At 58.7% G+C, this 57,671-nt stretch carries 49 protein-coding genes and 1 riboswitch (2 of these 50 running past the window's edge); of the genes, 24 read left to right on the top strand and 25 right to left on the bottom strand.

Annotation, left to right across the window (positions count from 1 at the left end; translation table 11 throughout):
- Both murI and btuB read right to left on the bottom strand, forming a co-directional pair.
- A protein-coding gene (gene murI, locus F3I21_RS21660) for a glutamate racemase (RefSeq protein ID WP_150059714.1) crosses the window boundary here: on the bottom strand, nt 1-389 show its beginning. Its footprint begins 463 nt before the window's first position; 389 of the gene's 852 nt are visible here — the first part of the coding sequence; it begins with the start codon at nt 387-389; its stop codon lies off the left edge, out of view.
- Nucleotides 334-2,214 carry a TonB-dependent vitamin B12 receptor BtuB gene (gene btuB, locus F3I21_RS21655; protein WP_150059713.1) on the bottom strand — a complete coding sequence of 627 codons (1,881 nt, stop codon included), beginning with the start codon at nt 2,212-2,214 and terminating at the stop codon, nt 334-336. Before btuB ends, murI begins: the two co-directional genes overlap by 56 nt.
- A gap of 68 nt (nt 2,215-2,282) precedes the next feature.
- Nucleotides 2,283-2,464, bottom strand: a riboswitch (cobalamin riboswitch).
- A 112-nt stretch (nt 2,465-2,576) separates the two neighbouring features.
- Here btuB and trmA point away from each other — a divergent pair.
- Nucleotides 2,577-3,680, top strand: coding sequence for a tRNA (uridine(54)-C5)-methyltransferase TrmA (gene trmA / locus F3I21_RS21650; RefSeq protein ID WP_058758135.1), 1,104 nt, complete (start codon nt 2,577-2,579; stop codon nt 3,678-3,680).
- Nucleotides 3,681-3,714: 34 nt separating this feature from the next.
- On the opposite strand, the gene F3I21_RS21645 is transcribed toward trmA, so the two are convergent.
- Entirely contained in the window at nt 3,715-4,071 is a 357-nt protein-coding gene (locus F3I21_RS21645) for a YijD family membrane protein (protein WP_058781921.1), read from the bottom strand.
- Between the two features lie 18 nt (nt 4,072-4,089).
- Nucleotides 4,090-4,734, bottom strand: coding sequence for an HTH-type transcriptional repressor FabR (gene fabR, locus F3I21_RS21640; protein ID WP_031279587.1), 645 nt, complete (start codon nt 4,732-4,734; stop codon nt 4,090-4,092).
- A gap of 193 nt (nt 4,735-4,927) precedes the next feature.
- On the opposite strand from fabR, the gene sthA reads away from it, so the two are divergent.
- Nucleotides 4,928-6,328, top strand: coding sequence for a Si-specific NAD(P)(+) transhydrogenase (gene sthA, locus F3I21_RS21635; RefSeq protein WP_021506825.1), 1,401 nt, complete (start codon nt 4,928-4,930; stop codon nt 6,326-6,328).
- Here the strand turns inward: sthA and oxyR are convergent.
- From oxyR to argC, 6 genes are all read right to left on the bottom strand, one after another.
- Nucleotides 6,311-7,228 carry a DNA-binding transcriptional regulator OxyR gene (oxyR, locus tag F3I21_RS21630; RefSeq protein WP_021506826.1) on the bottom strand — a complete coding sequence of 306 codons (918 nt, stop codon included), beginning with the start codon at nt 7,226-7,228 and terminating at the stop codon, nt 6,311-6,313. The genes sthA and oxyR overlap by 18 nt on opposite strands.
- A gap of 294 nt (nt 7,229-7,522) precedes the next feature.
- The gene (locus tag F3I21_RS21625; RefSeq protein WP_150059712.1) at nt 7,523-8,398 is read right to left on the bottom strand and encodes an Ig-like domain-containing protein; all 876 of its coding nucleotides are present in this window, start codon (nt 8,396-8,398) and stop codon (nt 7,523-7,525) included.
- A 100-nt stretch (nt 8,399-8,498) separates the two neighbouring features.
- On the bottom strand, nt 8,499-9,878 hold the full coding sequence (gene argH, locus F3I21_RS21620) for an argininosuccinate lyase (protein WP_150059711.1): 1,380 nt from the start codon (nt 9,876-9,878) through the stop codon (nt 8,499-8,501).
- 75 nt (nt 9,879-9,953) lie between these two features.
- Entirely contained in the window at nt 9,954-11,171 is a 1,218-nt protein-coding gene (locus tag F3I21_RS21615) for an argininosuccinate synthase (protein WP_021506829.1), read from the bottom strand.
- 14 nt (nt 11,172-11,185) lie between these two features.
- Complete coding sequence (gene argB / locus F3I21_RS21610) at nt 11,186-11,962, bottom strand: acetylglutamate kinase (RefSeq protein ID WP_021506830.1); 777 nt, start codon at nt 11,960-11,962, stop codon at nt 11,186-11,188.
- A gap of 18 nt (nt 11,963-11,980) precedes the next feature.
- The gene (gene argC, locus F3I21_RS21605) at nt 11,981-12,985 is read right to left on the bottom strand and encodes an N-acetyl-gamma-glutamyl-phosphate reductase (protein ID WP_021506831.1); all 1,005 of its coding nucleotides are present in this window, start codon (nt 12,983-12,985) and stop codon (nt 11,981-11,983) included.
- Nucleotides 12,986-13,152: 167 nt separating this feature from the next.
- Here argC and argE point away from each other — a divergent pair, with 167 nt between their 5' ends.
- On the top strand, nt 13,153-14,301 hold the full coding sequence (argE, locus tag F3I21_RS21600; protein WP_150059710.1) for an acetylornithine deacetylase: 1,149 nt from the start codon (nt 13,153-13,155) through the stop codon (nt 14,299-14,301).
- A gap of 249 nt (nt 14,302-14,550) precedes the next feature.
- Nucleotides 14,551-17,202, top strand: a complete 2,652-nt coding sequence (ppc, locus tag F3I21_RS21595) for a phosphoenolpyruvate carboxylase (protein WP_150059709.1) — start codon at nt 14,551-14,553, stop codon at nt 17,200-17,202.
- 67 nt (nt 17,203-17,269) lie between these two features.
- Here ppc and metF read toward each other — a convergent pair whose 3' ends face one another.
- The 3 genes from metF to metB all read right to left on the bottom strand — a co-directional run bounded on the left by metF (nt 17,270) and on the right by metB (nt 21,975).
- Entirely contained in the window at nt 17,270-18,166 is an 897-nt protein-coding gene (metF, locus tag F3I21_RS21590; protein ID WP_021506834.1) for a methylenetetrahydrofolate reductase, read from the bottom strand.
- Between the two features lie 213 nt (nt 18,167-18,379).
- Nucleotides 18,380-20,812: a bifunctional aspartate kinase/homoserine dehydrogenase II gene (locus tag F3I21_RS21585; protein ID WP_021506835.1), complete on the bottom strand. Its 2,433-nt coding sequence runs from the start codon at nt 20,810-20,812 to the stop codon at nt 18,380-18,382.
- 2 nt (nt 20,813-20,814) lie between these two features.
- Nucleotides 20,815-21,975 carry a cystathionine gamma-synthase gene (gene metB / locus F3I21_RS21580; RefSeq protein WP_021506836.1) on the bottom strand — a complete coding sequence of 387 codons (1,161 nt, stop codon included), beginning with the start codon at nt 21,973-21,975 and terminating at the stop codon, nt 20,815-20,817.
- Between the two features lie 279 nt (nt 21,976-22,254).
- On the opposite strand from metB, the gene metJ reads away from it, so the two are divergent.
- The gene (gene metJ, locus F3I21_RS21575; protein WP_007885403.1) at nt 22,255-22,572 is read left to right on the top strand and encodes a met regulon transcriptional regulator MetJ; all 318 of its coding nucleotides are present in this window, start codon (nt 22,255-22,257) and stop codon (nt 22,570-22,572) included.
- A 77-nt stretch (nt 22,573-22,649) separates the two neighbouring features.
- On the opposite strand, the gene rpmE is transcribed toward metJ, so the two are convergent.
- The gene (gene rpmE, locus F3I21_RS21570) at nt 22,650-22,865 is read right to left on the bottom strand and encodes a 50S ribosomal protein L31 (RefSeq protein WP_021506837.1); all 216 of its coding nucleotides are present in this window, start codon (nt 22,863-22,865) and stop codon (nt 22,650-22,652) included.
- A gap of 276 nt (nt 22,866-23,141) precedes the next feature.
- Here rpmE and priA point away from each other — a divergent pair, with 276 nt between their 5' ends.
- The 6 genes from priA (at nt 23,142) to F3I21_RS21540 (ending at nt 30,129) form a co-directional block, all read left to right on the top strand.
- On the top strand, nt 23,142-25,340 hold the full coding sequence (gene priA / locus F3I21_RS21565) for a primosomal protein N' (protein WP_058770775.1): 2,199 nt from the start codon (nt 23,142-23,144) through the stop codon (nt 25,338-25,340).
- A gap of 166 nt (nt 25,341-25,506) precedes the next feature.
- Nucleotides 25,507-26,544 (top strand): DNA-binding transcriptional regulator CytR, encoded by a 1,038-nt coding sequence (gene cytR / locus F3I21_RS21560; RefSeq protein ID WP_021506839.1) that lies wholly within the window; start codon nt 25,507-25,509, stop codon nt 26,542-26,544.
- Nucleotides 26,545-26,696: 152 nt separating this feature from the next.
- A complete protein-coding gene (gene ftsN / locus F3I21_RS21555) occupies nt 26,697-27,599 on the top strand; it encodes a cell division protein FtsN (RefSeq protein ID WP_071813585.1) in 903 nt (300 codons plus the stop codon).
- Between the two features lie 142 nt (nt 27,600-27,741).
- Nucleotides 27,742-28,272 (top strand): ATP-dependent protease subunit HslV, encoded by a 531-nt coding sequence (gene hslV / locus F3I21_RS21550; protein WP_125310719.1) that lies wholly within the window; start codon nt 27,742-27,744, stop codon nt 28,270-28,272.
- Nucleotides 28,273-28,283: 11 nt separating this feature from the next.
- Nucleotides 28,284-29,618, top strand: a complete 1,335-nt coding sequence (hslU, locus tag F3I21_RS21545; RefSeq protein ID WP_021506842.1) for an HslU--HslV peptidase ATPase subunit — start codon at nt 28,284-28,286, stop codon at nt 29,616-29,618.
- Between the two features lie 148 nt (nt 29,619-29,766).
- Nucleotides 29,767-30,129, top strand: coding sequence for a YibL family ribosome-associated protein (locus F3I21_RS21540; protein WP_021506843.1), 363 nt, complete (start codon nt 29,767-29,769; stop codon nt 30,127-30,129).
- Nucleotides 30,130-30,135: 6 nt separating this feature from the next.
- Here F3I21_RS21540 and F3I21_RS21535 read toward each other — a convergent pair whose 3' ends face one another.
- The 3 genes from F3I21_RS21535 to F3I21_RS21525 all read right to left on the bottom strand — a co-directional run bounded on the left by F3I21_RS21535 (nt 30,136) and on the right by F3I21_RS21525 (nt 33,077).
- Entirely contained in the window at nt 30,136-31,098 is a 963-nt protein-coding gene (locus F3I21_RS21535) for a VirK/YbjX family protein (protein WP_058770773.1), read from the bottom strand.
- A 177-nt stretch (nt 31,099-31,275) separates the two neighbouring features.
- Complete coding sequence (gene sodA / locus F3I21_RS21530; RefSeq protein ID WP_021506845.1) at nt 31,276-31,893, bottom strand: superoxide dismutase [Mn]; 618 nt, start codon at nt 31,891-31,893, stop codon at nt 31,276-31,278.
- 158 nt (nt 31,894-32,051) lie between these two features.
- On the bottom strand, nt 32,052-33,077 hold the full coding sequence (locus F3I21_RS21525) for a LacI family DNA-binding transcriptional regulator (RefSeq protein WP_021506846.1): 1,026 nt from the start codon (nt 33,075-33,077) through the stop codon (nt 32,052-32,054).
- A 312-nt stretch (nt 33,078-33,389) separates the two neighbouring features.
- On the opposite strand from F3I21_RS21525, the gene F3I21_RS21520 reads away from it, so the two are divergent.
- The 4 genes from F3I21_RS21520 to alsE are packed head-to-tail and all read left to right on the top strand — an operon-like array spanning nt 33,390 to nt 36,144.
- Nucleotides 33,390-33,830 carry a PTS sugar transporter subunit IIA gene (locus tag F3I21_RS21520; protein ID WP_058758147.1) on the top strand — a complete coding sequence of 147 codons (441 nt, stop codon included), beginning with the start codon at nt 33,390-33,392 and terminating at the stop codon, nt 33,828-33,830.
- A gap of 19 nt (nt 33,831-33,849) precedes the next feature.
- Complete coding sequence (locus tag F3I21_RS21515) at nt 33,850-34,116, top strand: PTS sugar transporter subunit IIB (RefSeq protein WP_021313417.1); 267 nt, start codon at nt 33,850-33,852, stop codon at nt 34,114-34,116.
- 35 nt (nt 34,117-34,151) lie between these two features.
- Complete coding sequence (locus F3I21_RS21510) at nt 34,152-35,414, top strand: PTS ascorbate transporter subunit IIC (RefSeq protein WP_058758148.1); 1,263 nt, start codon at nt 34,152-34,154, stop codon at nt 35,412-35,414.
- Between the two features lie 49 nt (nt 35,415-35,463).
- A complete protein-coding gene (gene alsE, locus F3I21_RS21505) occupies nt 35,464-36,144 on the top strand; it encodes a D-allulose 6-phosphate 3-epimerase (protein ID WP_021506849.1) in 681 nt (226 codons plus the stop codon).
- Between the two features lie 92 nt (nt 36,145-36,236).
- On the opposite strand, the gene F3I21_RS21500 is transcribed toward alsE, so the two are convergent.
- Nucleotides 36,237-37,577, bottom strand: coding sequence for an aspartate aminotransferase family protein (locus F3I21_RS21500; protein WP_150059708.1), 1,341 nt, complete (start codon nt 37,575-37,577; stop codon nt 36,237-36,239).
- 173 nt (nt 37,578-37,750) lie between these two features.
- On the opposite strand from F3I21_RS21500, the gene F3I21_RS21495 reads away from it, so the two are divergent.
- Nucleotides 37,751-38,524: a DeoR/GlpR family DNA-binding transcription regulator gene (locus F3I21_RS21495; RefSeq protein ID WP_088516188.1), complete on the top strand. Its 774-nt coding sequence runs from the start codon at nt 37,751-37,753 to the stop codon at nt 38,522-38,524.
- A 51-nt stretch (nt 38,525-38,575) separates the two neighbouring features.
- On the opposite strand, the gene F3I21_RS21490 is transcribed toward F3I21_RS21495, so the two are convergent.
- Together F3I21_RS21490 and fdhD are read right to left on the bottom strand one after the other, a co-directional pair.
- A complete protein-coding gene (locus F3I21_RS21490) occupies nt 38,576-39,691 on the bottom strand; it encodes a glycosyltransferase family 9 protein (protein ID WP_058770770.1) in 1,116 nt (371 codons plus the stop codon).
- A 204-nt stretch (nt 39,692-39,895) separates the two neighbouring features.
- Nucleotides 39,896-40,726 carry a formate dehydrogenase accessory sulfurtransferase FdhD gene (gene fdhD, locus F3I21_RS21485; protein ID WP_058770769.1) on the bottom strand — a complete coding sequence of 277 codons (831 nt, stop codon included), beginning with the start codon at nt 40,724-40,726 and terminating at the stop codon, nt 39,896-39,898.
- A 143-nt stretch (nt 40,727-40,869) separates the two neighbouring features.
- On the opposite strand from fdhD, the gene fdnG reads away from it, so the two are divergent.
- From fdnG to selB, 7 genes are all read left to right on the top strand, one after another.
- Complete coding sequence (fdnG, locus tag F3I21_RS21480; protein WP_150059707.1) at nt 40,870-43,917, top strand: formate dehydrogenase-N subunit alpha; 3,048 nt, start codon at nt 40,870-40,872, stop codon at nt 43,915-43,917.
- A 12-nt stretch (nt 43,918-43,929) separates the two neighbouring features.
- Complete coding sequence (gene fdxH / locus F3I21_RS21475) at nt 43,930-44,829, top strand: formate dehydrogenase subunit beta (protein ID WP_150059706.1); 900 nt, start codon at nt 43,930-43,932, stop codon at nt 44,827-44,829.
- Entirely contained in the window at nt 44,829-45,470 is a 642-nt protein-coding gene (fdoI, locus tag F3I21_RS21470) for a formate dehydrogenase cytochrome b556 subunit (protein ID WP_031279592.1), read from the top strand. The genes fdxH and fdoI overlap by 1 nt, the downstream gene beginning before the upstream one ends.
- A complete protein-coding gene (fdhE, locus tag F3I21_RS21465; protein ID WP_058770768.1) occupies nt 45,470-46,396 on the top strand; it encodes a formate dehydrogenase accessory protein FdhE in 927 nt (308 codons plus the stop codon). The genes fdoI and fdhE overlap by 1 nt, the downstream gene beginning before the upstream one ends.
- Before the next feature lie 115 nt (nt 46,397-46,511).
- Nucleotides 46,512-47,123: a glutathione S-transferase gene (locus F3I21_RS21460; RefSeq protein WP_021506859.1), complete on the top strand. Its 612-nt coding sequence runs from the start codon at nt 46,512-46,514 to the stop codon at nt 47,121-47,123.
- A gap of 8 nt (nt 47,124-47,131) precedes the next feature.
- Complete coding sequence (gene selA / locus F3I21_RS21455; RefSeq protein WP_104189538.1) at nt 47,132-48,511, top strand: L-seryl-tRNA(Sec) selenium transferase; 1,380 nt, start codon at nt 47,132-47,134, stop codon at nt 48,509-48,511.
- Nucleotides 48,508-50,361 carry a selenocysteine-specific translation elongation factor gene (selB, locus tag F3I21_RS21450; RefSeq protein WP_150059705.1) on the top strand — a complete coding sequence of 618 codons (1,854 nt, stop codon included), beginning with the start codon at nt 48,508-48,510 and terminating at the stop codon, nt 50,359-50,361. The genes selA and selB overlap by 4 nt, the downstream gene beginning before the upstream one ends.
- A 51-nt stretch (nt 50,362-50,412) precedes the next feature.
- On the opposite strand, the gene glyS is transcribed toward selB, so the two are convergent.
- Entirely contained in the window at nt 50,413-52,482 is a 2,070-nt protein-coding gene (gene glyS, locus F3I21_RS21445; RefSeq protein ID WP_150059704.1) for a glycine--tRNA ligase subunit beta, read from the bottom strand.
- Nucleotides 52,483-52,491: 9 nt separating this feature from the next.
- On the bottom strand, nt 52,492-53,403 hold the full coding sequence (gene glyQ / locus F3I21_RS21440; RefSeq protein WP_021506863.1) for a glycine--tRNA ligase subunit alpha: 912 nt from the start codon (nt 53,401-53,403) through the stop codon (nt 52,492-52,494).
- A gap of 204 nt (nt 53,404-53,607) precedes the next feature.
- On the opposite strand from glyQ, the gene F3I21_RS21435 reads away from it, so the two are divergent.
- Nucleotides 53,608-54,603 (top strand): acyltransferase, encoded by a 996-nt coding sequence (locus F3I21_RS21435; protein WP_058775591.1) that lies wholly within the window; start codon nt 53,608-53,610, stop codon nt 54,601-54,603.
- Here F3I21_RS21435 and F3I21_RS21430 read toward each other — a convergent pair.
- The 3 genes from F3I21_RS21430 to xylA all read right to left on the bottom strand — a co-directional run.
- Entirely contained in the window at nt 54,588-55,520 is a 933-nt protein-coding gene (locus tag F3I21_RS21430; RefSeq protein WP_150059703.1) for a GlxA family transcriptional regulator, read from the bottom strand. The two genes, F3I21_RS21435 and F3I21_RS21430, sit on opposite strands and share 16 nt — an antisense overlap.
- 139 nt (nt 55,521-55,659) lie before the next feature.
- Nucleotides 55,660-57,102, bottom strand: a complete 1,443-nt coding sequence (gene xylB, locus F3I21_RS21425; protein WP_150059702.1) for a xylulokinase — start codon at nt 57,100-57,102, stop codon at nt 55,660-55,662.
- A 17-nt stretch (nt 57,103-57,119) separates the two neighbouring features.
- Nucleotides 57,120-57,671: the 3' portion of a xylose isomerase gene (gene xylA, locus F3I21_RS21420; RefSeq protein WP_058775593.1), read on the bottom strand. It continues 771 nt past the right edge of the window; 552 of the gene's 1,323 nt are visible here — the last part of the coding sequence; its start codon lies beyond the right edge, outside the window — the gene reads right to left on this strand; the stop codon is at nt 57,120-57,122.

The raw sequence follows: 57,671 nt of genomic DNA, 5'->3' as shown, positions 1-57,671 counted from the left end.
ACCACGCCGTTACGCGTCAGACGGGCCGCCGGTTTAATTGCCGGCACGACGCCAACGACCGGGAATTCAAAACGCTGACGCAACGCTGGCAGGGAGACGGTACTGGCGGAGTTACAGGCGATGACCACTAATGCCAGCGGCACGCGCTGTACGATAGCCTCCACCACCGCCACGACCCGCTCAACAATGAACTCTTCGCTTTTTTCACCGTAAGGGAAGCCGGCATTATCGAAGGCATAGAGATAGTGCAGGCCCGGCAGCAGTTGCCGGACCTCATCATAGACGGAGAGCCCACCGACGCCGGAGTCAAACACCAGCACGGTGGGGCGCAGATCAGAAGCTGTAGCTGGCGCTGAGATAGTACTCCGTTCCTGGAGTTTGATAGCCATACACTGTCTCGTAGTCTTTATCGAACAGGTTGGCAATTCTACCACGAACGGTGAGCTGTGATGTGACCGGATACGAAACTGCCAGATCCCATAAACTTACACCGCCCAGTTTGACGCGCTGCGGGGTAAAGGAGTGGTTGTAATCCGTATCATAGCGATCGCCGAGATAATGATAGGTCAGTGACCAGTCAAACTCATAAATCGTCCAGTCGAGCTGGTATTTCACCTGCTGCTTCGCACGGCGCACCAGCGGTTGATCGGTTTCAGCATCGCGCGCATCGACATAGTCGTAAGAAATCTGATGGCTAAGCGGACCGGTATCGAACGACGCCGTGGCTTCTACGCCCTTAATGCGCGCTTTATCGATGTTGTAATAGATATACGTGGTGGGATCGCTATCAATCAGATTATCGATATCGTTACGATAACCGGATACGCGCCAGTTTACCGGCCCGGTCAGGCCAGAGAAGCCCGCTTCCCACTGTTTACTCTCTTCCGGCTTCAGGTCGCTGTTGCCATAAGAACCATACAACTGGCCGAGACGAGGCGCTTTATACGCCGTCGCGTAATTGGCAAACACGCTATAGCCATCAACAAACGCCCATGACGCCCCGCCCTGCCAGGTGCCGTGCCAGCCAAACTGGCTGTTGTCGTCACCGCGTACCGCGCCTTCCAGCGTTACGCTGCCCAGCTGCTGCTGGGTGGTGGCATAGATGCCGGTGTTACGCAGTTCGGTGCTGTCAGCCACGTAAGCGGTGCCGGGTTCCGTGGTCTGTTTCTGCCAGTCCACGCCCGCGCTTACGCTGCCCTGCGCCACCTGCAACGTATTGCCCCACTGCACATTGTACTGCTTGCTGTCATCCAGCGTGGTCGACGGGCCGTAGCGGCCTGTACGCGGATCATAGTTATAGTCTTTGCTGCGGCTGTAGCTGGCGATCAGCTGCGTCGAATAAATGTCGTTGCTGTAACGCAGGCCGCTGTCCCAGGTCTGGCTGTAGAGCTGGCGGGTATCGTTTAATCCGTTGATGTTGAAACTGTTATCGTAGCTGTAGGTGCCATCGTAGGCCGTACGGTTGTCAAAACCGTAGCCGCGGACAAAGCCGCTCAGCCCGTCACTGAACTGGTGCTCCAGCGCGCCATACAGCGTCTTGTTCATGAAGCCATCGCGATCTTTCTGCGCCGGATCGCCATACACATCCGGCAGGTTTGCCACCACATCATAGCCGCGCGTATAGGTGTAGTTGCCCGCCATGGTCAGCGTCGTGGCTGCGCCCAGCTGCTGCTGGGTAGAACCTTCATAGTTTTGATAGCCTTTCGAGCCCACGCCCGCGCTCAGCGTCGTGCCCGGCTTATCACGACCGGTGATGATGTTCACCACGCCGCCAATCGCATCGGAACCATACACCGCCGAGCGCGCACCGCGCACATATTCGATGCGCTGGACCAGAGAAAGCGGAATCTGGCTTAAATCAGACGATCCGGACACACCCGCCTGGTTTAGCCGGATACCGTCGATGAGTATAAGTACGTGGCTGGAGTTGGTGCCGCGCACAAACAGTGAACTCAGCTGGCCGAGGCCACCGTTTTGCGCGATGTCCACGCCAGGCAGGCGACGCATGACGTCCGTCAGGCTTTTAGCCTGCCAGCGATCGATATCGTCGCGGGTCACGACTGTCGTCGGCGCGAGAACGGAGGAAACCGGCTGCAAAAACCGGTTGGCGGTAACGATTTGCGTATCATCATTCTGCTGCGCGTAGCCAGATTGCGCCCAGAGCGACAACGCCGTTGCACTAAAGGCAAACAGCGAAGCGTGTGTTGTTTTCATTGTTATAGCATCCAAAAGACGAAGCAGGATGCCGCAGGTCCGGGATCGATAGCACGCGATGATCTCAGAAGTTGCGACGTCACACCGGCAGGTCTTCGGGCTGGGAATCATAAGTGGTGAAGACTTCCCATCCGCGAGGACAGTGTCTGCAATTGCGATCACCACGACATTCTTTTACCGCTGCGCGTCAGCTCCAGATTCACACTGGATTCCCTTTTAACTCAAGGAGGCCGGCAGCCGCAGTCTACGTTTAAGAAGGCCGGAAATCCAGACTGCCAGCCTTCCTGCACTGTCCGGGACTGGACATCAGCAGGTGAATGCCTACAATCGCCCGGCAGGCAGGCTTAACACCAGGATTGAAGATGACACCCGAACAACTCCCGATTGAACAATACGACGCGCAACTGGCGGAAAAAGTCAGCCGCTTACAGGCGATGATGGCCCCCTACGCAGCGCCCGACGTGGAGGTGTTCCGCTCGCCGGTCAGCCACTATCGTATGCGCGCCGAATTCCGCATCTGGCACGACGGTGACGATCTTTATCACATCATCTTCGATCAAGAGACTAAACAGCGTATCCGCGTCGATCAGTTTCCGGCGGCCAGCCAGTTGATCAACACGCTGATGCCAAAGTTGATCGCCGCGATCCGCGATAATCGCGCGCTGCGTTTTAAACTGTTCCAGATCGATTATCTCTCCACCCTCAGCAACCAGATCGTGATCTCGCTGCTATATCACCGCAAGCTGGAAGCCGACTGGACCGAAGCCGCGACTGCGCTGCGCGATAGCCTGCGTGCAGAAGGGTTTGATGTGCAGCTGATTGGCCGTGCCACGAAAACCAAAATCTGCCTCGATCGCGATTACGTCGATGAGCGCCTGCCGGTAGCCGGTCAGGAGATGATCTATCGTCAGGTGGAGAACAGCTTCACCCAACCGAATGCGGCGATGAATATTCAGATGCTGGAGTGGGCGCTGGACGTGACGCAAGATTCGCGCGGCGATCTGCTGGAGCTGTACTGTGGCAATGGCAACTTTTCGCTGGCGCTGGCGCGTAACTTCCGCCGCGTACTGGCGACGGAAATCGCCAAACCGTCGGTGGCTTCGGCGCAGTACAACATCGCGGCCAACCACATCGACAACGTGCAAATTATTCGTATGGCAGCCGAAGAGTTTACCCAGGCGATGAACGGCGTGCGCAGCTTTAACCGTCTGGAAGGCATCGATCTCAACAGCTATCAGTGCGAGACCATCTTTGTCGATCCGCCGCGCAGCGGACTGGATGACGAGACGGTGAAGATGGTGCAGGCCTATCCGCGTATTCTCTATATCTCCTGTAATCCGCAGACGCTGTGCGACAACCTCAGCGTACTGAGTGCCACGCATAACATCACGCGGCTGGCGCTGTTTGACCAGTTCCCTTACACCCACCATATGGAATGCGGTGTGTTACTGACGCGAAAAGCCTAAAAAAACGGGAACCCTGCGGTTCCCGTGATTGTTTTCAGTGCTTGTTCTTGCTGCGGCGGAAGCGCATGGCGATCCAGAACACCAGCGCCACCATCAGAATGGTCGGGATGAAGTTAGAACCGATATCCGGATATTCGGCACGCACCAGCGCGCTGTACACCAGAATCCCCAGCAGAAAAAATGCCGCCGCCAGCGAAGGCATGCCGTCCGGCATATTACGGTTGAGATAGCGCTGATGCAGACACCACGCGGCAAGGCCAAGGGCGATCAGCGGGAAAATCGAAAAGGGAACAAAGGTGCTGAACAGCACCGAAAAGGAGCCGTTGATAGCTAAACCGGTGATAAAAGCCAGTAACAGCGTTCCTTTATCGCGAGAGTTTTGCTCAATCATTTCATTATCCTTATCACATTACTCTTCGGGGGTTTCCAGGGTAACCGCCAGGCGCTCTTGCTCCCGGCGATACCAGTAATACGCGCCTTTGGCGATCATTCGCAGCTGCAGCACCAGACGCTCTTCCAGTTTGCGCCGCTGTTCGATATCCACATCCAGCGCTTCCGCGCCGGCGCTGAACACAATCGTCACCATCGCTTCCGCCTGCGCTTCGGTAAAGCTGCGCGGCATGCGGTTTTCCAGCTCAAGGTAGTCGGCCAGTTCAGCGATAAAGTGCTGAATCTCCCGCGCGACCGCCGCACGAAAAGCCGCTGAGGTGCCGGAGCGCTCGCGTAGTAAGAGACGAAAAGCGTTGGGATTGTTCCCGATGAACTCCATAAACGTGGCGACCGAGGTTTTGATAATGCTGCCGCCTTTGGCAATGCGCTGGCGCGCCTGGCGCATCAGCTGGCGCAGCATCAGGCCACTTTCATCGACCATCGTCAGGCCGAGCTCATCCACATCGCGAAAGTGACGGTAAAACGAGGTCGGTGCAATGCCGGCTTCGCGTGCCACTTCGCGTAAACTCAGGCTGGCAAAACTCCTTTCTGCACTTAACTGACTGAATGCCGCTTCAATCAGTGAACGTCGTGTACGTTCTTTTTGTTGCGCTCGAACGCCCATTTTCCCGGCCTTGTGAGTAATCAGGCAGGCACTATAACAAACTTTTCAGCGTACAGCGGCGCAAAGTTTGTGACCGCCTGTTAACCTCACTGATTGTCAAACTTTGCCAATTTACGCTGTTAGAATTCAGATGTGCGCGGCGAGATGTTAGAATCTCGTTGTAAAAATGTATAGAAACATAGGACGTACTGGTATGCAAAAGTCTTACGATTACGATGCCATTGTGATTGGCTCCGGTCCGGGCGGCGAAGGTGCGGCGATGGGGCTGGTGAAGCAGGGAGCGCGCATTGCAGTGATCGAACGCTACCACAACATCGGCGGCGGTTGTACTCACTGGGGAACCATCCCTTCCAAAGCTCTGCGTCACGCTGTCAGCCGTATCATCGAGTTCAATCAAAACCCTCTTTATAGCGATCACACCCGCCTCCTGCGCTCCTCGTTCGCCGACATTCTGAATCATACTGAGAACGTCATCAGCCAGCAGACTGCCATGCGTCAGGGCTTTTACGAGCGTAACCGCTGTGAGCTTTATCAGGGCGACGCCCATTTTGTTGATGCCAACACCATCGAAGTGGAACAGCCAGACGGCACGCGGGAGCGCTTAACCGCAGAGAAGTTTGTCATCGCCTGTGGTTCCCGCCCGTATCACCCGGCGGACGTCGATTTTACCCATCCGCGCATTTACGACTCCGACTCCATCCTCAACCTGCATCATGAACCCGGCCACGTCATCATTTATGGTGCGGGCGTGATTGGCTGTGAATATGCGTCGATTTTCCGCGGCCTTAACGTCAAGGTTGACCTGATCAACACCCGCGATCGCCTGCTGGCGTTCCTCGATCAGGAGATGTCCGATTCGCTCTCTTATCACTTCTGGAACAGCGGCGTGGTGATTCGTCACAACGAAGAGTTTGAGAAGATTGAAGGTGTCAGCGATGGCGTCATCATGCACCTCAAGTCCGGCAAAAAGGTCAAAGCCGATTGCCTGCTGTACGCTAACGGCCGTACCGGTAATACCGATTCACTGGCGCTGGAAAACGTCGGGCTGGAAGCTGATGGCCGTGGACTGCTGAAAGTGAACAGTATGTATCAGACCGCGCAGCCGCATATCTATGCGGTGGGCGACGTGATTGGCTACCCGAGCCTGGCCTCTGCCGCTTACGATCAGGGCCGCATTGCCGCGCAGGCGATCATCAAAGGGGAAGCCACCGCGCACCTGATTGAAGATATCCCGACCGGGATTTACACCATTCCGGAAATCAGCTCCGTCGGCAAAACCGAACAGCAGCTGACGGCGATGAAAGTGCCGTATGAAGTGGGCCGTGCACAGTTTAAGCATCTGGCACGCGCGCAGATTGTCGGCATGCACGTCGGCAGCCTGAAGATCCTGTTCCACCGCGAAACCAAAGAGATTCTGGGTATTCACTGTTTTGGCGAGCGTGCGGCGGAGATCATCCACATCGGCCAGGCCATCATGGAGCAGAAGAACGGCGGTAACACGATTGAGTATTTCGTGAACACCACCTTCAACTACCCCACCATGGCCGAAGCCTACCGCGTGGCGGCGTTAAACGGCTTAAACCGCCTGTTTTAACGAACGGTCCAGGTAACCCTGCATGTGGGTTTTAATTGCTTCTGCCAGCTGCTCATAGCGGCTGCGCAGAGGTGATCCCGGACGATACACCAACGCGATGGTGCGCTGCGGCACCGGTTTGTAACACGGCAGATAGCACACGCCATCACGTACGCGCTCATTCGGTACCGCCAGCGACGGCAGCAAAGTGATACCGCTGCCGGCTGCTACCATGTTGCGCAGCGTTTCCAGACTGGTCGCGCGGAAATGGGTATCTTCATCAGCGCCGGCTTCGAAGCAGAAGCCCATCGCCTGATCGCGCAGACAGTGACCATCTTCCAGCATCAGCAGTTTCTCACCGGCCAGATCCGACATCGGCACACGATCGCGATCGTGCCACGGGTGATCCTGATAGATCGCCAGCTTCATCGGCTCATCAAACAGCGGCACTTCAATAAAAGCTTCGCTCTCTTTTACCAGCGCCAGAATCGCGCAGTCGAGCTTACCGCTGTCGAGCTGCGCCAGCAGCTGCTGCGTTTGCGCCTCGTGCAGATACATCTCGAGTTTCGGGAAGGTCTGATGCAGCATCGGAATAATATGCGGCAGCAGATAGGGACCGGTGGTCGGAATCAGACCAATGTGCAGCGGCCCGGACATGGTTTCGCCCTGCTGGCTGGCCATCTCCTTCAGTACCTTCACTTCACGCAGCACGGTTCGCGCCTGATCCACCAGCAGCAGTCCAGCCTGAGTAAACAGCACCTTACGGCTGGTCCGTTCCAGCAGCATCACACCCAGTTCATCTTCCAGCTTGCGAATCTGCCCGCTCAGGGTCGGCTGGCTGACATGACAGGCATCAGCGGCACGACGAAAGTGGCGATGTTCCGCCAGCGAAACCAGATATTCCAGATCACGAATGTTCATTGATAGCCTCCAAACCACGATAGCCCGTGGCGATAGATAGAATAGCAATGAACGATTAGCCCTATCAAGCGGTGAACAGGAATAATACCGGCCATCTGATTAAGACCACAGATTGTTAAAGCGGCTAACGCAGACACGCAACAACAACAATCTGGAGCAGCACCTGCAACCTGCTCACGAAATCACTGAGTTGGCCGGGAGTGCCAGCCCTTTGATGATGTGCCTATAACTATATGTAATTCCGAAGCTAGAGGTTGGCGGGCTACTTAAAGCCCGCTTTTTTTTGCCTCTGCATCACAGTGGCACATCATCCAGCAACTGCTGCAAATCCTGCTCCGTCAGCACCAGGGAGTGGCCGACGATACCGGACTGCGTCAGCTCCTGCTGCAGATCGTCATTATTCAGCACCAGCTCATACTGCTGCGTGGCCGGGTTAAGCTCCGCGTCCTGGAACAGGTTAACCGGCACGCTGGCCAGCAGGTCGTGCAGATGCAGGCCGCTGAGCGCCTCCGGCCGGGCCACGTCTTCCGTAACATCATCCGCGACGATCAGGCTGACCGGCGCACTGACATTCCCTGCGCCGCATGTCACCACGATCTGATGCTCGCCAGCGGCCAGCGCATGAGACGGCGTAAAGGTCCATTTGTGATCGCTATCGACCAGCGCACTGCCGAGCGGCTCATCGTTATCAAACAGCTCAACCCGGCTGCCGGGCTGGCCTTTACCGGAAAAGGTCGGCTGGGTTTGCGTGGTGCTCTCTTCCGGCCAGATAAACTGCGCGCCGCTGTGCATCGCGGTTAGCGTGACCGGCACAAAACCGGCGTCTTCGACGATCAGCGTGAAGGGCGCGCTGGCGCTCTGCGGCATTGCCGCCACCTGTGCCATGAACTGATGACTCCCGCCCGCCAGCGCGGCAGGCAGCGTAAAACTGAAGTAGCCGGTCTGAGCATCGCTGAGCGTGCTGCCCACTAACTCGCCGTTATGGTAACACTCAAGCGTGACGCCACGGCCGGCATAGCCGTTCAGCGCAGGGCGCGTATCGCGGGTGATTTCGCCATCGACAATAAAACCGCCGTCATTCACCGAGGCGGAATCGAAGGTGACAGGAACCTGGTTTTCAACGGCCGGCTCCAGAGGAAAGAAAGGGTAGCCAAAGCGTGAAGTGCTCATTTATGTTCTCCAAATTAACTGCGAGCACACTTTAAGAACTCTTCACGCCAGGCCGATCAAGAATTGTCTCTTTTTTGCGAAAGAAATTTCCTGGCGCGCATTACGCCAGGTTTAAGCGCTGCTTCGCTTCGCCGATCGCCAGCGCTACCTGCTGGGGTGCCACGCCGCCGCGCGCGTTACGCTTATCGAGACAAGACTGCAGCGACAGCACCGGATAAACATCTTCCCCGATCGCCGCGCTAAACTGCTTAAGCTGCGCCAGACTTAATGCTTCCAGCGCGACGCCTTGTTTGATCGCTTCCACCACGGTTTCGCCGACGATATGGTGCGCTTCGCGGAACGGCAGGCCTTTGGCTACCAGATAATCGGCCAGTTCGGTCGAGTTAGCGTAACCCTGCTCGGCGGCTTCCTGACAGCGCGGACGCTTCACCTGAATGCCATCCAGCACCAGCGCTGACATATGCAGGCAGTCAAGCCAGGTATCGAGCGCATCGAACAGCCCTTCTTTGTCTTCCTGCATATCTTTGTTGTACGCCAGCGGCAGCCCTTTCAGCGTCATCATCATGCCGGTCAGTGCGCCCTGCACGCGACCGCACTTGCCGCGGATCAGCTCCAGCGCGTCCGGATTTTTCTTCTGCGGCATCAGCGATGAGCCCGACGTCACTTTATCGGACAGCTCAATAAAGCCGGCTTCACCGGTGTTGAAGAAGATCATGTCTTCAGCGAAGCGCGACAGGTGCACCATGCCAATCGAGGCATCAGACAGCAGCTCCAGCACGTGATCGCGGTCGGACACGGTATCCAGGCTGTTACGCGTGGCAGAGGCGAAGCCGAGCCAGCCGGCCAGCTGCTCACGGTCGATCTCATAAGCAGTACCGGCCAGCGCGCCGCAGCCCAGCGGGCTGACGTCCAGCCGCTTCAGCGTATCCTGCAGACGGCTCTCGTCGCGCGCCAGCATCTCAACGTAGGCCAGACACCAGTGGGCAAACGTCACCGGCTGCGCCCGCTGCAGGTGGGTGTAGCCCGGCATCACGGCATCCTGATTGGCTTCAGCCGTGGCTACCAGCGCTGACTGCAGCTCGCGCGTGGCTTCCAGCAGCAGTGCCACCTGCGTTTTACACCACAGTTTGAGATCGGTCGCCACCTGGTCGTTACGGCTGCGCCCGGTGTGCAGCTTTTTGCCCAGCGCGCCGACTTTGTCGATCAGCTTGCCTTCCACCCAGCTGTGAATATCCTCGGCATCGCTCTGCAGAATCTGCTGCGGGTTAGCGCGAACCTCTTCCAGCAGCGCATTCAGCGCGGCTTCCAGCTGCTGCTGCTCTTCACTGCTCAGCACGTTTACCGTTACCAGCGCTTTTGACCAGGCCACCGAACCGATGATGTCCTGCTCCGCCAGGCGGTAGTCAAACCGCAGTGAGTCGTTGAACTGTTTAAACCGTTGATCTGCCGCCTGCGAAAAACGTCCGCCCCAAAGTGCCATCTGTTTGCTCCTGAATCTGTTAAACAAAGGGCGGCCCGAAGCCGCCCCTGCAAAATATGTCGCCTGCCGCCGGTGTTACTTCTTCTGCTCGTTCAGCGCGCGAATGCGTGAAGAGAGCGAGAACAGACGGATAAAGCCGCCCGCGTGACGGTGATCGTACACTTCGTCTTCGCCGAAGGTGGCAAACTCTTCTGAGTACAGGCTGTTCGCCGATTTTTTCTGGATCGCCGTGGCCTGGCCTTTATACAGCTGCAGTACCACTTCACCGTTCACCAGCTCTGCCAGCGATGCGGCAGCGGCCTGGATTGACTGACGCAGCGGTGCGAACCAGCGGCCGTCATACACCACGTAAGACATCTCCTGCCCCAGCTGTTCACGCCATTTGAAGCTGTCGCGATCCAGTACCAGCTGCTCAACCGCACGCAGCGCGTTGACCATGATGGTGCCGCCCGGGGTTTCGTAACAGCCGCGTGATTTGATGCCCACCAGACGGTTTTCCACGATATCAATCCGGCCTACGCCGTGTTTCGCTCCCAGCGCATTGAGTTTTTCCAGACACTGGAACGGGCTCAGTTTTTCACCGTTCACCGCGACAACCTGGCCTTTCTCCACGCTGACGGTGACGTTTTCTGGCTGATCCGGCGCTTCCAGCGGATCGACGGTCCACACCCAGCAATCTTTGTTTGGCGCATTCCACGGGCTCTCCAGCACGCCACCTTCGGTCGAGATGTGCCAGGCGTTCTCATCACGGCTGTAGATTTTTTCCAGCGACGCGGTGGTCGGGATATTACGCTCTTTCAGGTAATCCAGCAGCGCTTCACGCGAACGCAGGTTCCACTCACGCCATGGCGCCACCACTTTAAGCTGCGGTGCCAGCGCGGTATAGGTGGTTTCGAAACGCACCTGATCGTTGCCTTTACCGGTCGCGCCGTGGCACAGCGCGTCTGCGCCCACTTTCAGCGCCAGTTCAACCTGCGCTTTGGCGATGATAGGACGCGCCATTGAGGTGCCCAGCAGATAGGTGCCTTCGTACAGCGCACCGGTCTGCAGCACCGGGTAAACGTATTCGCTGATAAACTCTTCACGCAGATCGACCACGTGGCACTCAGACGCGCCCGACTGCAGCGCTTTCTTCTCTACGCCTTCCAGATCGGCCGGATCCTGGCCAATGTTGGCCACGAACGCCACCACTTCACAACCACCGTAGTTCTCTTTCAGCCAGGGAATGATGGCCGAGGTATCCAGACCGCCCGAGTAAGCCAGAACGATTTTTTTGATGTTTTGTGTGCTCATGTCGTAATCCTTGATTATGCGAGAATCCGGGTGCCAATCGACACGCCGTTGAAAAGGGTTGGCAGCTGTTCAGCATGACGCCAGCTGGCGATATCCACCGGGCGGCCCAGCGTACGCGCCGCGTCGAGCGCTGCATGCACTTTCACAATCATGCCATCGGTAATAATGCCCTGGGCAATCAGCTGCTCGGCTTTGGCTGCGGTCATTTCGGCGATGCGCTGACCTTTGCCGTCGAGAATACCGCTGACGTCCGACAGCAACACCAGATCGGCACCGATCGTCGCTGCCAGCGCGGTGGCGGCCTGGTCGGCGTTGACGTTCATCAGTTCGCCGCCGTCGGTGATGCCAATCGAGCTGATCACCGGCATATAGCCTGCATCCAGCAGCGTATTGAGCAGCTGCGGATTACCCGGCGTGGCGTTGCCAACATGCCCCAGTTCCTCATCGAACTGCGCCACGTTCACCAGGCCGGCATCGCCGAGGCATAAACCCACTGCGCCAATGCCGTACTTCTTCGCCCATGCCAGCAGCGTTTTGTTGGCGGTGCCGGCCAGCGCACCGGTAATAATGTCGATCTGATCGGCTGGCGTCACGCGCAAACCGTTCTTCTTTTTCACCGGCAGCGCCAGTTTCTTCATCAGCTCGTCCACCAGGCAGCCACCGCCGTGGACGATGATCAGCGGACGCTGATACTGCGTTCGGTACGCCAGCAGGGCATCAAACAGACGCGCCAGCGCTTCTTCGCTATCCAGCAGTACGCCGCCCAGCTTAATGATCAGAGGATTGCTCATAGTCAGGTTATCCGTCCGTTAAATCAGAGACAGCGTTTCGGGGAAGCCGAAACGAATATTGAGACACTGCACCGCCTGTGAGGAGGCGCCTTTCAGCAGGTTGTCTTCCGCTGCGACAACAATCAGGTGCTCGCCCTGCACGGCAAAGCCGATATCGCAGAACGGCAGGCCAACCACCGCTTTCAGCGCCGGTACGCCTTTGTCGTACAGCCGCACCAGCGGTTTGTCGTGGTAGGCGCTGTGGAACGCCGCCGCCACATCCTGCTGGCTCACACCGGCGTTCAGACGGCAGGTGATGGTTTCCAGAATGCCGCGCGGGAAATTACCGAGATGCGGCGTGAAGATCACCGGCGTGCCGAGATGGGCCACAATCTCCGGATGGTGACGGTGATTGAAGAGACCGTACGGCTGCAGGCTGACCTCACAGAAGCTGGTGGTGACGCTGGCTTTACGCCCGGCACCGCTGACGCCGCTGGTGGCATTGATGACCGGCCACTGAGCCGGATTAAGCAGGCCAGCCTTAATCAGCGGCTTAAGCGCCAGCTGCGCGGCGGTCGGATAGCAACCCGGCACCGCCACCAGCTGCGCGTCTTTAATCTGCTCGTGGTTCCATTCGGCCAGGCCGTAAACGGCTTTGTCGAGCCACGCCTGGTGCTGATGGCTGAAACCGTAATACTGTTGATAAAAGCCGTCGTCGTTAACGCGGAACGCGCCTGAGAGGTCGAACACCACGCAGCCGGCTTTCAGGAATTCCGGGGCCAGATCGTGGCTGACTTCGTGTGCGGTGGCGAGGAACACCACATCGACCTTGCCGGCCCACTCTGCGGCATCACCCAGCGGCTGCAATGGCAAATCGACCCTGCCTTTCAGCTGCGGATGGAGATCGGAGAGTAACTTTCCGGCATCCGGGCTTTGCGCTGAAACCGCCAAAGCGGTTATGTTCATATGCGGGTGGCGATTCAGGTAGGTGGCAAGCTCTACGCCAGCATAACCACTGGCACCAACGATCAGCGTATTCAACATCAGGCTGTATACCTTATTACAGTCACACGTATCGGGTCGCGGCATTGCCCCGTTGCCCATGATGCCGTTTGCAGCTTTTTTCAGTTCACATGCAGACGACGTTAATGTATTTTTATTCACTATTAATGCATTAATATTGATACATCCTAACCCAGGGACCGTCAACAGTGAAGACAAAAATTCCACCTTTTATCGAACTCTACCGCCAGCTGATTGCGACACCGTCGATCAGCGCCACCGACAGCGCGCTGGATCAGAGCAATGAAACTTTAATCAATTTGCTGGCGGGCTGGTTCCGCGATCTCGGCTTCAGCGTGGAAGTCCAGCCGGTGCCGGGTACACGCCATAAATTCAACCTGCTGGCGCGCAGCGGCAGCGGCGCAGGTGGCCTGCTGCTGGCGGGCCATACCGACACCGTGCCGTACGACGACGGCCGCTGGACGCGCGATCCCTTTACCCTGACCGAACACGACAACAAGCTGTACGGCTTAGGCACCGCCGACATGAAAGGCTTCTTTGCCTTTATTCTTGATGCGCTGCGTGACGTTGACGTGACGAAGCTCGGCAAACCGCTGTACATCCTCGCCACCGCCGATGAAGAGACCACCATGGCCGGCGCGAAATACTTCTCTGAATCGACCCAGCTGCGGCCGGACTGCGCCATCATCGGCGAACCGACATCGCTGAAACCGGTGCGCGCCCACAAAGGCCATCTGTCGCACGCCATCCGCATTCAGGGTCAGTCCGGGCACTCCAGCGATCCGGCGCGCGGCGTGAACGCGATCGAGCTGATGCATGAATCCATTACTCAGCTGATGCAGCTGCGTAATACGCTGAAAGAGCGCTATCACCACGACGGCTTCGCCATTCCGTATCCGACCATGAACTTTGGCCATATCCACGGCGGCGACGCGGCGAACCGCATCTGCGCCTGCTGTGAGCTGCATATGGATATCCGTCCGCTGCCGGGACTGACGCTGAGCGATCTCGACGGTTTACTCAATGAAGCGCTGGCACCGGTGAGCGCGCGCTGGCCGGGCCGTCTGACTGTCGGTGAGCTGCATCCGCCGATTCCCGGTTACGAATGCCCGGCCGATCATGAACTGGTCAAAGTGGTGGAGAAGCTGCTGGGCGTGCCGACAGAAGTGGTGAATTACTGCACCGAAGCGCCGTTTATCCAGCAGTTGTGCCCGACGCTGGTGTTAGGGCCTGGATCCATCAATCAGGCGCACCAGCCAGACGAGTTTATTGATACCGCATTTATTAAGCCGACTCATGCGCTTATCACTCAGGTTGTGCAGCATTTTTGCCATTGATGATTAAAAGATGGGGCATTTCACTGCGAAATCAGCAAATTGCCCCGTCATTATCCGGGATTTGATAATAAGAATAACTTATCCCACCTCCTGTCAATTAAATTCGATGAATTTCCGATAGTTAGCAGCACGATACCGGCAATTTAAGTCAATTGACGAACAGGAAGAACCGTGGCTAGATAAAAGACGATGTTATGCCCGTTGGGTATAGAGGTTTTATATTTAAGACGATAAGGGTGTCAGGGTCACATGAACGAACAATATTCCGCAATGCGAAGTAATGTCAGTATGCTCGGCAAACTGCTCGGGGATACGATAAAGGATGCACTGGGAGAGAACATCCTCGATCGGGTGGAGACCATCCGCAAGCTCTCTAAGTCATCCCGTGCAGGAAATGACACTCATCGTAAGGAACTGCTCTCCACGCTGCAAAACCTGTCTAACGACGAGCTGCTGCCGGTGGCACGCGCGTTCAGCCAGTTCCTTAACCTCACCAACGTGGCAGAACAGTATCAAACCATTTCGCGCAGCGGCGACGGTGCTAACCATCCGGAGCTGCTGAAAAAGACCTTTGAGCGCCTGAAGCAGCAGTGCGATCTCAGCGAGCCGGCCATCCGCCAGGCGATTGAGGAGCTGTCGCTGGAGCTGGTGCTCACCGCCCACCCGACCGAAATTACCCGCCGCACGCTGATCCACAAGCTGGGCGAAGTGAACAGCTGTCTGCAGCAGCTCGACCACAGTGACATCACCGACTACGAACGCAACCAGGTCATGCGCCGTCTGCGTCAGCTGGTGGCGCAGGCGTGGCACACCGATGAGATCCGTAAATATCGCCCGACGCCGGTAGATGAAGCCAAATGGGGCTTCGCGGTGGTGGAGAACAGCCTGTGGGAAGGCGTGCCGGCGTTTCTGCGCGAGCTGAACCAGCAGGTGGAAGAGAGCTTCGGCATCCAGCTGCCGGTGGATTTTGTGCCAATCAAATTTACCTCGTGGATGGGCGGCGACCGTGACGGTAACCCGAACGTCACCGCACCGATTACCCGCCACGTGATGCAGCTAAGCCGCTGGAAAGCCGCCGACCTGTTCCTGCGCGATATCGGCGTGCTGGTGTCCGAGCTGTCGATGTCCGAGTGCAGCGACGAAGTGCGCGAACTGTGTGGCGATGCGGAGGCGCTGGAGCCGTATCGTGTGATTCTGAAGCGTATCCGCAGCCAGCTGATGAGCACCCAGAGCTATCTGGAGCGCCGCCTGAAGGGTGAGCGCCTGCCGCGTCCGGCCGATCTGCTGGTTTCAAACGATCAGCTGTGGCAGCCGCTGTTTGCTATTTACCAGTCGCTGCAGCAGTGCGGCATGGGCATCATCGCCAACGGCCAGCTGCTGGATACGCTGCGCCGCGTGAAATGCTTCGGCGTGCCGCTGGTGCGTATCGATATCCGTCAGGAGAGCACCCGCCACACCGAAGCGATTGCCGAAGTGACGCGCTATCTCGGACTGGGCGACTATGAAAGCTGGTCAGAAGCCGACAAGCAGGCGTTCCTGATCCGTGAACTGAATTCCAAGCGGCCGCTGCTGCCGCGGCAGTGGGAGCCCAGCGACAACACGCGTGAAGTGCTGGATACCTGCAAAGTGGCGGCAGAAGCGCCGCAGGGCTCGATTGCCGCCTATGTGATTTCGATGGCCAAAACGCCGTCTGACGTGCTGGCGGTGCATCTGCTGCTGAAAGAGGCCGGCATCCCTTACGCAATGCCGGTGGCGCCGCTGTTTGAAACCCTCGACGACCTCAACAACGCCAATGACGTGATGAGCCAGCTGCTGAATATCGACTGGTATCGCGGCTTCATCAACGGCAAGCAGATGGTGATGATTGGCTATTCCGACTCAGCAAAAGATGCCGGCGTGATGGCAGCCAGCTGGGCACAGTATCAGGCCCAGGATGCGCTGATTAAAACCTGCGACAAAGCCGGCATTACCCTGACGCTGTTCCACGGACGCGGCGGTTCGATTGGCCGCGGTGGCGCACCGGCGCATGCAGCCCTGCTGTCACAGCCGCCGGGCAGCCTGAAAGGCGGCCTGCGCGTGACCGAACAGGGCGAAATGATTCGCTTCAAATATGGCCTGCCGGAAGTCACCATCGCCAGCCTGTCGCTTTACACCGGGGCGATTCTGGAAGCCAACCTGCTGCCACCGCCAGAACCAAAACGCGAATGGCAGGAGATCATGAACGGCCTGTCAGCCTATTCGTGCGCCATGTACCGCGGCTATGTGCGTGAAAATCCGGATTTCGTTCCCTACTTCCGCTCGGCGACGCCAGAGCAAGAGCTGGGCAAACTGCCGCTCGGCTCGCGCCCGGCGAAACGGCGTCCGACCGGCGGCGTTGAGTCGCTGCGCGCCATTCCGTGGATCTTCGCCTGGACGCAGAACCGCCTGATGCTGCCCGCGTGGCTGGGTGCCGGCGCGGCGCTGCAGAAAGCGATGGACGAAGGCCATCAGGATCAGCTGGAAACCATGTGCAGCGAATGGCCGTTCTTCGCCACGCGTCTCGGCATGCTGGAGATGGTGTTCTCGAAGGCTGACCTGTGGCTGGCGGAGTATTACGATCAGCGTCTGGTGGATAAATCGCTGTGGCCGCTCGGCAAACAGCTGCGCGATCAGCTCGATGCCGACATCAAAGCGGTGCTGACCATCGCGAACGATGCGCATCTGATGGCGGACCAGCCGTGGATCGCCGAATCCATCGCGCTGCGTAACGTCTACACCGATCCGCTCAACGTGCTGCAGGCGGAACTGCTGCAGCGTGCGCGTGCGCAGGAAGAGCGCGGCGATGAACCTGATGCGCGCGTAGAACAGGCGCTGATGGTCACTATCGCTGGCGTCGCGGCCGGCATGCGTAACACCGGCTAACGGCTGGCAGCGCATCACAGCAAGAAGGGGGCCCTGAGGCCCCCTTCTCTTTTTTATCCTTTCACGCTTATGCCGCCAGCGTCGGGCGAACACCCAGCGTGTGGCAGATGGCGTAGCTCATCTCGGCGCGGTTCAGCGTGTAGAAGTGAAAGTCCTTCACCCCTTCGCGCGACAGGATTTTCACCATGTCCATGGCGATGTTGGCACCGACCATTTTGCGCGTCTCCGCATCATCATCCAGCCCATCAAACATGGCGTTCATCCAGCCCGGTACGCGCACGTTGGTCATGGTGGCGAAACGCTGCAGCTGTTTAAAGTTGGAGACCGGCAGAATGCCCGGCACGATCTCCACGTCGATACCGGTGGCCACGCAGCGATCGCGAAAGCGCAGATAGCTCTCCACGTCGAAGAAAAACTGGGTAATCGCGCGACTGGCACCGGCATCAATTTTTCGCTTCAGGTTGATCAGATCCGCCTGCGCACTCTTCGCTTCCGGATGCACTTCGGGATAGGCCGCTACCGAGATATCAAAATCACCGACCTCTTTCAGCAGCGACACCAGATCGCTGCCGTACATGTCTGGTTTGCCGCCGCCCGGTGGTAAATCGCCGCGCAGCGCCACGATATGGCGAATGCCGTTATTCCAGTAGTCTCGCGCAATGGCGCGCAGTTCATCGCGCGTCGCATCAATACAGGTGAGATGCGGTGCCGCTTCCAGTCCGGTGCGCTCTTTAATGCCTTTGATGATGCTGTGAGTGCGGTCGCGCTCGCCGGAGTTGGCTCCGTAAGTGACCGAGACGAATTTGGGTTTCAGGCTGCTCAGGCGGTCGATGGAGTTCCACAGAGTTGCTTCCATTTCGCTGGTGCGGGGCGGGAAAAACTCAAAAGAGACATTAATTTGCCCGTTCAGCTCAGCCAGGCTCTGGTTCAGCGCTTCGCGCTGATTGGCATGAAAGAAACTCATCCTGTTACCTCATCATCACATATCGATTAATTTGCGAACCGCGAACATCCATACGTTTAGACGTCCAGATGCACAAAATGAACGATCTTCAGCTTAGCGTCAACATAAAATTGCTTGCCGGGCGTGACAAATATTCAACCCAAGTGAAAGGGATTCACCTGACGGGGAAGCAGAGGGAAAACGCAGACAGCGGACGCCGTCTGCGCAGCAGGTTTACAGCAGTTGGGCGAGACGATTGATATCAGACTGGAGCGCACCGGCGGTGACATCCCGGCCGGCGCCCGGCCCGCGGATCACCAGCGGATTGTCGCGATACCAGCGGCTTTCAATGGCAAACACGTTATCGCACGGCAGCAGCGCCGCCAGCGGATGCTCCGGACGCACCGCTTCCACGCCGACGCGCGCTTTACCGTTGGCATCGAAACGCGCCACGTAGCGCAGCACCAGACCCATCTCCTGTGCGGCTTCGAAGCGCTGCAGCATCTGCTCGTTCAGCTCGTCAGCGTTTTCAAAGAAGTGGTCGATGGATTCGCCTTCGCACTGTGACGGCACCAGCGATTCAACCCGCACCTGATCCGGTTCGATGTCGTAACCGGCTTCGCGCGCCAGAATCACCAGTTTGCGCATCACGTCCTGACCGGAGAGATCAACGCGCGGATCGGGCTCGGTTAAGCCCTGCTGCCACGCCTGATCGACCAGCTCGCTGAACGGCACCGTGCCGTCAAACTGCAGGAACAGCCACGACAGCGTGCCGGAGAAGATACCGCTGATCGCCAGAATGCTGTCGCCGCTTTCGCGCAGGTCGCGCACCGTGTGATTGACCGGCAATCCGGCACCCACGGTCGCGTTATACAGCCAGTGGCGACCGGTTTTGGCGAAGGCATCGCGTACCTGACGCCAGCTCTGGCCGCTGGCAGCGCCGGCCACTTTATTGGCGCTGATGACGTGGAAGCCGTGGCTGGCAAAATCGTGATACTGCTGCGCCAGCGAATCACTGGCGGTGACGTCGAGCACCACCAGATCGTCAAACGGGTGCGCGCGCATCCACAGGAACAGCGACTCTTCGTCGCGCGCTTCGGCTTCATCATCAAAGAAGGCCAGCGCCCGGCTGGCGTCGAGACCGTCATAGCTCAGCAGGCTGCGGCTACTGTCCGCCACGCCCGCCAGCACAAATTCAAACCCGGTACGCGCCGACAGCGTCTCCTGCTCGCGCGCGAACAGCTCCAGCCAGCGTGAACCGATATTGCCTTTGCCAAACAGGATCAGGCCGATGCGCTTCTCGGCGCGGAACAACGACTGGTGCAGTCCCTGAATCAGATGCTGGGTCGGGCCGACGCGCAGCACCGCCACCAGGCTGATGTGATCTTCTGACTGCCAGACGAATTCGACCGGCTGGTCTTTGATCTGCTGCCAGAAGCGATGGCTGTGCAGCGGATTACGCGTCACGCCAGCGCCGACCAGCGCCACCAGCGCCAGACCGTCACGCAGCTGCAGATGACCGGGCAGCGCCGCGTCCTGCAGCAGGTTAAAAGCGCTGTTGACCACTTCCGAGGTGTAACACAGCTGCAGCAGGCGACGATCCGGATGGATACCCATCGCCAGCGGACGCAGCTGCGCGCGCTTCAGCAGCAGATCGATCTCTTTCTGCTGGGTGGCAAAATCGTGGCTATCGGGAATCTGAATCTCAACCAGGCAGACATCGTCGTGACTGGTGACAATGCGCGCGCCGGTGCCGGACGCCAGCACGCGCTCAATGCGCGTTGAGCCCTGCTCCGGCTGATAGCTGCAGCGCAGCTGTAAATCGATGTCGCTGTTGGAGACCGGCTGCAGCGTACGCGTGTGCAGCACCGGCGCCGCCAGACGCGCCAGCTCGCTGGCCTCATCCAGCCGCAGCAGCGGCAGCAGGCAGGCATCGGAGACCTTGCGCGGGTCCGCGCTGTAAACGCCAGCCACGTCGCTCCAGATGGTGACGCGGTTCACGCCCGCCAGCGCGCCAATCTGCGTTGCCGAGTAGTCAGAGCCGTTACGGCCGAGCAGTACGGTTTCGCCCGCTTCGCTGCGGCTGATAAAACCCGTCACCACCAGACGCTTATGCGGATGCTGCGCCAGCAGCGCCTGCAGCAGCGGCCAGGATTTGCCTTCATCTACCTGCGGCTGTGCCGCACGTTCGGCACGCAGGAAGTCGCGTGCGTCCAGCCACGCCGCTTCGATATCGCGCTGGCTGAGCACCGCCGCCATCAGGCGCGCCGACCAGATTTCGCCGTGGCCAACCACTTCGGCGTACACCGCATCGGTGATGGCGCCGTCGAGCAGCGCCGCCAGGCGTTCAAGATCGCGGATGAAGGCTGCGGTCAGGGTTTCTGCATATTCAGCAGGCAGCAGTGCAGCGATCAGTTCGCTGTGAAAACGGCGTAACGCCTGTTGCACCTGATGGGCCGATAAGCGATCGCTCTGGCTCAGCTTGAGCCAGCTGATCAGCTGGTTAGTGGTGCTGCCTGCGGCTGAGACCACCATTAAGTCGCCCGGCTGGCTGTAATCGGCCATGATACCGGCGACGCGCTGATAACAGCGCGCGTCGGCCAGGCTACTGCCACCAAATTTATGCAACTGCTTGATCGGCGTTCCCGCGCCTGCTGAAATCGTCATGGTTACCCCTCGGCTGCGATCCTGAATGCATTATCCAGGTCGGCGATTAAATCTTCGTGATCTTCAATTCCGACAGAAATACGCAGCAGCGAGTCGGAAATGCCCGCTGCGGCACGCGCGTCCGCCGACATGCCGGCGTGCGTCATGGTGGCGGTGTGCGAAATCAGACTTTCCACGCCGCCCAGCGACTCCGCCAGCGTGAACAGCTGCAGCGCTTTCAGGAAGCGGCGCAGCCGCGCCTCATCGGCGTCGAGTTCAAAACTGAGCATGGCGCCAAAACCGCGCTGCTGACGGGCGGCAAACTGGTGTCCGGCATTCTCTGGCAGAGACGGATGATACAGCTTTTTCACCAGCGGTTGTTGCTTCAGGTAATCAACAATCGCCAGGGCGTTACGCTGCGCCGCCGCCATGCGCGGTGCCAGCGTGCGCAGGCCGCGCAGCAGCAGGTAGCTGTCAAACGCCGCGCCGGTGACGCCAATGTTATTCGCCCACCAGGCGAGTTCCGTGACCAGCGCCGGATCTTTAGCGATGACCGCACCGGCCACCACGTCCGAGTGACCATTGAGATATTTGGTGCAGGAGTGGATCACCAGATCGGCACCCAGCGCCAGCGGGTTCTGCAGCGCCGGGCTGAGGAAGGTATTGTCCACTACGCTCACCGCACCGGCAGCACGCGCGGCGGCGCAGATGGCCGCAATATCCACCACGCGCAGCAGCGGATTGCTCGGGCTTTCGACCAGCACCAGCTTTGGTTTTTCCGCCAGCGCCGCCGCCAGCGCCGCTTCATCGCCCTGATCGACAAACTTCACGCGGTAAGCGCCGCGCTTGCTCAGGCTGTCAAACAGACGATAGCTGCCGCCGTAGCAGTCGTGCGGCGCCACCAGCAGATCGCCTGGCTTCAGGAACACCGTCGTCACCAGATGAATCGCCGACATCCCGGTGTTGGTCAGCACCGCGCCCGCGCCCCCTTCCAGCTCAGCCAGCGCGCGCTGGACCACATCGCGCGTCGGGTTACCACGGCGTGAATAGTCATGCGCGCGCGGCTCGTTGAAATCGAGGAAGTTATAGGTGCTGGAGAGGTGAATCGGTGGGACAACGCAGCCATATTGCTCGTCATCATTCAAACCGCTGCGTACTGCGATGGTTGCCTGTTTACGCGTCATGGTGCTTACTGTTCCTGAAGTGTAATAAAAAAGTGGCAACAGAATAACATTCCGCAACTGGACGTCAATACATCTGGACATCTAAATGTCTTTGCGTATAGATTGAGCAAAGCCGCAATACCCGCTAAAATTACGCGTCATCGCCTGGTGTTCAGCGCGCTTTCCTGTGAAACGCGATGTGTAAGCATAAAACCGGCAGTTTAAGCGGTCAGGCATCGAAAAATCGGGCATAATCAACGGATTTCCCCATATTCAACTTTTTATTGATTAAGGTAACCCATGGCTGAATGGAACGGCGAATATATCAGCCCTTACGCTGAACACGGTAAGAAGAGCGAGCAGGTTAAGAAGATTACAGTTTCTATCCCGCTGAAAGTGCTGAAGATTTTAACGGATGAGCGTACCCGCCGTCAGGTGAACAATCTGCGTCACGCCACCAACAGCGAACTGCTGTGCGAAGCCTTTTTGCATGCCTTCACCGGGCAACCGCTGCCGAATGATGTTGATCTGCGTAAAGAGCGCAGCGACGAGATTCCGGAAGAAGCAAAACAGATTATGCGTGAGATGGGCATCGATCCCGACAGCTGGGAATACTGAGGCCAGAAATAAAAAAACCCAGCCGAGGCTGGGTTTTTTCTTGCAACCGAATCGTGAAGATTCGCCGGCAAATAATCTTATTTCTTGCTGCCTGGGATGCTGAAACGCTTGTTGAAGCGATCAACACGACCACCAGAGTCAACAACACGCTGCTTACCGGTGTAGAACGGGTGGCATTTGCCGCACACGTCCAGGTTCAGGGTACCAGTCATGGTTGAACGGGTGTTGATCACGTTGCCGCAAGAGCAGGTGATGGTCACAGCTTCGTATTTCGGGTGAATACCTTGTTTCATGGGAGAACCTCATAAAAGGCCGTGTCGCTCTCCGTGCCAGGCGAACCTGCACAGCACCACACGCGGTTAATAAATGGTGTATCTCTGACGAGTCATCTCATCAAAGGCGGCATAGTATACAGAAAATGAGCGCATTGATCAAATCCGCGCAATGCGCCGTGCTCTGCCATGCCGGGGAAACGCCTGCAGACAGCGCCGCCGCGCGCTGAAGTATGACGGGGGTGACGCCAGCGTGTACACTACTTCTCCTTTTTACAGAACCGGATAGAGATCGACATGCCCGTTGTTCAGGTTGCCCTGCCCGTTCCGCTGCCTCGCCTGTTTGACTACCTGTTGCCCGCCGATGCGCCGCAGCCGGTGGCCGGCGCGCGCGTGAGCGTACCGTTCGGCAACCGGAAAATGACTGGCATCGTGGTTAGCACGCGCGCCACCAGCGATCTCCCCCTTGCCCAGCTGAAGCAGATTGATGCGTTGCTCGACGACCGCTCGCTGTTCTCACCCGCGCTGTGGCGCATCCTCAACTGGGCCGCCGGCTACTATCACTCTCCGCTCGGCGAAGTGCTCAGCCATGCGCTGCCGGTGCTGCTGCGTCAGGGCAAGCCGGCCCAGGAAGCGCCGCTGTGGCAGTGGGTAGTGAACGAAGCCGGGCGCGAAGTGGCGCTGGAAAGCCTGAAGCGCGCGCCGAAACAGCAGCAGGCGCTGGCGGCGTTGCGTCAGCGGCCGCTGTATCGGCATCAGATCGGCGAGCAGGATTTTACCGATGCCGCGCTGCAGGCGCTGCGTGCCAAAGGCCTGTGCGACCTGCGCGAACATGCGCCACAGCAGCACGACTGGCGCACCAGTTTCGCGGTGAAAGGTGAACGGCTGCGGCTGAATACCGATCAGGCGATGGCGGTGGGCGCCATTCGCAGCGAGGACGAACATTACGCCGCGTGGCTGCTGGCAGGCATTACCGGATCGGGTAAAACCGAGGTCTATCTCAGCGTGCTGGAGAATGTGCTGGCGCGCGGCAAACAGGCGCTGGTGCTGGTGCCGGAAATTGGCCTGACGCCGCAAACCATTGCCCGCTTTCGTGAACGCTTCGATGCGCCGATTGATGTGCTGCACTCGGCGCTCAATGACAGCGAGCGTCTGGCGGTCTGGTTGCGCGCGCGCAGCGGCGAGACCGCCATCGTCATCGGCACACGATCCGCGCTGTTCACACCGCTGGCGCGGCCGGGCGTGATCATCATTGATGAAGAACACGACAGCTCCTACAAACAGCAGGAAGGCTGGCGCTACCAGGCGCGCGATCTGGCGGTATTCCGCGCTCACGAAGAAGATGTGCCGATTGTGATGGGCTCGGCGACACCGGCGCTGGAGACGCTGCACAACGTGCGTGTCGGCAAATATCGCCAGCTCAACCTGACCAAACGTGCCGGTAACGCCAAACCGGCGCTGCAGCAGCTAATCGATCTAAAGGGGCAGCAGCTGAAAGGCGGCCTCGCGCCGGCGCTGCTGGGCAAGATGCGCCAACACCTGCAGGCGGATAATCAGGTTCTGCTGTTTCTCAATCGCCGCGGCTTTTCGCCAGCGCTGATGTGCCACGACTGCGGCTGGCTGGCGGAGTGCCAGCGTTGCGACAGTTATTACACGCTGCATCAGCAGCATCGTCAGCTGCGCTGCCACCACTGCGACAGCCAGCGTCCGCTGCCGCATCAGTGTCCGGGCTGCGGTTCCACCCATCTGCTGCCGGTCGGCGTGGGCACGGAACAGCTGGAGCAGCAGCTCAGCACGCTGTTTCCTGGCGTACCGGTGTCGCGCATCGATCGCGATACCACCAGCCGCAAAGGCGCGCTGGAACAGCATCTGGCCGATGTGCATCGCGGCGGGGCGCGCATTCTGGTCGGCACGCAGATGCTGGCCAAAGGCCATCACTTCCCGGACGTGACGCTGGTATCGCTGCTGGATGTTGATGGCGCGCTGTTTTCTGCGGATTTCCGGGCCGCCGAGCGCTTTGCCCAGCTCTACACACAGGTCGCCGGCCGCGCCGGCCGGGCCGGTAAGCAGGGCGAAGTGTTACTACAGACGCACCATCCGGAGCATCCACTGCTGCAAACGCTGCTGCATCGCGGCTATTTTGCGTTTGCCGATCAGACGCTGCTGGAGCGCCAGTCAGTGCAGCTGCCGCCGTGGACCAGCCACGCACTGTTTCGCGCTGAAGATCTGGATAATGCGCAGGCGGCGGAGTTCCTTACTCAGCTGCGTAACCTGCTGGAAGCCAGCCCGCTCAAAGATGAGGCGATGTGGCTGATGGGGCCGGTCCCGGCGCTGGCACCGAAGCGCAGCGGACGCTGGCGCTGGCAACTGCTGCTACAGCATCCATCGCGCAAGCGGCTGCAGCAGTTGCTGAGCAGTTCACTGCCGCTGGTCACCACCCTGCCCGCCGCGCGTAAAGTCAAATGGACGCTGGATATCGACCCCACCGAGAGTTAAGCCGCGCCACATCTGCGAGCCAGATCGAAAAAAGTCGCACAAGTCACAATTTTTATGCAAATTAAGTAACAACCTCACACGGCGTTGGGTTAACAATAGTGCCCGTCCCGGCACTGGGCCGGCTATGTGTGAATATCTATGCGCTGTACCGCGTCAGGAGTTAACGTTGGATCAGAAGCAACCCTCATCGGCAGCCACCATGAAAGATGTGGCCGAGCAGGCTGGCGTCTCCACCGCCACGGTTTCGCGCGCGCTGATGAATCCGGAAAAAGTCTCCGCCGCGACCCGGCAGAAAGTGGAACAGGCGGTGCAGGCGGTCGGCTATGCGCCGCACGGTCTGGCGCGCAACGCTAAACGCGGCGACACGCAAACCATTCTGGTGATTGTGCCGGACATCTGTGACCCTTTCTTCAGCGAGATTATCCGCGGCGTGGAAGTGACTGCCGCGCAGGAAGGCTATCTGGTGCTGATTGGTGACTGCGCGCATCAGGATCAGCAGGAGAAAACCTTCCTTAACCTGATGCTGACGCGCCAGATTGACGGCATGGTACTGCTGGGTTCGCAGCTGCCGTTCGACGCCGGCATTGAAGATCAGCGTAATTTGCCGCCCATGGTGATGGGCAACGAGTTCGCGCCGGAGATGGCGCTGCCCACGGTGCATATCGATAACCTGACCGCGGCCTTTGAAGCGGTGAATCACCTGTTACAGCTGGGCCATCGGCAGATCGCCTGCATCACCGGACCGGAACATATCCCGCTCAGCCAGTATCGGTTACAGGGCTACATCCAGGCGCTGCGCCGCAGCAATATCGCCATCGATCCCACGCTGATTGTGCACGGCGACTTTACCTTTGAAGCCGGTGCCAGCGCGCTGAAGCAGCTGATGAGCCTGCCGCAGCCGCCGAAAGCCCTGTTCTGCCATAGCGATCTGATGGCGCTGGGCGCGATGAACCAGGCGCGTAAGCTGGGAATGCGTATTCCGCAGGATCTGTCGGTGGTCGGCTTCGATGATATCGAGCTGGCGCAATACTACGATCCGCCCCTGACCACCGTGGCACAGCCGCGTTTTGCCATTGGCCGCGAAGCGATGCTGCTGCTGCTGGATGAGCTGCAGGGCAAACGGGTCAATAACGGTTCACGCCTGCTCGACGCCGAACTCCGCGTCCGCGGCAGTACCGCACCGGCAGCAAAACGCGAAAAATGAATGCGGGAACCCTGCATTTTCAGCAGATTCTGAAGGCAGACTGTGCTGGTCAAAGTTCCAGCCCTTGAGTAACATGACGCATTCCTTGCCGGGCAAAATTAACACCCCATTTACACGCCCAGTGGCATTTTTTGAAGGGTATCAGAACGAAAGTGGCACAGAGAGATTACGTAGGCCGCGGGCGTTCAACAGGGACGCGTCGCAAAAAACCCGCAGGCCGCAGCAAGAAAAGCAAAGGCGGCTCCGGCACTTCAAAGCTGATGATAGTACTGGCCGTGGCAGTGCTGGTGACCTTTGCCGGTGGTTTATGGTTCATCTCGCATCACAAAAAAGAAGAAACACCGGTGATTCCGAATCATAAAGCCAACGGTAATGGCCTGCCGCCGAAGCCGGAAGAGCGATGGAAGTACATCAAAGAGCTGGAAAATCGTCAGGTGACCGTGCCGTCGCCCACCGAGCCGTCTGCCGGTGGCGAAATCAAGTCGCAAACCCAGCTGACCGACGAACAGCGTCAGCTGCTGGAGCAGATGCAGGCCGATATGCGCCAGCAGCCAACCCAGCTGAATGAAGTGCCGTGGAACGAACAAACCCCGGCTCAGCGCCAGCAAACGCTGCAGCGTCAGCAGCAGGCACAACAGCAACAACAGCAGGTGCAGCGTCAGCAGCAGCAGTTACAGCAGCAGCAGCGCCAGCAACAGTTGCAGCAGCAGCGTCAGCAGGAATTGCAGCAGCAGGCGGCACGCCAGCAGCAGCAACAGGCCGCGCCGATCACTCGCGAGCCGGCGAAGCCGCAGGAGAGCGCCAAAGCCAAAACGGAAGAGAAAGCGAGCACCCAGCGCTGGATGGTGCAGTGTGGCTCGTTTAAAGGCACCGATCAGGCGGAATCGGTACGCGCCGGTCTGGCGTTTGAAGGTTTCGAAAGCCGCATCACCACTGGCGGCGGCTGGAATCGCGTGGTGATTGGGCCGTTTAAAGACCGCAGCAGCGCAGACAGCACCGTGAAGCGCCTGCACAGCTCCGGCCACAGCAGCTGTATCCCGCTCGCCCTGCCTTAACCCTCCCTGCTCGCCCCCGGCAATTTGCAGCATCAGATATTGCCGGGGGTTGAAACCCCACAGGATTACCCCATATCTGGTTGCATGATACGCCGCGCCCGCTGCGCGGTGTCTTTTTTCCACTGCAACAAGGGGTCTGCCCGTGACAACAATAGTAAGTGTACGACGCAACGGCCGGGTCGTGATCGGCGGTGATGGCCAGGCGACGCTCGGCAATACCGTAATGAAAGGCAATGTTAAAAAGGTGCGTCGTCTTTACAACGACAAAGTGATCGCGGGCTTTGCTGGCGGCACCGCAGATGCCTTTACCCTGTTTGAACTGTTCGAACGCAAACTGGAGATGCATCAGGGCCATCTGGTGAAAGCCGCGGTCGAACTGGCGAAAGACTGGCGTACTGACCGGATGCTGCGCCGCCTTGAAGCGCTGCTGGCGGTTGCCGATGAGAACTCCTCGCTGATCATCAGCGGTAACGGTGACGTGATTCAGCCGGAAAATGACCTGATTGCCATCGGTTCCGGCGGGCCTTACGCCCAGGCAGCCGCCCGCGCGCTGCTGGAGAACACGGAGATGGGTGCGCACGATATCGTAGCCAAAGCGCTGAATATCGCCGGTGATATCTGCATCTACACCAACCACAACATTAACTTCGAAGAATTACCGTCTAAGGCGTAAGGACCAAAACCATGTCTGAGATGACTCCACGCGAGATTGTCAGCGAGCTTAACCGCTTCATCATCGGCCAGGACGGCGCCAAAAAAGCGGTCGCCATTGCGCTGCGTAACCGCTGGCGCCGCATGCAGCTTGACGAAGAGCTGCGCCATGAAGTGACCCCAAAAAATATCCTGATGATCGGCCCGACCGGCGTCGGTAAAACCGAAATCGCCCGCCGTCTGGCGAAGCTGGCCAATGCGCCGTTCATCAAAGTTGAAGCCACCAAATTCACCGAAGTGGGCTATGTCGGGAAAGAAGTGGATTCGATTATTCGCGATCTGACGGACTCCGCCATCAAGATGGTGCGCAGCCAGGCGATCGAGAAAAACAAATACCGCGCCGAAGAGATGGCAGAAGATCGCATTCTGGATGTGCTGATCCCGCCAGCGAAAAACAACTGGGGCCAGCCGGAGCAGAGCGCTGAGCCGTCCGCTGCGCGCCAGTCGTTCCGCAAAAAACTGCGCGAAGGCCAGCTGGATGACAAAGAGATTGAGATCGATCTGGCTGCTGCACCGATGGGCGTTGAAATCATGGCGCCTCCTGGCATGGAAGAGATGACCAGCCAGCTGCAGTCGATGTTCCAGAACCTCGGCGGCCAGAAGCAGAAACCGCGTAAGCTGAAAATCAAAGACGCGATGAAGCTGCTGATTGAAGAAGAAGCGGCCAAGCTGGTGAACCCGGAAGAGCTGAAGCAGGATGCCATCGACGCGGTTGAACAGCACGGTATCGTGTTCATCGATGAAATCGACAAAATCTGTAAGCGCGGCGGCCAGTCGTCGGGCCCGGATGTGTCACGTGAAGGCGTACAGCGCGATCTGCTGCCGCTGGTGGAAGGCTGCACCGTGTCCACCAAACACGGCATGGTCAAAACCGACCATATCCTGTTTATCGCCTCCGGTGCGTTCCAGGTGGCCAGCCCGTCGGATCTGATTCCGGAGCTGCAGGGTCGTCTGCCGATTCGCGTTGAGCTGCAGGCGCTGACGGTCAATGATTTCGAACGCATCCTGACCGAGCCGAACGCGTCCGTGACCGTACAGTACAAAGCGCTGATGGGCACCGAAGGCGTTAACGTTGAATTCACCGAAGACGGCATTCGTCGCATCGCCGAAGCGGCGTGGCAGGTGAACGAAACCACCGAGAACATCGGTGCACGTCGTCTGCACACCGTGCTGGAGCGTCTGATGGAAGACATCTCCTACGACGCCAGCGATCGCCACGGCGAATCGATCACCATCGATGCCGAATACGTTGGTCAGCATCTGGATGAACTGGTGGCCGACGAAGATCTCAGCCGCTTCATTCTGTAATTCCAGTCAATACCCAGCCTTGCGCTGGGTATTTTTTTGCCTGCCCGCCCGCTGCACCCGATTATCCCGTTGCCTCTGTTGTCGCTGCGCTGCAAAAGCGGGCGGATTTGATGTATCCTTTGCCTGTTTTCCTTAATGAGTTTTCCCAATGAAAGAACAAGAAAAAGCCGAGATTAAACGTCTCAGTGACCAGCTGGACGCGCTGAATCGCAAAGAACCGCAGCTGCTGGAAGCGGGCGATGCCGAAAAGCTTGGCGCGCTGCTGAAAGAGAAAGAGACGCTGGTGCAGGAAATTGAGCGTCTGCGCAACGTGCGCGAAGAGAAGCTGAGCAAAGAAGCCCAGCAGCTGAAAAAGCTGCCGTTCAGCCGTGAAATCACTAAAAAAGAGCAGGCGAACATGGGCGCGCTGAAGAAAAGCGTGCGCGGCCTGGTGGTGGTACACCCGATGACCGCGCTGGGACGCGAGATGGGGCTGAAGGTGATGACCGGCTACGCGAAGCAGCCGTTCTGATTGCCGTTACGCGGCGTGGACCACGTCGCGTTCTGCCCCGGCAGTCTGCAGCACCTGCTGCGCCAGCGTATCCAGCAGGGCATAGCGGCGGCGATACTCCGCGCGCTTCTTGCTGGCAATCTCTTCCAGATCTTTACGTGCCATGCTCAGCGGCAGCGTAAACAGCTCATCACCCCGCATTTCACCGCCCAGTGACAGCCAGAACTCGCTATAGCTGGCAAAGAATTTATCGCCTTTGCTGTGACGGTAGCGCAGGCTGCGGAAAACATGGGTGGTATCGCCGACGGCGGTAATGGCCTGTACGCCGCACTGTGCCGCCAGAATAAATACTGCTTCCATCAGCAGACGCTTGGGAAATACGCCGTGCGCGGCTTTGGTGGCATCGCGAATAACGTCACTGGAAATATGTTTCCGCGGCCCCTGCAAGCCCCCAATTAATAGCGTGCGCTGCTGCTGTTCCTGAATAATAGAGAATGACAGCGAGGCCAGCGTCATATCCTGATAATTAAGCAGCAGCGTAATTTCCCCTTCCCGGTCGTAATGGCCGGAGCAGCAATAAAGCGCAAACTGCTCCTCGTTTTTGCCGGTGAAACGGGCAAGGAGATTACCGCTCGGGCTCAGCAGCAACTGGCGCAGCTGATTATTCGCCAGCCTGTCCATCAATTGATAATGATCGAGAATCGCCTGCGCACGCTGCGCCACGCTGAAACCGGCGCGCAAATAGGGACGATGCGGCTTAGCCGGCAGTAAGCCCTGGCTGTTTAACAGCTGCGGCAGAAAAGAGAGTTTGGCCAGCTGATGGAGATAATTAAAGGTGGTCAGTGGAAATACCGCTGACCTTAAGGCAAATTTCAGGCGAAATTGCTGGCTATTCCACAGCTTATTTGGCCGCAGCTTTCCACTGACTAAAGGTATAAACAGCGCGGCCGACGAAACGGAGTCCGGCTCAGAATGTGTAATAATAGACATGATTATTTTTACGTCGCGAGATAACTGAAGGCTACTGTATGCCCCAAATTATCAACGGCGCGTTAATAACCACTTTAGCCTGGTCATGACGTGGAGTTTGTTGAGCTGCGGTTTAGGATGGCGATAAAAAAACCGGTGCACGCAGGCACCGGTTATTCACATAGCGTAAGCCAGAACTTATTTTGCCGAGGCGAAACGTGCCGCTGCTTCGTCCCAGTTCACCACGTTCCAGAACGCTTTGATGTAGTCAGGGCGTTTATTCTGATACTTCAGATAGTAAGCGTGCTCCCACACATCCAGACCGATGATTGGGAAACCAGACACGCCAGCGATGGCTTCGCCCATCAGCGGGTTGTCCTGGTTAGCGGTTGAAACGACCGCCAGCTTGTCGCCTTTTTTCACCAGCCACGCCCAGCCAGAGCCAAAACGGGTCGCGGCCGCTTTCTCGAACTCTTCCTGGAATTTCTCAACGCTACCGAAATCTTTTTCGATTGCCGCTTTCAGGTCGCCCTGCAGCGTGGTGCCGGTTTTCAGGCCTTTCCAGAACAGGCTGTGGTTAGCGTGGCCGCCAGCGTTGTTACGCAGTGGGCCTTTTTTGTCTGCTGGCAGCTGATCCAGTTTGGTGATCAGTTCATCAACCGGCAGGTTTGCGAATTCGGTACCTTCCAGCGCCGCGTTGGCGTTGTTAACGTAGGTCTGGTGATGTTTAGTGTGATGGATTTCCATCGTCTGCTTGTCGAAGTGCGGTTCCAGTGCGTCGTAGGCGTACGGCAGGGATGGCAGTGAATAACTCATGTTCTTCCTCTCCATTTAGTGTTTGGCAGCACAACCTTGCTGGTGTGCCGCATAAGCAGTCGGATCATTATAGTTAAAATCATGATCCGGAAAAGGGTTATCAATGCCTTAGTAATGATAAGGATTTGATCAATCTGGCAAAAGGTGCGCACACACGGCTACACCTTGTGCGTACTGGCGCGCAGCTTAAGCTGCACTGGCAGCTCATTGATGGCAGGCGGTTCGTCGCCGTTGAGCGCCGCCAGCAGGCGTTTACCGGCCATGCGCCCCATCTCCTCGTACGGCAGCACAATGCTGGTCAGCGGCGGCGAACATACCGCCGCCAGCGGGCCACCGCCGATGCTGGCAATCGCCAGCTGGCTGGGCACCGAGACGCCCGCTGCGTGACAGGCCATGATGGCACCGCACGCCACTTCATCGCTGGTACAGATCAGGACGTCCAGTTCCGGCCAGGTGAGACGGATCTCTGCCAGCAGGCTGTGGCCGGCGGCAAAGGTGGGCATTTTCGGTGAGGTCACTACGCGGTGCGGTGCCAGATTCAGCGCCAGCATCCCGCTGTGCCAGCCATTGAGCAGCTGACGGAAAATAGTGCTGTGCGTTTGTGTGCACAGCAGGCCGGGATGGCGATAGCCGCGCTCCACCAGGCTGTTTACCAGCTGGCGAATGGCTTTCGCATAGTCCACGCCGATGCTGATGCCGGCAGAATCCTGATGCACGCCGCCGATGTCCATCACCGGCAGGCCGGAGTTACTCAGCAGGCGCTGCGCTTCGGCGGCATTGTCGAAATTGAAGTGCACCATCGCGGCCGGGTTGTAAGAGAGCAGCATCTCAATCAGCTCGCTCTCCTCCGCCGCCGAGTGATTGGCTTCGGCCAGCATCATGTTATAGCCCTGCGGCCGCAGCACCTCCTGCAGCGCCTCTGACACAATCGCGCTGCCCGGCGTCGCAAATGAGGGTACCACCATGGTGATCAGTCGCGACGAGGCTGACGCCAGGTTACGCGCCTGCACGTTGGGCACATAGGCCAGTTCCGCGACGGCCGCGTCGATCCTTGCGCGAATTTCGGGCGACACTTTCTCCGGCATACGCAAAGCGCGCGACGCCGTCATGGCGCTGACACCGACCAAACGGGCAACATCGGCCAGCGTGCTTTTGCCGGTACTGCGCCGTCGTTTTTCTGTCATGCGTTCTCCTGTCTCTACCCTGCTGGTTCCGGGTAGCGCTCGATTTATCCGCACGCAGCTTAAAACCAAAAGCAAATTGGTGCCATGTTAAAAACCACAGAATCGGGCATGTCTCATTGGCTGCGTGATTTTCGCTGGCCTGAGCATGTCACCCCGGCCTCAGCGTGACAAACCGCGCGCGCAAAAATGTTATCGCTAACACACTTTTTAACATCATTCGTGTTAGCGCTAACTTTTGCGAGCAACATCACAGAACCCAGGCGATAAAATCACCTACAGTGCACCGCATCGACGAATAAACAGGAATTACTGATGCTCACTCAATGGCTGACACCGCAACATATCCGGATAGTAGACGACGTTAGCGACTGGCAGGAAGCGGTGCGTTTATCGGCCGAGCCGCTGCTGGCGGAGGGGGCAATTACCCCGGCTTATCTGGATGCGATCTTTACGTCGCACGCTGAGCTGGGTCCCTATTATGTGCTGGCGCCGGGTCTGGCGATGCCGCATGCGCGTCCGGAACAGGGTGCACGCAAAAACGGCCTGTCGCTGCTGCACGTAAAACAAGGCGTGAATTTTGCCGCCGATGAAAACGACCCGGTGTTTGTCGTTATTATGCTGTGCGCCCTGTCTGGCGACGATCATATTCAGATGATCACTGCGCTGGCTGAGGTGTTCAGCGACGAATCCCGCCTGCAGCAGTTGCTGTCGGCATCGACCCTGCCAGCAATTGAAGCTGTCATTAAAGATTAATCACCAGAGAAACCTGAAAATGAAAAAAGTACTGATTGTGTGTGGAAACGGTTTAGGCAGCAGCTTCATTGTGGAAATGAACGTGAAGAAAATTATTAAGGAGCTGGGTAAAGAGGCTGAAGTGGGTCATACCGATTTAACCTCTGCCAAATCCGAGCAGGCCGATATTATCATCAGCGCTAAAGATATCGCTGACCAGCTGTCGAGCCACAGCGCACAGGTATTTGGCCTGAGCAATTTACTGGATAATGCCAGAATTAAAGAAATTCTCGCCGACAACCTGTAATTGACCCGACGAAATTTACTCACACGGAGTAATTTATGCTGCAGTTTATAATTAAGGATGTTCTTGGAACACCCGCTATACTTGTCGGCCTTTTTTCCCTGATTGGTTTATTACTGCAAAAGAAACCGGTATCCGATGTGATTTCCGGTACGCTAAAAACCATCATGGGTTTTGTTATTCTTATCGCCGGGGCCAACTTAATTGCGGCCACCCTGACCATCTTCAGCCAGCTATTCGAGCACTCGTTCAATATTCAGGGCGTGGTGCCGAATACCGATGCGATGGCCGCGCTGGCACAGAAAAACTACGGTACCGAAACCGCGATGATCATGGTGTTCGGTATGCTGGTGAATATTGTGCTGGCGCGCATTACGCCGCTGAAATACATCTTCCTGACCGGGCACCATACGCTGTATATGTCGGCCATGCTGGCGGTGATCCTGTCGGTGGGCGGCGTGCACGGCTTCTGGCTGGTGCTGATCGGCTCGCTGATTCTCGGCACCATGATGGTGGTATGCCCGGCGATTCTGCAGCCGTTCACCCGCAAAATCACCAACTCGGACGACCTGGCGCTGGGCCACTTTGGCTCCACCGGCTACCTGCTGTCGGCGCTGGTCGGCAAAGCGGTGGGCAAAGGCAGCCCATCAATTGAAGAGCTGAAAGTACCGAAAACCCTCAACTTCCTGCGCGACTCGTCCGTGGCAATTTCGCTGACCATGATGATTCTGTTTGTCGCGCTGGTGCTGGTCGCCGGTAAAGAGTTTACCGAAAGCCAGGTGAGCGGCGGTCAGAACTTCATCGTCTTTGCCATTATCCAGTCAATCACCTTTGCTGCGGGTGTTTACATCATTCTTGCCGGTGTACGCATGGTGATTGCCGAGATCGTCCCGGCGTTCAAAGGCATCGCCGATAAACTGGTGCCGAACGCAAAACCAGCGCTGGATTGCCCGACGGTCTTCCCGTTCGCGCCGAACGCCGTAATCATCGGCTTCCTGTGCAGCTTCGCCGCCGGGCTGATCAGCATGTTCCTGTGCCCGCTGTTCGGTCTGAGCGTGATTGTGCCGGGCCTGGTGCCGCACTTCTTCTGCGGCGCGACCGCTGGCGTCTACGGCAACATCACCGGCGGACGGCGCGGTGCCATCATCGGTTCCTTTGTTCAGGGGCTGCTGATCTCCTTCCTGCCCGCCATTCTGCTGCCGCTGATGGGTGACCTTGGCTTCGCGTCCACCACCTTTGGTGATGCGGACTTCGGTATCGTCGGCATTGTGCTCGGCCATATTATTTCGTTCTTCCATTGATGTCACAGACAGCGCCTGCGGGCGCTGTTTGCGTAATGAGGAAATCAGCATGAACGCCCGCTTTTCACCGTCCCTGATGTGCATGGATTTGACCCGCTTCCGCGAGCAGATCGAAGCGATGAACGCCAGCGCCTCGTTCTATCATGTCGATATTATGGATGGCAGCTATGTTAAGAATATTACGCTGTCGCCGTTCTTTATTGAGAACCTGCGTAAAATTACCGATGTGCCGATTGATGTGCATTTAATGGTGAACCACCCGGAAGATATTATTCCGATGTGTATTGATGCCGGCGCGGATATTATCAGTTTCCATCCGGAGACGGCGAATAACAAAATTTTTCGCCTGCTGACGCAAATTAAAGAGGCCGGCCGTCGCTGCGGCGTGGTGCTGAATCCGGCGACGCCGGCCGACAGCATTCGTGAGTATGCGCATCTGCTGGATAAAGTGACGGTGATGTCCGTCGATCCCGGTTTCGCCGGGCAGAAATTTATTCCGGAAACGCTGAACAAAATTCGCCAGCTGATCGCCATGCGGGAAACGCACGGTTATCACTATCTGACCGAAATCGATGGGTCGTGCAATGCGCGCACCTTTAAGCAGATTGCCGCCTCGGGCGTCGACGTGTTTATTGTCGGCACCTCCGGCCTGTTCAATCTCGACGATGATGTGGCGCAGGCGTGGCAGAAGATGGAGCAGATTTTTGCGCAGGAAACGGCCGCAGCGTGATGTCCTTTCACGCCCTGCCAGATGCGCATCAACGCGCATCTGGCACATTATGCTGAAGGGTCGCCATTCATGGCGACCTGATATCTGAGTAATTAACGCCCCAGCTCGGTCAGCGACTTATCCAGTGCTCCCACCAGCCAGTCGATATCACCGCTCTGGAACGCCAGCGGCGGACGCAGTTTCAGCACGTTGCCGTACGGCCCGGCCACCGACGTCAGCACATGGTGATCGCGCAGCTTCTCGATCAAATCCAGCGCCAGCGCTTTGTCCGGCGTCTTACTGCTGCGATCCTGCACCAGCTCAAACCCAATAAACAGCCCAGCACCGCGCACATCACCAATGCAGTCATGGCTGTCCATCAGCTTCTGCAGCTCCGCCAGCAGCTGTGCGCCGACCACGCGGCTATGCTCCTGCAGCCCCTCTTCCTGAATCACCGTCAGCACCGCCTGCGCAGCGGCCATCGCCACCGGATTGCCGCCGAAAGTATTGAAATAAGGGATCTCATCGCTGAACGCGGCCAGCACGTCGCTTTTCGCCAGCAGGCCGGAAACCGGAATACCGTTGCCCATCGGCTTACCGGTGGTGACCACATCCGGCACCACGCCGTGACGGGCAAAGCCCCAGAAGGCATCGCCAGTACGGGCAAAGCCGGGCTGCACTTCATCAGCGATAAAAATGCCGCCGTTAGCATGCACCACATCTACCGCTTGCTGCAGGAATCCGCGCGGATTAGGCAGCACGCCGTCGGAGGAGAAGATCGAGTCGGCGAGGAAACCGGCGAATTTAATGCCGTGCGCTTTCATGTCATCAATCTGCTGCTGAATCTGATCGGCGAACCATGCCCCGAGGTCGGGCGCATCGACTCGATAAGTATCCGGCGGTGGCACCAGACGGGTGGTCGCGGCCAGCGGCTGACCGCTACCCAGCGCCGGTGACGCGCCAGAGGTCAAATCACTGGTACCGTGGTACGCCTCCTGCGAGACAATAATGCCGGTGCCGCCGCTCCAGGCGCGCGCCACGCGAATCGCCAAATCGTTGGCTTCTGAGCCGGTACACATATACATGGCGCGGTCGATGGCTTCCGGCGTGGTCGCCAGCAACGCTTCGCTGTAGTCAAGAATGCGCTCGTGCAGATAACGCGTGTGCGTGTTCAGCATCTTCATCTGCTGATTCACTGCCTCAATGACCGCCGGATGGCAGTGGCCGATACTCGCCACATTGTTATACACATCCAGATATTTGTTACCCGCCGCATCCCACAAATACTGCCCTTCGCCGCGCACCAGATGCACCGGCTTGCGATAAAACAGACGATACGATTCGCCCAGCACTTTGCTGCGCTTGTCCGTCAGAGTGCGGGTGGCCGGATCCAGCGCGTCGGCGTGTTCGGCGCGAAAACTGTTGGTATCCATGATGGTGGAACGTGTAACCATGGTAACTCCCGTTGCGAAGGTGAAAGGGGTGTTTGCAGCCTGATCTCTGCGAACATCATGCCTGCTTTAGTGAAAAATGCAACCAAATACACAAATACAACCAAATACACATGACGCCACGATGACACTCAGGTAAGCTTAGGCCCAGCTTCGCTCTGCCACAGGGAAACGTCATGCTGCAGGAAACCCGTTTACATCGCATCCGCGCGCTGCTGAGCACGCAACATCAGCTCAGCACTGAACGCATCATCAAAGAGCTGGGCATTTCACGGGAAACGGCACGGCGCGATATCATTTCGCTTGAGGCGCAGGGGCTGGCGCGCCGCGTACATGGCGGTCTGGTGGCGCTGGAGAGCCCGCCGGAGCCACCGCTGCAGGTGCGCCGTAACGCACAGGCCAGAGAGAAACGCGCGATTGCCGCCGCGGCGGTACAACATCTGCAGCCCGGCCAGACGCTGTTCCTCGATGCCGGCACCACCACCACGCTGCTGGCTGAAGAGCTGCGCACCATGTCCGGCCTGACCATCATCACTAACAGTCTGCAGGCGGCACTGGCGCTTAGCGCGGCCGAAGAGCATGAAACCCTGAATAACCAGGTGCTGCTGCTGGGCGGCATGATGATGGCCGGCGCGCAGCAGACGCGGGGAGAAATGACGGTGGGGGAAATTTATCGATATCGCGCCGACGTGGCGCTGCTGTCACCGGTCGGCATCGATGCCCGAAACGGCGCCAGCAGCTTCCATCCGCATGAAGCCGCCATCGCGCACGCCATGGTACAGCAGGCCAGCCGCACCCTGCTGCTGGCGGATCACAGTAAACTCGGCGTGATCAGCCGTACCCAGTACGCCCCTGTCGGCGATATCGATCTGTTGATTTGCGACGGCGGCGCGGCAAAGCCCGGTGCGCTCAGCGCTCTGCAGCAGGCGTTAGCGGTGCAGGTGGTGTAAGGAACTGCCCGATGCACGGTCACCGTACTGACGGCACGGTGACCTCATCGATTATGGCTGAACCAGCGTGTGGATTTTTTGGCTTATTTTCTCAACCAGCCGTCCGTCATTTTTAAAAACAAACTCATCGGAAAATATCTGATGGCCGTTACTGTAGCCAGGCGACCACAGCTGATTATTTTTCAGTGAGTCCTGATAGATGCCAACCAGGGCTTTGTTATAAGCCGCCGAGATATGCACCACGGCGGTATCGGGAGTAATCACGCAGTCACTTTTCTTAACCGCAGCGAAAGCATGATACAGCGAGGGAACGCGGTATAACTTCGCGGGGTGCAGCGACGCCTGTTCCAGCGCGCCTTTGTGATCGAGCACCACGATATTGGTGGCCGCATTGTGCCTGACAATCGCCCCGATTAGCTCATTCAGCTGCTGCTCAGAGAGGTCACGATCGGCATGACTGGCATAAATATTGATTAAAATATTGTGCTCATCAGCGGAAAACATGCCGGACTGGTGAATTTCGGCATCAATGCGCTCAGGGTAAAATATTTCATAATTCAGCCCATCAACCGTCTCAACCTGAAGATAGTCAAGAACCGCACGATAGATATTTTTAACGTGGTTATTAAGGTGATCGAACTGAATGTTGATATCGTAAGGTTTAAGCCAGCCAGGCTTGTTGAAACCCAGCGTCATTTTAGGATTGATATCGGCAATCATTTTGGGCATATACAGCGCGGTTTGCCAGATAGCCGTATCGATCAATAAATCGTAAGCATTGTCTCTCAGGAGGGTCACGACCTCACTCCCGATGGCGGTGTCATATTTATCGCGCTGATGACAATCGCTGAAACTGTCCGAGAGATAGATGTTGTGAATATAAGGGTTATGTCGGAAAAGGCTCTCATTCTCCTTTACCGCCAGAATATCTACACGATACCCGGCTTCAAACAGCGCTCTGAGAAAACACGTAGAAACAATGGCATCGCCGATTTTACCTTCATTGCGAACCAGCAGAATGGATTTGATATCCTGTTTATTCTGTTTGTGGCATGAAGACTTTTTCCATTTCCTTGCTGCAAAATAAAGATCAAGAGAATATTTAATCTCTTTCTTTAAATAATTACGCCTGCGATTCAGCTGCCGCAGCTTTTTAATTAAAGCCATAATGGATATATTATTATTGATTGAGACGTTAATGATAGCGCATCAACTTCTTCATTCCTATCAAAAAGAATGTCACATTAAAAACTATTGCATGCATATTATTTAGCAGGCTAACCAGAAAAGCGCAGCGTAATAAAAGATTGCCTGACACCTCCCGGTACGCCGCATGCCGCGAACGATGAAATTCCCGGCATGTATCGCACATCAACCGTTAATCAGACGCTGCGGATGGCTGTACACCGTGGCGCGTCCCGGTTTAGAAAAACCGACCAGCGTCAGGTTACAGCGCTCGGCCACTTCAACGGCCAGCTGGGTGGCGGCCGAGACGGCAAACAGAATCTCTACGCCGCACATGGCAGATTTTTGCACCATCTCATAGCTGGCGCGGCTGGAAACCAGCACCGCACCCTGCTGCCAGTGCTGCTGGCTGCGCTGACCCAGCAGCTTATCCAGCGCCACGTGGCGACCCACGTCTTCGCAGCCGCCCTGCAGTTCGCCCCGCGGCGACATCCACGCGGCGGCGTGCGTACAGCCGGTCAGATTGCCGATGGGCTGGAAATCGCGCAGCTGTGCCAGCCCGTTATCAAGGCAGGCCAGATCGAAGGTCTGCGTAAACGGCAGCGGCTGCACCGGCTTGCCGATTTGATCCAGCTGCTCCACCCCGCATACGCCGCAACCGGTGCGGCCCGCCATGGCGCGACGCTGCGCCTTCAGCGCCATAAAACGCCGGCTGGAGAGTTCGATCTGCACTTCGAACCCATTGCAGCCCGGCACCACATCCATGCCATAGATCTCGCCGGGTTGCTCAATAATGCCTTCGGAAAGCGAAAAACCGAGCGCAAAAGCCTGCAGATTATCCGGCGTCGCCATCATCACCACGTGTGAAATACCGTTGTAGACCAGCGCCACCGGCACTTCCTGCGCCAGCCAGTCGCTTTCCGCTTCAGTAATCGCGTGGCGCTGCCATACGGTGGTCTGGCTCAGTCCTGCGATCTCATTCACATTCTGGTTACTTTTTTGCTGTTTCGCTTTCACTTCTCTCGTCTCGCATAACAACCACATTAAAGTAGTGGTAATATCAGGTCGCTTTTGACGCAATCCTGCGTGGAGCCATTCTGAACCCCGGCTCCATCCAGCGCAAAAAAATTATTACAGCAATGTCGACTCAAGGATTACCCATGAACGTCAGCCGAAGAAAATTCTTCAAGATCTGCGCTGGCGGTATGGCAGGAACCACGGCAGCACTGCTCGGCTTTACGCCGGAAGCCGCGCTGGCGGAAACACGGCAGTATAAGTTGCTGCGTGCCCGCGAAACCCGTAATACCTGCACTTACTGCTCAGTCGGCTGTGGCCTGTTAATATACAGCCTCGGCGATGGCGCGAAAAACGCCAAAGAGACCATTTTCCACATCGAAGGGGATCCGGACCATCCGGTGAGCCGCGGCGCGCTCTGTCCTAAAGGCGCGGGCCTGCTTGATTTTGTCCACAGCGACAGCCGTCTGAAATATCCGGAATACCGTGCGCCAGGCTCCGACAAATGGCAGCGCATCAGCTGGGATGACGCCTTTACGCGCATCGCGCAGTTGATGAAAGCCGATCGCGACGCCAACTTTATCGCGCAGAACGCCGCCGGCGTGACGGTAAACCGCTGGCTCTCTACCGGCATGCTGTGCGCTTCGGCCTCCAGCAACGAAACCGGCTACTTAACGCAAAAATTTACCCGATCGCTCGGTATGCTGGCGGTCGACAACCAGGCACGCGTCTGACACGGACCAACGGTAGCAAGTCTTGCTCCAACATTTGGTCGCGGTGCGATGACCAACCACTGGGTCGACATCCGTAATGCCAATCTGGTTGTGGTGATGGGCGGAAACGCTGCTGAGGCGCATCCGGTCGGTTTCCGCTGGGCGATGGAAGCCAAAATTCACAACAAAGCCAAACTGATTGTTATCGATCCGCGCTTCACGCGCACGGCATCGGTGGCAGACTTTTACACGCCTATCCGCCCCGGCACCGACATTGCCTTCCTGTCGGGTGTGCTGCTGTGGCTGCTGCAGAATGACAAAATCCAGCATGAATATGTGCAGGCGTACACCAATGCCAGCCTGATCGTGCGGGAGGATTACCATTTCGACGATGGCCTGTTCAGCGGCTACGACGAAGCCAATCGCAAATATGACAAAACCAGCTGGAACTACGAGCTGGGCGACGACGGCTTTGCCAAACGCGATGACAGCCTGAGCCATCCGCGCTGCGTCTGGAATCTGCTGAAGCAGCACGTCAGCCGTTATACGCCGGAAATGGTCGAGCGCATCTGCGGCACGCCAAAAGCGGATTTCCTGCACGTCTGTGAGCTGATTGGCGAAACCAGCGCGCGCGACCGCACCACCTCGTTCCTGTATGCGCTGGGCTGGACACAGCACTCGGTCGGGGCGCAGAACATTCGCACCATGGCGATGATTCAGCTGCTGCTGGGCAATATGGGGATGGCCGGCGGCGGCGTCAATGCGCTGCGCGGACACTCCAATATTCAGGGTCTGACCGATCTTGGCCTGCTGTCGCAAAGCCTGCCGGGCTATATGACGCTGCCGTCAGAAAAACAGACCGATCTCACCAGCTATCTGGCGGCGAACACGCCGAAGCCGACGCTGCCGGGCCAGGTGAATTACTGGGGCAACTACCCGAAATTCTTCGTCAGCATGATGAAAGCCTTCTTTGGCGATAAAGCGCAGGCGGAGAACAGCTGGGGCTTTGACTGGCTGCCGAAGTGGGACAAAGGCTACGACGTGCTGCAGTACTTCGAGATGATGTCGCAGGGCAAGGTCAACGGCTATCTGTGCCAGGGCTTTAACCCGGTGGCGTCGTTCCCGAACAAGCGCAAAGTGATTGATTCGCTGTCGAAGCTGAAGTTCCTCGTCACCATCGACCCGCTCAACACCGAAACCTCGACCTTCTGGCAAAACCACGGCGAGTTTAACGATGTCGATCCGGCGCAGATTCAGACCGAAGTGTTCCGTCTGCCGTCAACCTGCTTTGCCGAGGAGAACGGCTCAATCGTCAACTCCGGCCGCTGGCTGCAGTGGCACTGGAAAGGTCAGGATGCGCCGGGCGAAGCGCTCAACGACGGTGAAATTCTTTCCGGTATCTATCTGCGTCTGCGTGAGATGTATGCGCGCGAAGGCGGTGCACAGCCAGAGCCGGTGCTGAACATGACCTGGAACTACCTGACGCCCGACAATCCGGCCTCGGAAGAGGTGGCGATGGAGAGCAACGGCAAAGCGCTGGCGGACATCTACGATGACAAAGGCACGCTACTGGTGAAAAAAGGCCAGCAGCTCAGCACCTTTGCCCATCTGAAAGATGACGGCAGCACCAGCAGCGGTTGCTGGATTTTCGCCGGTAGCTGGACGCCGGACGGTAACCAGATGGCGCGCCGCGATAACACCGATCCGAGCGGGCTGGGCAATACGCTGAACTGGAGCTGGGCGTGGCCGCTGAACCGCCGCATCCTGTATAACCGCGCCTCCGCCGACCCGCAGGGCAACCCGTGGGATCCGAAACGCCAGATCCTCAAATGGGATGGCAGCAAGTGGGGCGGTATGGATATTCCGGACTACAGCACGGCCGCGCCGGGCAGTAACGTCGGGCCGTTTATTATGCAGCCGGAAGGCATGGGCCGCCTGTTCGCCATCGACAAAATGGCAGAAGGACCGTTCCCGGAGCACTACGAGCCGTTTGAAACGCCGCTCGGCACCAACCCGCTGCATCCTGACGTGGTCTCCAACCCGGCCGCGCGCGTGTTCAAAGACGATCTGGCGGCGATGGGCAAAGCGGAGCAGTTCCCGTATGTCGGCACCACGTATCGTCTGACCGAGCATTTCCACTACTGGACCAAACACGCGTTGCTTAACGCCATCGCACAGCCGGAACAGTTTGTGGAGATTGGTGAGAAGCTGGCGAACAAGCTCGGCATCGCCCAGGGCGATACGGTGAAGGTGAGTTCCAACCGCGGCTATATCAAAGCCAAAGCGGTGGTCACCAAGCGTCTGCGGCCGCTCAACGTCGATGGCAAAACTGTCGATACCATTGGCATCCCGATTCACTGGGGCTATCAGGGCGTGGCGAAAAAAGGCTTTATCGCCAATACCCTGACGCCGTTTGTCGGTGACGCCAACACGCAAACGCCGGAGTTTAAGGCGTTCCTGGTTAACGTCGAGAAGGTGTAACGGAGAACGAAGATGGCTTATCAATCGCAAGACATTATCCGCCGCTCCGCCACCAATGGTTTCACGCCTGCCCCGCAGGCGCGTGACCATCAGCAGGAAGTGGCGAAACTGATCGACGTCACCACCTGCATCGGCTGTAAGGCGTGTCAGGTCGCGTGTTCAGAGTGGAACGACATCCGCGACGAGGTCGGTCATAACGTCGGGGTGTATGACAACCCGGCGGATTTGACCTCCAAATCCTGGACAGTGATGCGTTTCTCGGAAGTCGAGGAGAACGGCAAGCTGGAGTGGCTGATCCGCAAGGATGGCTGCATGCACTGCGCCGATCCCGGCTGCCTGAAAGCCTGTCCGTCGGAAGGCGCGATTATTCAGTACGCGAACGGGATTGTCGATTTTCAGTCGGAACAGTGCATTGGCTGCGGCTACTGCATCGCCGGCTGTCCGTTTGACGTGCCGCGGCTGAATAAAGACGACAACCGCGTGTATAAATGCACGCTGTGCGTCGATCGCGTTAACGTCGGTCAGGAACCGGCGTGCGTGAAAACCTGTCCGACCGGGGCGATTCACTTCGGCAGCAAAAGCGATATGCAGCAGCTGGCTGCCGATCGCGTCGCCGAGCTGAACACGCGCGGCTATGCCAACGCCGGGCTGTACGATCCGGCTGGCGTCGGCGGCACGCACGTCATGTACGTGCTGCACCACGCCGACAAACCGCAGCTGTATCACGGCCTGCCGGCCAACCCGAGCATCAGCCCGGCGGTCACCTTCTGGAAAGGCGTCTGGAAACCGCTGGCTGCTATCGGCTTTGCCGCCACCTTCGCCGCCGCGGTGTTCCACTACGTTGGTGTCGGTCCGAACCGGGTGGAAGAGGACGACGACGAAAACCTGCATGAAAAAGAGGAGCGCGAATGATGAAAAAGCGCGATCGTCTGGTGCGCTACAGCGCGCCGGAACGCATCAATCACTGGATTGTCGCGTTCTGTTTTGTGTTTGCCGCGCTCAGCGGACTGGGTTTCTTTTTCCCGTCGTTTAACTGGCTGATGCATGTGCTCGGCACGCCACAGCTGGCGCGTATTCTGCACCCGTTCGTCGGCGTGGTGATGTTTGCAGCCTTTATTATCATGTTCTTACGCTACTGGAAGCACAATCTTATCCAGCGCGACGATCTGGTATGGGCGAAAAATATCCGCAAAATCGTGCGTAATGAAGAGGTGGGCGATACCGGGAAATACAACTTCGGGCAGAAGTGTGTGTTCTGGGCTGCTATCATCAGCTTAGTCTTGCTGCTGGCGAGCGGAATTGTCATCTGGCGCCCCTGGTTCGCCGGGTACTTCACCATTCCGCTGATTCGCGCCGCGCTGGTGGTGCATTCGGTCTCGGCTGTGGCACTGATCATGACGATTATGGTGCATATTTATGCCGCCCTGTGGGTGAAAGGCACCATTACCGCCATGGTTGAGGGCTGGGTACCGGCCGCGTGGGCGAAGAAACATCACCCACGCTGGTATCGCGAGCAGCGCCAACGCCAAACACAACAGGAAAAACGTCCCTGATGAGTATTCGCATCATCCCGCAGGAGCAGCTGGAGAAGAGCGAAAAGAACACGGCGGAGCAAGTTCCGCCGTTACTTTTCCCCCGGCTGAAAAATCTCTACAGCCGCCGTGCGGCGCGGTTGCGTGATCTGGCGGCGAAAAATCCGCTGGGCGACTACCTGCGTTTTGCCGCGGTGATCGCGCAGGCCCAGGAAATCGTGCTGTATGACCATCCGCTGCAGATCGATCTGCATCAGCGGCTGGCAGAGAGCGCGCAGCAGGGCAAACCGCCGCTGGATATCCACACTTACCCGCGCGATGTGCACTGGCAGCGGCTGCTGCATTCGCTGATCGCCGAGCTGAAGCCAGAGATGAGCGGCCAGGCGCTGGCAGTGCTGGAGAATCTGGAGAAGGCCTCGTCAACCGAGCTGGAAACCCTTGCCAGCGCGCTGCTGGAAGGCGAATTCGCCCAGGTCAGCAGTGATAAAGCCCCGTTCATCTGGGCGGCGCTGTCAATTTACTGGGCGCAGATGGCGGCGATGATCCCCGGCAAAGCGCGGGCCGAATATGGCGAACACCGTCAGTTCTGCCCGGTGTGCGCCAGCGTGCCGGTCGCCAGCGTGGTGCACATGGACGTTGGCCAGCAGGGTCTGCGCTATCTGCACTGTAATCTGTGCGAAAGCGAGTGGTACGTGGTGCGCAGCAAGTGCTCGAACTGCGAGCAAACGCGCGATCTGCATTACTGGTCGCTGGACAGCGAGCAGGCCGCCGTGAAAGCCGAAAGCTGCGGCGACTGCGGTACCTATCTGAAGATGCTATACCAGGAGAAAGATCCGGCGCTGGAACCGGTGGCCGACGATCTCGCCTCGCTGGTGCTGGATGCCCGCATGGAGCAGGAAGGATTCGCGCGCAGCAGCCTGAATCCGTTTATGTTTCCCGGGGATTGATGCCACGTGCGCATGATTGGACGCCGGACATGGTAGGGTCGCCATTCATGGCGACCAGGTTTATTCACCTGCGTCATCCCTGTTGCCTGAATTGATCATTCACACGGAGGCTTCGATGAAACTGATTGGCAGCTATACCAGCCCGTTTGTGCGCAAAATCTCAGTGATCCTGCTGGAAAAGGGCCTGGTGTTTGAATTCGTCAACCACTCTCCGTGGGAGCCTGACAGCCACGTCCCGCAGTACAATCCGCTGGGTAAAGTGCCGGCCTTCATTGATGACCAGCAGCTGACCTGGTTTGACTCCTCAATTATTGCTCAGGTGATTGAGCTGCGTGGCGATGCGCCTGCCCTGCTGCCCGACGACGCACTGCGCGCCCTGCAGATCCGCCAGCTGGAGAAGCTGGCCGACGGCATCAATGATGCGGCGGTGATGATCGTGCGCGAACAGATGCGTCCCGGCGATCGGCAATCGGAAGAGGTGCTGCTGCGTAATCGCGAGAAAATCGCGCGCGGCCTCGACGCGCTGGAAACCGCCGCCGCACAGGGCGAGTTGCTCAACAGCGGCACGCTCAACCTCGCCGATATCGCTACCGGCTGCACCCTGGGCTATCTCAATTTTCGCCGCGTGCTGCCCAACTGGTGCGTCAATCGCCCGGCGCTGGTTAAACTGGCAGAAACGCTGTTCGAGCGGGAAAGCTTTGCCCGTACGGTTCCGCCCACCCACTAAGTGATGTGATGAAAGCCCTCTACAGTCAGCTCCCTGCCATCGACAGCCTGCTGCGCGATCCGGCGCTGCAGCCGCTGCTGGCACAATCCGGTACCGCCTTTATCACGCGCCAGCTGCGCGGCATGCAGCAGGAGGCGCGCGACCACATTCAGCAACATCAATCGTTACCGCACTGGCACGCCAGCTGGCCGGATGAAGCGCTGCGCCGCGCACAGCAGCAGCAGCAAAGCGCGCTGCGCCCGGTGTTTAACCTGACCGGCACCGTGCTGCACACCAATCTCGGGCGCGCGCAGCTCAGCGATCGCGCCATCGCAGCGGTCAGCGCCTGTCTGCGCCAGCCGGTAACGCTGGAGTATGCGCTGGACGACGCGGCGCGCGGTCATCGCGATCGCGCAGTCAGCGCACTGCTGTGCGAGCTAACCGGCGCCGAAGCTGCCTGTATCGTCAATAACAACGCCGCTGCGGTACTGCTGATGCTGGCCAGCCTGGCAGCGGGTCGCGACGTGATTATGTCGCGCGGCGAACTGGTGGAGATCGGCGGCGCATTCCGTATCCCTGACGTGATGCGCCAGGCGGGCTGCCGATTGGTGGAGGTTGGCACCACCAATCGCACCCATCTGAAGGATTATCGCGGCGCCATCGCCGGGGATAGCGGCCTGCTGATGAAGGTACACACCAGTAATTACCAGATTCAGGGCTTTACCCATGCCGTGTCTGAAGCCGAGCTGGTGCAGTTAGGCGACGCGCACGGCCTGCCGGTGATCAGCGATCTCGGCAGCGGTTCGCTGGTGGATATGACGGCGTACGGGTTGCCGCCTGAACCGATGCCGCAGCAGCTGATTGCGGCCGGCGTGAGCCTGGTGAGTTTCTCCGGTGACAAACTGCTGGGTGGCCCGCAGGCCGGGATTATCGTCGGCAAAAAAGCGCTGATTGACCAGCTGCAACAGCATCCGCTGAAGCGCGCACTGCGCGTCGATAAAATGACGCTGGCGGCGCTGGAAGCGACGCTGCAGCTCTACCGTCAGCCGGAAACCCTGCACGAGGCGCTGCCGACACTGCGCCTGCTGACGCGCAGCGCGCACGATATTCTGCAACAGGCTGAACGTCTGATGCCGGCGCTGGAGCACGCCTTCAGCGCCGATTTTTCGCTGGCGATCGCTGCCTGTTCCTCGCAAATTGGCAGCGGTTCGCTGCCGGTCGAACGTCTGCCCAGCTTTGCTATCACCTTCACGCCACGCGACGGTCACGGCAGCCAGCTCAACGCCCTGGCGCAGCGCTGGCGCCAGCTGGCACGCCCGGTGATCGGCCGCCTGCAGGAGGGCAAACTGTGGCTGGATTTACGCTGCCTTGATGACGAAGCCGCCCTGATACGGACCTTAGTACCATGATTATTGCCACGGCCGGACATGTCGATCACGGTAAAACCGCGCTGTTGCAGGCCCTGACCGGTGTTGATGCCGATCGCCTGCCGGAAGAGAAACGGCGCGGCATGACCATCGATCTCGGATATGCCTACTGGCCGCAGCCCGATGGCCGCACGCTGGGCTTCATTGATGTGCCTGGCCATGAAAAATTTCTCGCCAACATGCTGGCCGGCATCGGCGGCATTCATCATGCGCTGCTGGTGGTGGCCTGTGACGATGGCGTGATGCCGCAGACGCGTGAGCATTTACAGTTGCTGAGCCTCGCCGGACAGCCGCCGCTGAGCGTGGCGCTGACCAAAGCCGACCGCGTTGACGCCGCACGCATCGCAGAGGTGCAGCAGCAGGTCGCGCAGCTCACGCAGCAGCTCGGCTGGCCAGCGGCAGCGCAGTTTGTTACCAGCAGCCATACGCTGCAGGGCATTGAAACGCTGCGCCAGCACCTCAGCAGCCTGAACGCACCGGCGTTTGAGCCTGGCCGCCGTTTCCGGCTCGCCATCGACCGCGCTTTCACGCTGAAAGGCACCGGGCTGGTGGTCACCGGCACCGCGCTGAGCGGTGAAGTCAGGGTGGGCGACACGCTGTGGCTCAGCAGCCTGAACCTGCCGCTGCGAGTGCGGGCGCTGCATGCGCAGAACCAGCCAGTGACGCGCGCCCAGGCGGGCGAGCGCATCGCGCTGAATATCGTCGGTGACGTAGAGAAAGCACAGATTACGCGCGGCGACTGGCTGCTGGCGCAGCCGCGTCCCGCCGGCACGCAGCGGCTGATCGTCGCACTGCGCCTGCTGCAGCCGCTGAAAACGGCCTCACAGCCGGTGCATCTGCATCACGCGGCCAGCCACGTCACCGGCCGCTTAACGCAGCTCACGGACGATGTGGCTGAACTGGTGCTCAGCCAGCCGTTGTGGCTGGTGGAAAACGATCGGATCATTATCCGCGACAGCAATGCGCAGCACACGCTGGGCGGCGGACGCGTACTGCTGTGCGACAGCAAAAAGCGCGGTAAACGCCAGCCGGACTATCTGCAGTGGCTACAGCAGCTGGCCGCGGCGCGCGATGACAGCGCCAGCCTGCAGGCGCATCTGGCGTATCAACCGGCCGCGTATGACGAGCTCGGCTGGGCGCGCCAGCTCACTGCGCCGGCGCTGGACGCGCTGCTGCTGCCGCTGAATCCGGTACGGCTGGGTACCAGCCTGATGAGCGACACCATGGCCAGCGCCTGGCAGCAGCGTTTACGGGAAGCGCTGAGCGCCTTCCACCAGCAGCACCCTGAGCTGCCGGGCACCGGCCACGATCGCCTGCGCCGTGTGGCGCTGCCGCATGCGCCGGCACCGCTGGTGCCGGGATTAATCGATCAGATGCTGGCACAAGGCGAGCTGCGGCAGAAACAGGGCTGGCTGCACCTGCCCGACTTCGCGCCGCGCTTTAATCCGCAGGAAGCCACGCTGTGGCAGCAGGTCGAGCCGCTGTTCAGCGACCAGCCGCTGTGGGTGCGCGATATTGCCGATGCGCTGCAGCAGGATGAAGAGCAGATTCGCGGTTTATTACTCACCGCGGCGCGTCTCGGCCATATCACGGCGATCGTGCGCGATCGCTACTACCGCAGCGCGCAGATCCAGATCTTCGCCGATCTGATTCGTCATCGTGCGGCCGCCGGAGGCAGCACCAGCGCCGCTGACTTCCGCAACCAGCTGGGTACCGGCCGCAAAGTCGCGGTGCAGATTCTGGAATTCTTTGACCGCAGCGGCTTTACCCGCCGTCGCGGTAACGATCACCTGCTTCGCGACGCGCGCCTGTTCACCCCTTCTGCCGCCTGAAACAAAAAAAGGGACGATTGCTCGTCCCTTCGGTTCACTTCTGCCCATCGCTTACTGCAGCAGCGAAATGTCCGCCACCTGCAGGAACAGCTCGCGCAGTTGCGCCAGCAGCGTCAGGCGATTGATACGCACCGCTTCGTCATCGGCATTCACCATGACGTTGTCGAAGAAGTTATCCACCGCTTCGCGCAGCTGCGCCAGCTCCACCAGGGCATCCTGATAGCGGCCTTCCGCAAAGTACGGCTGCAGCTTGTCGCCCAGCGCGGTGACAAAGGTCGCCAGCTGAATTTCAGCGTTCTCTTTCAGCAGGGACGCCTGCACGCTGTCGTTCAGGGTTTCGGTGGCTTTCGCCAGGATATTCGACACGCGCTTGTTAGCCGCCGCCAGCGCCGAAGCAGCTTCCAGCGTACGGAAGTGCGAAACCGCCTTCATACGTGCATCGAAATCGGCCGGACGGGTTGGACGACGCGCCAGCACCGCCTGAATGGTGTCAACGCTGTGGCCCTCTTCCTGATACCAGGCGCGGAAACGGCCCAGCATGAAGTCGATGACATCATCGACCACATTGGCGTTGCTCAGCTTGCTGCCGTACAGGCGCACCGCTTCTTCCGTCAGGGTTTGCAGATCGAGCGGCAGGTTCTTCTCAACGATGATACGCAGCACGCCCAGCGCGGCACGACGCAGCGCAAACGGGTCTTTATCGCCTTTCGGATGCTGTCCGATGCCGAAGATACCGGCCAGGGTATCCATTTTATCGGCAATCGCCACGGCGCAGGCCACCGGGCTGGACGGCAGATCGTCACCGGCGAAACGCGGCTGGTACTGCTCGTTAAGTGCGACCGCCACATCTTCCGCTTCGCCATCGTGGCGCGCGTAGTGCATGCCCATCACACCCTGGGTGTCGGTGAACTCGAACACCATATTGGTCATCAGGTCGCACTTCGACAGCAGGCCGGCGCGCGTGGCGTGATTGACATCAGCGCCAATCTGCGCGGCAATCCAGCCGGCCAGCGCCTGAATACGGTCGGTTTTGTCACGCAGCGTACCCAGCTCTTTCTGGAACAGCACGGTTTCCAGACGCGGCAGGTTATCTTCCAGACGCTTTTTGCGGTCGGTGTTGAAGAAGAACTCGGCATCGGCCAGACGCGGACGCACCACTTTTTCATTACCGGCAATGATCTGCTGCGGATCGCGCGATTCAATGTTAGTGACAAATATGAAGTTGGGCAGCAGCTGGCCGTCTTCCGCGTAAACCGGGAAGTACTTCTGATCCCCTTTCATGGTGTACACCAGCGCTTCAGCCGGTACCGCGAGGAACTTCTCTTCAAACTTCGCCGTCAGCACCACCGGCCACTCCACCAGCGAAGCCACCTCTTCCAGCAGGCTGTCGCTCAGGTCGGCTTTACCGCCCAGCTGCTGCGCGGCGGCTTCGGCATCGGCTTTGATTTTGGCTTTACGCGTGGCGTAATCGGCGATCACTTTACCGCGCTCCTGCAGCAGCTGCGGATACTGATCGGCGTTGCCCAGCGTCAACTCCGGCTCGCCCATGAAGCGGTGGCCGCGAATGACGCGATCGGACTGAATACCGAGGATGGTGGCCGGAATCAGCTCATCACCCAGCAGCAGCGTCACGGTGTGCACCGGACGCACGAACTGCACGTCGCTGGCACCCCAGCGCATCAGTTTTGGAATCGGCAGCTTGCTCAGTGCGGTCGCGACCATCGCCGGCAGCAGCGCCTGCGCGCTTTCGCCTTTTACCGCAGCACGATGCACCAGCCACTCGCCTTTGTCAGTGCTGAGACGCTCAGCCTGCTCTACGGTGATGCCGTTGCCACGTGCCCAGCCTTCTGCCGCTTTAGTCGGCTTGCCTTCGGCATCAAACGCCGCAGCGACGGCCGGGCCGCGCTTTTCTACTTCGCGATCGGGCTGCGCGGCCGCCAGCTGTGCCACTTTCAGCGCCAGACGGCGCGGTGCCGCAAACCAGCTGACGTCGCCATGCGCCAGACCGGCACTGTCGAGCTCAGCGGTAAAGTGCGCAGCAAAGGCTTCTGCCAGGCTGCGCAGGGCTTTCGGAGGCAACTCTTCGGTGCCAATTTCCACCAGGAAAGTTTTATCGGTCATGGCTGCCTCTTACTTATTACGGTTACACATAGGGAAGCCGAGCGCCTCGCGGGAGGCATAATAGGCTTCCGCCACGGCTTTCGTCAGGGTGCGAATACGCAGGATATAGCGCTGGCGCTCGGTTACCGAGATCGCTTTGCGCGCATCAAGCAGGTTGAAGCTGTGCGCGGCTTTGAGAATGCGCTCATAGGCCGGCAGCGGCAGCGGTTTTTCCAGCGCCAGCAGCTGCTGTGCCTCTTTTTCATACTGCTCGAAGCAGCTGAACAGGAAATCGACGTCGGCGTACTCAAAGTTGTACGTCGACTGCTCCACTTCGTTCTGGTGGAACACGTCACCGTAGGTGGTTTTGCCGAACGCGCCGTCGCTCCAGGTGAGATCGTACACGCTGTCCACGCCCTGGATGTACATCGCCAGACGCTCCAGACCGTAGGTGATCTCGCCGGTCACCGGCTTACACTCCAGGCCGCCGACCTGCTGGAAGTAGGTGAACTGCGTGACTTCCATGCCATTCAGCCACACTTCCCAGCCGAGTCCCCAGGCGCCCAGCGTTGGGTTTTCCCAGTTATCTTCGACGAAGCGAATGTCATGCACGCCAGGGTCGATACCGAGCTCTTTCAGCGATCCGAGGTACAGCTCCTGAAGGTTGTCCGGGTTCGGCTTAATCACCACCTGGAACTGGTAGTAGTGCTGTAAACGGTTCGGGTTTTCACCGTAGCGGCCATCGGTGGGACGACGCGATGGCTGCACGTAGGCGCTCGCCATCGGCTCTGGCCCGAGAGCACGCAGGCAAGTCATAGGGTGAGAAGTGCCAGCGCCCACTTCCATGTCCAGCGGCTGGACGATGGTGCAGCCCTGACGCGCCCAGTAATCCTGCAAGGTCAGGATCAGGCCCTGAAAGGTCTTGGTATCAAACTTTTGCATGTTGAATTCGCACGCGATACGGGTGGATTTAAAAAGAGTGCGACAGTATACCCTTTGACCGCGCATTGTGCAGCCGGAAATCCTGGCGCAGGCGGGTGCGGTTGTGCAGCGGTTAACAGAGAGCTCCGAAATCCAGGCTGCGGGGGTTGTTGGCCCGCTGTGCACTGGCTACCCTTCTTCGCACGGAGTACGCACGAGGAAGCCATGTCGCAAAAAATCTGCTGGATTGATAACTTACGCGCGGTCGCCTGTCTGATGGTGATCGTCATTCACACCACCACCTGGTACATCACCGGACCGATGGCAGTCACCGGACCCAGCTGGGACGTCGCCAATCTGCTTAACTCGGCTTCGCGCGTCTGCGTGCCGCTGTTCTTCATGATTTCCGGTTATCTGTTCTTTGGCGAACGCAGCGCGCAGGGCCGCCATCTGCTGCGCATTGTGCTGTGCCTGCTTTTCTACAGCGCCGTCGCGCTGGCCTACATCACCTGGCTGACGCCGATCAGCGAAGGCCGATCGCTGCTGAAGCTGTTGCAGAAGCCGGTGTTCTACCATCTGTGGTTCTTCTTCGCCATTATCGGCATCTACCTGCTGTCTCCGCTGATTCAGGTGAAAAACGTGCCGCCGCGCTATGTGGCGCTGCTGGTGCTGATCCTCGCGGTGATCGCTAATCCGAACACCGTCAGCCAGTCGCTGGGTCCGTTCCACTGGCTGCCGGTCAATCTGTATGTCAGCGGCGACTCGATTTACTACCTGCTGTACGCGCTGCTTGGACGGGCGATTGGCGTGATGGATACCGACAGGCGCGGCATCAGCTGGCTGGCCGGGCTGAGTTTTATCGCCTGCGTCATCGGTATCGCGCTCGGCACCAGACAGATGCTGAAGATTAACGGCGCGTTTAATGACACCTGGTATCTTTACTGTGGCCCACTGGTGTTTATCGCGGCGATAAGCCTGCTGGTGCTGTTTAAAAATGTGCTGAACCACCGGCCGCTGCCGCTGCTGGCGACCATTTCACGCTATTCGCTGCCGATTTATGGTTTCCATGCGCTGTTCATTCACTATCTGCGTACCCATCATTACGACGATATGTCGCGGCCGTGGCTGGATCTGCCGTGGGTCTTTGGCGTAACCCTGCTGGGCAGCCTGCTGCTGGCGATGCTGCTGAAACGCGTGGACAAGCATCATCTGGTGAGCTGATCGTCCCAGCGCTGCCGGGCGCGACGCAGCTGGCGTGCCGAGGAGAAGCCGGCGGCCAGCGCCGCTTTCTCCGCCGCTTCCCCCTGCTGCTGGCGCTGGCGCGCAATCACCAGCCGCAGCTGCTCGTGGTATTCCCGCACGCTGATACCCAAATGCTGGCGAAACAGGCGCGTCAGATGGCGCTCGCTGACGTGGGCGCGTTCGGCCAGCGCGCTCAGCGACCAGTCATGTTCCGGATGTGCAATCATCGCGTCCTGCGCGCGATGAATCGCCGGATGCAGATGATTACGATAACGCAGCCACGGCGACAGTTGCGGATCGTCACCCGAGCGGCGGAACCACACCACCATCTCCCGCGCCACCGTTAGCGCCTGCCGCGCGCCGCACAGACGGTTGATCAGGTGCAGCGCCAGATCGATACCCGCAGTAATCCCCGCACTGGTCCAGATGCCGGCATCTTCCACAAACACGCGGTTGTCTTTCACCAGCGCAGCCGGCGCGGCAGCTTTCAGGCGCGGCAACACATCATGGTGCGTGGTGCACTGTACGCCATCCAGCAGGCCAGCCTGCGCGGAGAGCAGCGCGCCGGAGCAAATACACACAAGTGTAATGCGCCGCGAATGAATCGCGCTGCGTTGCTGGCGCAGCCAGTCGCGCGCCTGCCCGGCAGCCCCGGTATCGAACCAGATGCGGGAATCGAACACGCCGGGCACAATCAGCAGGCTGTTATCGGGTAGCGTGGCGGGCAGCGGTGCAATATCCGCAATGGTCATGCCGGTCGAGCAGGTGACGCTCGCCTGCGGGCCGATGTAGTGCAGCGCAAAATGTCCGCCCGCCAGCTGCAGCGTCTCTGCCGGCCCGGTGAGGTCGAGCGCCATGACGCCCGGCAGGACAAGAAAATAGACGGGCTGCGGCATGGTGGGTTCCTCAGGCGATGAAGGGTAACGATGGGCGAAGATGCGCAGCCAAATCCGGCCACGTATCTTCAGCGATTTTTCCCATCATACCCGACTCTGTCAACGCCTTGCGACCTCATCCGGCCATGCGTAAGCCAAATCAGGACATCAGTGGTAACAACTGCTGGTATAGCTGCGCAAAGCGCGCACGGCGCGGCTGATAAGCCTGATGCTGCGCGGCGTCCGGCTGATGGCGCTGCACTAACGCCGGTGCCGGCCATTCGCTGGCCGGGTCCACCGCCAGCTGCGCCAGGCGCGCGGCACCGAGCGCCGGCCCCACCTCGCCGCCGTGACAATAATCCAGCGTCAGGCCGCTGATGTCCGCCAGCATCTGCCGCCAGTACGTGCTGCGCGCACCGCCGCCAATCAGCATCACCGTGTTGGGCAGTACGCCACACTCATGCACCGCATCCATGCCTTCCGCCAGCGCAAAGCCCACGCCTTCCAGCACCGCGCGCGCCAGTTCCGGCCGGCCGTGCTGGTGCGTCAGGCCAAAGAAAGCCCCCTGTGCCTGCGGATTATTGTGCGGCGTGCGCTCGCCGGAAAGATAAGGCAAAAACCACACCGGCGTGGCCTGCGCGCTGGCGCGTTCAGCTTCGGCCAGCAGGTGCGGCACATCATCGCAGCCGGTCAGCGCAGCGGCCCAGTCCAGACAGGCGGCGGCACTCAGCATCACCGACATCAGATGCCAGCGCTGCGGCAGCGCATGACAGAAACTGTGCACGGCGCGTTGCGGATTGCTGAGATAGCCTTCGCTCACCAGAAAATAGACGCCGGAGGTGCCGAGCGACAGCATGCCCTGCCCTGGCTCAACCATGCCAACGCCCACGGCACCAGCTGCATTGTCGCCGCCGCCGGCCACCAGCGGCACCGGCTCCATCCCCCAGCGCGCCGCAATTTCCGGCAGCAGCGTGCCGGTAATCTGGTTGCCTTCAAACAGCTGCGGCATGTGGCTGCGGTTCAGTCCGCACGCCGCCAGCATTGCATCGCTCCAGTCGCGCTGTGCCACATCCAGCCACATCGTTCCCGCCGCATCTGACATATCGGTGGCGAAATCGCCGCTCATCCGCCAGCGCAGATAATCTTTCGGCAGCAGCACTTTTGCTACCTGCGCAAATATCGCCGGTTCATGCTGCTGCACCCACAACAATTTGGGCGCGGTAAAACCCGGCATCATCAGGTTGCCGGTAATCTGACGTGACGATGGCACGCGCTGCTCCAGCTGGCGACACTGCGCGCTGCTGCGCCCGTCGTTCCACAGTATCGCCGGACGCAGCACCTGATGCGCGGCGTCCAGCAGCGTCGCGCCGTGCATCTGGCCGCTAAAGCCGATGGCGCTGACGTGGCGTAAATCGTGCTGCTGCGCCAGCGCCTGCATGGCACTATCGGTGGCCTGCCACCAGCTTTCGGGATCCTGTTCGCTCCATAGCGGCTGCGGACGCGTCACCTGCAGCGGCGCGCTGGCCGTTGCCTGAACCTGGCCGTGCGCATCCAGCAGCGCCACTTTGACGCCGGAGGTGCCTAAATCGATCCCGATAACCATGCTTCGCTCCCGATGGATTAGAAATTATACAGATAGTGATTCACCAGATTTTCCAGCTGCTCCTGGCGTCCGCTGCGATGCTGCGGATTGAGTTGCTGTTGCTGAGCATGCGCCGCCAGCGAGGCAAGAGAAAACTCGCCTTTCAGAATTTGCTGACCGAACTCACCATTCCAGCCGCTATAGCGCTGCGCCACACGCTTATCCAGCTCACCATCGCTCACCATACGCGCCGCCACTTTCAGCGCCAGCGCCATGGTATCCATCGCGCCGATGTGGCCATAAAACAGATCGTATTTGTCGGTGCTCTGGCGCCGTACTTTGGCATCAAAGTTTAAGCCGCCGGTGGTGAACCCGCCCGCTTTGAGGATCTCGTACATCACCAGCGCGTTTTCTTCGACGCTGTTCGGGAACTGGTCGGTATCCCAGCCGCACTGGCTGTCACCGCGGTTGGCATCGACCGAACCGAAGATGCCCAGCGCAATCGCCGTCGCAATTTCATGATGGAAAGAGTGACCCGCCAGCGTGGCATGGTTGGCTTCCACATTCACTTTGATCTCTTTTTCCAGGCC

This window comes from Pantoea sp. B_9 (assembly GCF_008632015.1).
GTDB classification, from domain to species: Bacteria; Pseudomonadota; Gammaproteobacteria; order Enterobacterales; family Enterobacteriaceae; genus Pantoea; species Pantoea dispersa.
This window is presented reverse-complemented; position numbering and strand designations above follow the sequence as displayed.

What these genes read in the sequence shown, in the direction of transcription:
- F3I21_RS21430 (WP_150059703.1), bottom strand. Translation starts at nt 55,520, where the DNA reads ATGCCGCAGCCCGTCTATTTTCTTGTCCTGCCGGGCGTCATGGCGCTC.
- glyS (WP_150059704.1), bottom strand. Translation starts at nt 52,482, where the DNA reads ATGACCGATAAAACTTTCCTGGTGGAAATTGGCACCGAAGAGTTGCCT.
- trmA (WP_058758135.1), top strand. Translation starts at nt 2,577, where the DNA reads ATGACACCCGAACAACTCCCGATTGAACAATACGACGCGCAACTGGCG.
- F3I21_RS21515 (WP_021313417.1), top strand. Translation starts at nt 33,850, where the DNA reads ATGAAAAAAGTACTGATTGTGTGTGGAAACGGTTTAGGCAGCAGCTTC.
- ppc (WP_150059709.1), top strand. Translation starts at nt 14,551, where the DNA reads ATGAACGAACAATATTCCGCAATGCGAAGTAATGTCAGTATGCTCGGC.
- btuB (WP_150059713.1), bottom strand. Translation starts at nt 2,214, where the DNA reads ATGAAAACAACACACGCTTCGCTGTTTGCCTTTAGTGCAACGGCGTTG.
- priA (WP_058770775.1), top strand. Translation starts at nt 23,142, where the DNA reads ATGCCCGTTGTTCAGGTTGCCCTGCCCGTTCCGCTGCCTCGCCTGTTT.
- fdoI (WP_031279592.1), top strand. Translation starts at nt 44,829, where the DNA reads ATGAAAAAGCGCGATCGTCTGGTGCGCTACAGCGCGCCGGAACGCATC.
- fdhE (WP_058770768.1), top strand. Translation starts at nt 45,470, where the DNA reads ATGAGTATTCGCATCATCCCGCAGGAGCAGCTGGAGAAGAGCGAAAAG.
- F3I21_RS21615 (WP_021506829.1), bottom strand. Translation starts at nt 11,171, where the DNA reads ATGAGCACACAAAACATCAAAAAAATCGTTCTGGCTTACTCGGGCGGT.
- glyQ (WP_021506863.1), bottom strand. Translation starts at nt 53,403, where the DNA reads ATGCAAAAGTTTGATACCAAGACCTTTCAGGGCCTGATCCTGACCTTG.
- argC (WP_021506831.1), bottom strand. Translation starts at nt 12,985, where the DNA reads ATGTTGAATACGCTGATCGTTGGTGCCAGTGGTTATGCTGGCGTAGAG.
- oxyR (WP_021506826.1), bottom strand. Translation starts at nt 7,228, where the DNA reads ATGAACATTCGTGATCTGGAATATCTGGTTTCGCTGGCGGAACATCGC.
- alsE (WP_021506849.1), top strand. Translation starts at nt 35,464, where the DNA reads ATGAACGCCCGCTTTTCACCGTCCCTGATGTGCATGGATTTGACCCGC.
- F3I21_RS21645 (WP_058781921.1), bottom strand. Translation starts at nt 4,071, where the DNA reads ATGATTGAGCAAAACTCTCGCGATAAAGGAACGCTGTTACTGGCTTTT.
- hslU (WP_021506842.1), top strand. Translation starts at nt 28,284, where the DNA reads ATGTCTGAGATGACTCCACGCGAGATTGTCAGCGAGCTTAACCGCTTC.
- metB (WP_021506836.1), bottom strand. Translation starts at nt 21,975, where the DNA reads ATGACGCGTAAACAGGCAACCATCGCAGTACGCAGCGGTTTGAATGAT.
- F3I21_RS21585 (WP_021506835.1), bottom strand. Translation starts at nt 20,812, where the DNA reads ATGACGATTTCAGCAGGCGCGGGAACGCCGATCAAGCAGTTGCATAAA.
- F3I21_RS21540 (WP_021506843.1), top strand. Translation starts at nt 29,767, where the DNA reads ATGAAAGAACAAGAAAAAGCCGAGATTAAACGTCTCAGTGACCAGCTG.
- F3I21_RS21500 (WP_150059708.1), bottom strand. Translation starts at nt 37,577, where the DNA reads ATGGTTACACGTTCCACCATCATGGATACCAACAGTTTTCGCGCCGAA.
- selA (WP_104189538.1), top strand. Translation starts at nt 47,132, where the DNA reads ATGAAAGCCCTCTACAGTCAGCTCCCTGCCATCGACAGCCTGCTGCGC.
- sodA (WP_021506845.1), bottom strand. Translation starts at nt 31,893, where the DNA reads ATGAGTTATTCACTGCCATCCCTGCCGTACGCCTACGACGCACTGGAA.
- selB (WP_150059705.1), top strand. Translation starts at nt 48,508, where the DNA reads ATGATTATTGCCACGGCCGGACATGTCGATCACGGTAAAACCGCGCTG.
- metJ (WP_007885403.1), top strand. Translation starts at nt 22,255, where the DNA reads ATGGCTGAATGGAACGGCGAATATATCAGCCCTTACGCTGAACACGGT.
- F3I21_RS21460 (WP_021506859.1), top strand. Translation starts at nt 46,512, where the DNA reads ATGAAACTGATTGGCAGCTATACCAGCCCGTTTGTGCGCAAAATCTCA.
- metF (WP_021506834.1), bottom strand. Translation starts at nt 18,166, where the DNA reads ATGAGTTTCTTTCATGCCAATCAGCGCGAAGCGCTGAACCAGAGCCTG.
- sthA (WP_021506825.1), top strand. Translation starts at nt 4,928, where the DNA reads ATGCAAAAGTCTTACGATTACGATGCCATTGTGATTGGCTCCGGTCCG.
- F3I21_RS21435 (WP_058775591.1), top strand. Translation starts at nt 53,608, where the DNA reads ATGTCGCAAAAAATCTGCTGGATTGATAACTTACGCGCGGTCGCCTGT.
- F3I21_RS21525 (WP_021506846.1), bottom strand. Translation starts at nt 33,077, where the DNA reads ATGACAGAAAAACGACGGCGCAGTACCGGCAAAAGCACGCTGGCCGAT.
- F3I21_RS21520 (WP_058758147.1), top strand. Translation starts at nt 33,390, where the DNA reads ATGCTCACTCAATGGCTGACACCGCAACATATCCGGATAGTAGACGAC.
- fabR (WP_031279587.1), bottom strand. Translation starts at nt 4,734, where the DNA reads ATGGGCGTTCGAGCGCAACAAAAAGAACGTACACGACGTTCACTGATT.
- rpmE (WP_021506837.1), bottom strand. Translation starts at nt 22,865, where the DNA reads ATGAAACAAGGTATTCACCCGAAATACGAAGCTGTGACCATCACCTGC.
- F3I21_RS21535 (WP_058770773.1), bottom strand. Translation starts at nt 31,098, where the DNA reads ATGTCTATTATTACACATTCTGAGCCGGACTCCGTTTCGTCGGCCGCG.
- xylB (WP_150059702.1), bottom strand. Translation starts at nt 57,102, where the DNA reads ATGGTTATCGGGATCGATTTAGGCACCTCCGGCGTCAAAGTGGCGCTG.
- argH (WP_150059711.1), bottom strand. Translation starts at nt 9,878, where the DNA reads ATGGCACTTTGGGGCGGACGTTTTTCGCAGGCGGCAGATCAACGGTTT.
- argB (WP_021506830.1), bottom strand. Translation starts at nt 11,962, where the DNA reads ATGAGCAATCCTCTGATCATTAAGCTGGGCGGCGTACTGCTGGATAGC.
- fdxH (WP_150059706.1), top strand. Translation starts at nt 43,930, where the DNA reads ATGGCTTATCAATCGCAAGACATTATCCGCCGCTCCGCCACCAATGGT.
- F3I21_RS21625 (WP_150059712.1), bottom strand. Translation starts at nt 8,398, where the DNA reads ATGAGCACTTCACGCTTTGGCTACCCTTTCTTTCCTCTGGAGCCGGCC.
- F3I21_RS21510 (WP_058758148.1), top strand. Translation starts at nt 34,152, where the DNA reads ATGCTGCAGTTTATAATTAAGGATGTTCTTGGAACACCCGCTATACTT.
- F3I21_RS21490 (WP_058770770.1), bottom strand. Translation starts at nt 39,691, where the DNA reads ATGGCTTTAATTAAAAAGCTGCGGCAGCTGAATCGCAGGCGTAATTAT.
- F3I21_RS21495 (WP_088516188.1), top strand. Translation starts at nt 37,751, where the DNA reads ATGCTGCAGGAAACCCGTTTACATCGCATCCGCGCGCTGCTGAGCACG.